Origin of the sequence: Alteromonas aestuariivivens (assembly GCF_003367475.1) — a bacterium.
Lineage (GTDB): Bacteria > Pseudomonadota > Gammaproteobacteria > Enterobacterales > Alteromonadaceae > Alteromonas > Alteromonas aestuariivivens.
This window is the reverse complement of sequence record NZ_QRHA01000009.1, coordinates 115,343-171,494: the sequence shown is the minus strand read 5'-3', so window position 1 is coordinate 171,494 and position 56,152 is coordinate 115,343. Positions and strand designations below refer to the sequence as shown.

The window sequence follows — 56,152 nt, the reverse complement described above, 5'->3', positions numbered from 1 at the left end:
AGCGAACTGGTCGGCCAGGAACACGTAGTGGCCGCTATTTCGAACGCGCTGGACAATAACCGGTTACACCATGCCTATTTGTTTACCGGTACCCGAGGGGTGGGTAAAACCACCATCGCCCGCATTTTTTCCAAAAGCCTCAATTGCGAGCAGGGCCAGAGTTCAAATCCCTGTGGACAGTGCTCTACCTGCCGGGAAATAGAGCAGGGCAACTACGTTGATTTGCTCGAAATTGATGCGGCTTCCCGTACCAAGGTGGAAGATACCCGTGAATTGCTGGACAACGTTCAGTACAAACCAACTCGCGGGCGGTTCAAAGTTTATCTGATAGATGAAGTGCATATGCTGTCAAAGCACAGTTTTAATGCGCTGCTTAAAACACTGGAAGAGCCTCCGCCACATGTAAAATTTTTGCTGGCAACCACAGACCCGCAGAAATTGCCAATCACCATTTTGTCCCGCTGTCTGCAATTTAATCTCAAAGCATTGTCCAGAGAACAAATAAGCGGGCAGCTGACCCATATTTTGAATCAGGAGTCGATTGACTTCGAAGCCCCGGCGCTGAATTTACTCGCCCGCGCTGCTCAGGGCAGTATGCGTGATGCTTTAAGCCTGACTGATCAGGCTATTGCACAGGGAGACAATCAGGTTACCGCAACCGTCGTAACCGACATGTTGGGCCTGATGGATAGGCATCAGTTACTCAAGATCCTGAACGCGATAGTGCAACGTTCGCCGCAGAAGGTGCTCGAACAGGTAGCCCTGATGGCTGAACAGGCTCCGGATTACAGCCAGGTTCTGGCTGAACTGAGCAGCCTGTTGCATCAGATTGCGCTGACCCAGTGGGTACCGGACGCGTGCAAGCTTGAAACTACCTCCGCCAAGGCGATTTACCAGTTGGCCCGACAGATACCGTCAGAACAGGTCCAGTTGTTGTACCAGATTGCGTTGCAGGGCAGGAAAGACATGCCGTTTGCATCCGATGGTCGCAGTGGGCTCGAAATGGTGCTGCTGAGAATGATGACCTTCGCTCCCGTTTCGCCGATTCAGGACCGGGAGACAGTGATTTCTGAAAACACTGTAGCAGTACTTCCTCTGCAGCAATTGTCTGCTGAAAGTAAAGTTGTGCAGGATGAAGGCTCTTCAGGTGGAACTTCAGGGGAGCATGCCGATACCGAAGCGGCTCAGGATAATGTGCCGCCAGAGGTAGCGTTCGGAGTAACAGAAGAACCTTCTGTGCCCGCAGCGGAGCAAGCCGGGGAAGACACTGAACATCAGCGACTGCTGGAAGAGCAGGCTGCATTGGAGCAACAGGTCAGTCAGTCCCGGAGGGAAAAAGGTGCGACTTTCACTCCTGCCGAGGAAAATACCCCTTGGGGCAGTTCAATGGTGCCGCCCGATGATGTTGAGGGGTATATGCCCCCCGACGGTGAAGAAGAGTTTGTGGGTTTCGATCTCGCGTCTGAGCAAAATACCGAGCAGGCTCCAGAGGTTTCCGGCAGTTCTGTGGCTGAAATGCTGGCCTTGCGTCAGCGCCTGAAGCAGCGTCGAGAGGAGGCGTCATCATCTGACGCAAAAAAGCCCCTAACACAAATTCATGATCCTGGCGGTTTGGCCGGGCGTTTGGCGGCTTCGTCTCAGCAGAATTCGGCCGATTCGGCCATCGTCAACTCGACGGCAGAGGCTGAGCCGGCACCGGAATCCGTAGGTGATATCCACAGCGATGAAAGTGACCGGCCACCCTGGGTAGCGGAAACGGCCGATATCAACCCGGCAAACATCCATAATGAGGTGAATTCGACTCCACCTGAAATACCTCCGCCGGAATCTGCTGAAACTGTCCACCTGGACGAGCAGCCTGTGAATGCCTCCGGTACGGTGGCAGTGCTGACGAGAGAGCTGCCCGACGGTGTGCCGGTTGAACTGACAGCTTATCTTGATGACGGTAACAAGTTGTTGCGTGCCAGTCAGATTGACCAGTGGAGTGCTCTGATCGAAAGCATGGATGTGGCGGGTTTACTGAAACAAATCGCCCTGCATGCGGCTTTCAGTCAAAATGGCAGTCAAGTAAGTCTTGAACTTGACTCCAGTCAGGCCCATTTACTGAATGACAGTGCGCTCAATCAACTTACTGATGCCCTACGAGCGGTATTGGGCCCTCAAATCGCATTGGATATTCGGGTCGGCGAACCAAAGCAGACCCCTTTTTCATTACAACAGGACATTAATGCCATGCGTCAGCAGTATGCTGAGCACGTGGTACAAACTGATGACATCATACAGTCGATTCGTAACGCATTTGCTGCATCCGTCATGTCGGACAGCGTAAAGGCGCGTTAGAGAGACAACCAACCAGAAACAAGGTGAGCAAAATGTTTAAAGGTGGCATGGGAAATATTATGAAGCAGGCGCAACAAATGCAGGAGCGCATGCAAAAAGCCCAGGAAGAACTGGCAAAAATGGAAGTGGAAGGCCAGGCCGGAGCTGGCATGGTCAAGGTAACCATGACCTGTAATCATAACGTACGCAGGGTGGAAATTGATCCATCCCTGATGGACGACGATAAAGACATGCTGGAAGACCTGGTTGCTGCAGCGTTTAACGACGGAGTACGCCGTATTCAGGAAACCAGTAAAGAGAAGATGGGTGAAGTTACCGGAGGTATGCCTCTGCCCCCTGGCTTCAAAATGCCGTTTTAATCTCTGAGCGTTTATGAAGTTCAGCCCATTGTTGTCAGAGCTCGTGAGTGCTCTGACCTGCCTGCCCGGCGTAGGTAACAAGAGTGCCCAGCGAATGGCCTTTCACCTGCTGGAACGTAACCGGGAGGGCGCATTAAAACTCAGCAGCGTGCTGCACAATGCCATGGAGCACATCCGGCATTGCTCGCGTTGCCGTACTTTTACGGAACAGCCAGTCTGTGATATTTGCCAGCATCCACAGCGGCAGGACAGCGGCCTGTTGTGCATTGTGGAAAGTCCCCAGGATGTGCTCGCCATTGAACAGACTTCGACTTTCAACGGAACCTATTTTGTGCTGATGGGGCATCTTTCTCCTATCGACGGCATAGGGCCGCAGGAAATTGGCCTGGATGAACTGGAGCAACGTTTCCGCTCGGAGTCTATTCAGGAAGTGATTCTGGCCACCAACCCGACGGTAGAAGGTGAAGCCACCGCTCATTACATTGCCCAACTCTGCAACAAGTATCATATAGAAGCCAGTCGGATTGCCCATGGTGTGCCTGTTGGCGGGGAGTTGGAATACATCGACGGTAATACACTGACCCACGCCTTCTCTGGCCGACGCAAGTTATAGCCATAATGCAGACGGACTGACGCTCGCTCAGTCCGGCAGCTCTCACGGTGACAGATTTACCCGAGCGGGCAAAAATTTGTCTTTGGCTGTTGAAAATGTTCCTCACAGCCCCTACCTCCCAGATTGAAAACAAGATCCATCTGACTAGGAGATTCTGGTTTATGGCTGAGGTAGCCCAACACGAAACCCATGGCTTTCAGACAGAAGTTAAGCAACTTCTGCATCTGATGATCCATTCCCTGTATTCAAACAAAGAAATCTTTTTACGTGAGCTGGTTTCCAATGCCGCGGATGCTGCAGATAAGCTGCGTTTCAGAGCGCTGGAAAACGACAGTTTGTACGAAAACGACGGTGATCTGAATGTTCGTCTGAGCGTCGACAGTGAAGCTGGCACCCTTACGGTTGCTGATAATGGCATCGGTATGACCCGTGATGAGGTGATTGCGAATCTGGGGACCATTGCCAAGTCCGGCACCAAGGATTTCTTCAGCAAGCTTTCAGGCGATGCAGCGAGAGATTCCCAACTGATTGGACAGTTCGGCGTAGGCTTTTACTCAGCGTTTATTGTTGCAGACAAAGTTACCGTTCGTACCCGTGCGGCGGGCGCGGATGCTTCTGAGGGAGTTGAGTGGATTTCAGACGGTGAGGGAGAATTTACCGTAGCCGAAATCAACAAACCAACCCGTGGGACTGAAATTGTTCTGCACATTCGTGAAGATGAGAAGGAATTTCTGGACAAATGGCGCCTGCGTTCCATTATTGGAAAATATTCTGACCACATCAGCATTCCGGTTCAAATGTGGAAAGAAGAAGTGCCTGAGCGAGATGGCCCTGACGGCGAGAAAATCGCGGCTGAGCCTGGTCAGTGGGAAGTGGTGAACAAGGCTACCGCTCTGTGGACCCGGGAAAAGTCTGAAATTTCCGACGACGAATACAAAGAGTTCTACAAGCACATTTCTCACGATTTTGCTGATCCGTTGTCCTGGGCACACAACCGTGTGGAAGGGAAAACCGAGTACACCAGCCTGTTGTACATTCCCAGCAAAGCGCCGTTCGACATGTGGAACCGTGATCAGAAGCACGGTTTGAAACTGTATGTACAGCGCGTGTTCATCATGGACGACGCTGAACAGTTCATGCCAACCTATCTGCGTTTTGTAAAGGGGTTGCTGGATTCCAATGATCTGCCGTTGAACGTGTCCCGTGAAATCCTGCAGGACAACAAAATCACTCAGGCGTTGCGTCAGGGCTGTACCAAGCGAGTGTTGCAGATGCTGGAACGTATGGCGAAAAACGATGCCGAGCAGTATCAGAGTTTCTGGAACGAGTTTGGTAATGTACTCAAGGAAGGCCCAGCCGAAGACTACAGCAATCGCGAAAAAATTGCCGGCCTGCTGCGCTTTGCCTCTACGCATACCGATTCCGATGCCCAGACCGTGTCACTTGCTGACTACATTGAGCGCATGAAGGAAGGCCAGGACAAGATTTACTATGTGACTGCAGACAGTTATCAGGCCGCCAGAACCAGCCCACATCTTGAAATTTTCCGCAAGAAGGGTATTGAAGTGCTGTTAATGGGAGAACGCATCGACGAATGGCTGATGTCTCACCTGACTGAGTTCAATGAAAAATCCTTCCAGTCGATTGCGAAAGGGGATTTGGACCTGGGCGATCTGGATGACGAAGAAACCAAGAAAGCCAAAGAAGAAGCCGAGAAGCAGGTGGAAGGCATTCTTGAGCGTGCCAAGGAAGCCTTGGGTGATAAGGTCATTGACGTCAAATTTACCCATCGTCTTACCGATTCTCCAGCCTGTATCGTTGCAGACGAGAATGGCATGAGCACCCAGATGGTGAAATTGATGCAGGCAGCTGGTCAGCCGGTTCCGGAAGCAAAGTATCATTTTGAACTGAACCCTGAGCATCAGCTGATAAAACAGCTGGCAGATACTCAGGACGAAGGTCTGTTCAAACAGTGGGTTGGTGTATTGTTTGATCAGGCGGCGTTGTCGGAGCAGGGGAGTCTCAAGGACCCATCCAGCTTTGTGCGCAATTTAAACAGTTTGCTAATGAGCCTGGCCAAATAAGCCTGTAAACAGCACATTTGTTTATTGAAAACGGGTCTTTAGACCCGTTTTTTTATGCTATTAAATAAATTTGCGTATTTATTTAATTTTTAGTCTATAAATAAGTAAGTTAGATGAACAATTTTTTGAAAATCTGTTAATTTTCAGCCCCTTTCATTTTCCTCGTGTTGTATTGGAAAAGTGATTGGCGATTCTTTATACGAAATTGGTCTTATTGGTCAGGTTTGGCGGGCCCTCGGGCTTGTCACGTCAAGCCTGAATGTGTAAAGTGCCGGAAGTTATAAGATAAAGCGGAGAGCGCAACATGCGAATCATACTTCTCGGTGCACCTGGTGCCGGTAAGGGTACACAAGCGCAGTTTTTGATGGGAAAATTTGGTATTCCCCAGATTTCTACCGGTGATATGCTTCGTTCAGCAATTAAGGCAGGCACGGAGATGGGTCTGGCGGCCAAGCGTGTCATGGACGAAGGTAAGCTGGTTTCGGATGAAATTATTATCGGTCTGGTTAAGGAGCGTATCGCTCAGGATGACTGTGCAGGCGGTTTTTTGCTCGACGGTTTTCCCCGTACCATTCCACAGGCTGACGCCATGAAAGATGCAGGTATTGCCGTAGATCACGTTATCGAATTCGACGTTCCGGATGATGTGATAGTTGAGCGTATGGGAGGCCGTCGGGTTCATCCGGCTTCCGGGCGTGTTTATCACGTTGTTTACAATCCTCCGAAGGTGGAAGGTAAAGACGATCAAAGTGGCGATGACCTGATCATTCGGGATGATGACAAGGAAGAAACTGTGCGCAAGCGCCTGGGCGTGTACCACGACCAGACCAAACCTCTGATTAGCTATTATTCTGCGGAAGCCGTTGCCGGTAATTGCCAGTACCATAAACTGGATGGCACACAACCGGTTGAAGCCGTCAGTCACAAGCTGGCAGAATTGCTGGGTTAATAGAATCTATTAGGGCCTGTTGATCTTTGCTGTTCGAAATTTGTTCACTCAGAGTGAACCCGAAGGGCAGCACCTGTCGTGCTTTTCTGCTGCGTTAGCGGCTGTTCATGTAGGTGACTGCACTTCACAGCCTCTGCCTTGCATAAATGCACGACAATTCGCTGAAAAATTAAACAGCAAAGATCAACAGGCCCTGGGCGTTGTTCGTTTCGAGGGCACCCCAATTTTTGCAAAAAGCCGCTCCAAGCGGCTTTTTTTGTGCCAGTAATGGCCTTGTTGTGCAGAAATCTTTGCGTAGCCCGCATTTGCTTGTCAGAATTAACCTGCTGAGGAGATAGGGAAAAGGAAGGAGACAGACAAATGAGTTTTCCAATTACCGCGTTTTACGCGAGTCTGCTTGCGCTGTGCTACATCTACCTTTCCCTTGCTGTTATAGCGGTAAGACGCCGCGAACGGGTCAGTCTGGGAGATGGGGGGCATGGTGAATTGCGTCGCCTGCTGCGCGCCCACGCCAACTTTAATGAATATGTGCCGATTGGCCTGATATTATTGGGATGTCTGGAAAGTATCAGCGAACTGTACTTTATAGAACATCTCTGCGCCTGCTTGCTATTGTTCGGGCGTATGCTGCATGCCTATGGGTTGCACCACCATGAAGGGACCAGCTGGCAACGTTTTGTGGGTATGCTGATGACCTTTCTTTCTATCATTATAATGGCTTCGACCAATTTGCTGGTTTTACATTTTCTGGTGGTGTGATTGTGACGTTAACCGCGCTTATGACCCCGGCCTGCGTGATTGACAGAGCTAAACTTCGCGTCAACGCTGAACGTCTTAAAACACTGTGTTCTCAAAGAGGAATACAGCTAAGGCCACACGTCAAAACCTTGAAAAGTGTTCAGGCGGCTCAGTTATATGCCCCACCGGGGAGTGCCATTACTGTATCAACGCTGGCTGAAGCGCGTTACTTTGCCGCTGCCGGTTATCGAGATATCCTTTACGCGGTTGGGGTTACACCCAATAAACTGCCCGCCATCAACAATTTGCTTGGAGCCGGAGTGGCATTAACGGTCATTGTTGATAGTGAAGCCGGGGCTGAACATCTCATCGCTTTTGCTCAGCAGTTTTCCAGTCCTTTGCGTGTTGCCATCGAGATCGACGTTGATGATCATCGTGCCGGTATCAGGGCACAGGATCCCGAACTCATTGCAGTCGCGCGAAAAATCGACCTGCAGCCCGGCTTGCAGTTTTATGGCGTAATGGCGCATGCCGGTGCTTCCTATGGGTGCTTTGATATCAGCAGCCGTTCAGCAATGGCAGTTCAGGAGGCAAGGCAGACTGCAGAGGCTGCGCGTCTGCTGGGTGAACAGGGAATACCCTGTGAACTAGTATCGGTGGGGTCAACACCGACAGCGCTTGTCGATATTGAACGCCCGGGTATTACTGAATTGCGGGCTGGGGTTTATGCTACCTTCGATTGTGTGATGGCTGGCCTGGGGGTGTGCAACTATAACGATATTGCCATGAGCGTTCTGACCTCGGTTATCGGGCACCAGGTGGACAAGGGCTGGGTGCTGATCGATGCCGGCTGGATGGCATTGTCCCGTGATCAGGGCACAGGCTCTCACGCTTTAGATTGCGGTTACGGGCTGGTGTGTGATGCCAAGGGAAGGCTACTTGAAGGCTGGTATGTTGCGCAAACCAACCAGGAGCACGGCATCATTGCACATCGTGACGGTATCAGCCCTCCGTCCGAGCTTTTTAAATATGGCACCACGCTAAGAATTCTGCCTGTCCATGCCTGTGCTACAGGGGCACAGTTTGAGCAATATCATGTGACAGACGATAATGACTGTGTGAGCACTGTCTGGCCAAGAGTCAACGGCTGGTAAGGGTTTTGGGTAAATCAAAATACGTTGAACCAAAGCCCACCAAGGCTCGCTGTTGCTATACTACTGATCCGCATAATCCTGTTAAAAATCGACTGAGGTAATAATCATGGCCGTGCACGAGATAACCCACCCTTTGGTGCAGCATAAACTCGGGCTGATGCGGGAAGCGGGCATCAGTACTAAAAATTTTCGTGAGTTATGCTCGGAAATCGGTACATTGCTGACGTACGAGGCGACCCGTCAAATTCCCACCGAAACCAAAACGATAACGGGGTGGGAAGGCAGAGACATTGAGGTTAAGCACATTAAAGGCAAGAAAATGACCTTGGTGCCTATTCTGCGGGCCGGTCTGGGTATGCTGGAAGGGGTAATGTCTCTGTTACCCAGTGCCAAGGTGAGTGTAGTCGGGCTTTATCGGGACGAAGAAACTCTTGAACCGGTGCCATATTTCGACAAAGTTGTCAGTGATATTGATGAGCGCAGCGCCCTGATAGTTGACCCAATGCTGGCCACGGGGGGCACTTTGATAGCCACGGTAGATTTGCTTAAAGCAAAAGGGTGCAAGGACATTAAAGGGTTGTTTTTGGTTGCTTCACCCGAGGGCATTGAAAAATTGCACCAGGCACATCCGGATGTGGACATATATGTGGCGTCTGTTGACGATCATTTGAATGATAAAGGCTATATCATTCCTGGGCTGGGCGACGCAGGCGATAAAATTTTTGGAACAAAATAACATGCCCTCGCTGAAAACGCCTTTGCTGGGGCTACAAATGTTGTTTGTAGCCTTCGGTGCACTGGTGTTAGTGCCTATTCTTACCGGGCTGGACCCCAATGTGGCTCTGTTTACTGCCGGTGCTGGAACACTGGTGTTTCAGTTGGTTACCCGTCGTCAGGTTCCGGTTTTTCTCGCATCTTCTTTCGCATTCATCGCTCCGATAAGTTATGGCGTAGCGACCTGGGGCATTGCCGCTACCATGTCCGGTCTGGCTGCAGCGGGTTTATTGTATGTGCTGCTGAGTTTGCTGGTGGCCTGGCGTGGCAATGATGTGATTCACAGGTTGTTACCACCGGTTGTGGTGGCTCCGGTTATCATAGTGATTGGCCTCAATCTGGCTCCTGTTGGGGTTAACATGGCACTGGGGAAAACCGGTGATGGTGCCGTCCAGCTGGTCGATAGCACAGTAGCGCTTGTGGTTTCTCTAAGTGCTTTAACGGTTACCCTTGTCACTTCGCTGTTGGGGAAGGGGCTGATGAAGTTGTTGCCGATTCTCGCGGGGCTGGTGACAGGTTATGTCATTTCACTGTTCTTCGGCATTGTGGATTACAGCGCCGTGTCCCAAGCTGCCTGGTTCGCGCTGCCAAAATTTACCGCGCCAACCATTCACTGGGAAGCCATAGTGTTTATGTTACCGGTAGCCATTGCACCCGCAGTGGAACACATAGGTGACATCACCGCAATCTCCAATGTTGCAGGAAAAGACTACCTTGAAAAGCCGGGTTTAAAACGCACTTTACTTGGAGACGGTCTCGCTACCAGTACAGCTGCCCTGTTCGGTGGCCCCCCTAATACCACCTATTCTGAGGTTACCGGAGCGGTAGCTCTGACCAAGTCTTTCAATCCGGCCATTATGACCTGGACTGCCCTGTTTGCCATCGGGTTGTCTTTTTTGGATAAAACCGGTGCATTTCTGGGCACCATCCCCGTTCCTGTGATGGGGGGGATCATGGTTTTGCTGTTTGGCACCATAGCGGTTATCGGGCTGAAGACGCTGGTTGTGGCGCAGGTGGACCTCTCCAACGGTAAAAATATGGCTATTGTAGCCGTCGCTTTGGTATTTGGTTTGGGCGGTATGCATTTTGATTTAGGCATTATGCAGTTGCAGGGTATTGCCCTGGCAGCCGTTTCAGCCATCGGCCTTAATATTCTGCTACCCCGCTGAAGCTGCCCAACATGCGGCTGTGTTAACCATTCTTGTTGCACAGTCTTTCAATTGCAGGAAGCTGACTCGAACCGGGCATAATCCCTTCGCTCTACATCCAGCTCACCGTGATCTTCTATGGTGCATTGCACCAATATAGTACTTTATTTTGACTGAATTTTATTTAATTGGGATTGTTTTGGATTTAATTTGATTTAGTTGGGTTGATTTTGATTGTTTCATGCCCGCTAAAACCTTCACCAGCCCTGCCATGGGGCTGATTTCTAGCCAGTTTTCTGGCTAAAGGTGCTTTTTACGATTCAAAAGGGCTTTTATTGCACATTTATTGCAAAGGGGGGAATCGTTTTCCCTCTTAATAAAAGCCGCGTTGTACCAGCCCGCGAATTACATAGTTGTAGAAGTAGAGAGTTCCAATGAATTTAAAAAGCCCACTCATGCAATTAACGGCACAAGAAAGACACTGGTTACCTTGGTTTGGCAAGAATGGCAAAATTGCATTGGGTTGGTCGTGTTTTGTTAATCGAAGCACCTACCCGGTTGTAGAACAGACATTCGAAGGTATTGCAGCAACCCGGGTTAAATTGTTACAGATGTGGACCCATAACCATTGGGAGCACATGCAGGGCATTGCCAATCAGGTCAATACTCAGGCGTTGGAGCAAAACCTTTATCTGCTGCAGCAAAAGTTACAGGCGGTGCCCGATTTTTCTGAAGTATTCCTGCTGGATACTCAAAGCAGAGTGGTATGCAGCACCCATAGCCAGAGAAAAGGGCAGACTCACAACCAGTCGAAAGCGCTTCAAATTGCCAGCAAGGAAAGATTTTTACATGGCCCCTATGTGGACCCGGTGACGTTAGAAATTGGGCCTTCCAGCTCAAAATTTCATGATGAAGTAACCCTGATGTTTTACCAGCCGGTGTTCGAAGACAACAAGCTGGTGTGCATTGTTGCCGGCCGGGTGCCTAATGATGTGCTTGGTGATCTGATTCAGCGAGAGGCTGGGCACATATACCCTGAGTCGGGAGACAACTACCTGTTTATGGTTGAATCAAGGTTTGATCCCAGTATTCAGCAAGGCATCGCGCTTTCACGTTCTCGGTTTGAAGACAGTACTTTCAGCCATGGTGAAAACCTCAAATCCGGTGTCCATACCAAATTCGGTACGGTGAGGATCCGCAATCACACGGAATTTGAAATTCGTTTTACCGACCCGGCTACCGGCGAACTCCACCCAGGGGTACGTGAAACCATCAGGAACGGCCAGAACCTTTTTGTAACCTATCCTGCCTATTCGGACTACCGGCATATACCCGTGATTGGTAAAGGCGTAACTTTCAGTTTGCCGGGCTCAAAGGACACCTGGGGCATGATGTGTGAAGGTGACCTCGAAGAGGTGTACCGGCGACGGTCCATTAACCTCAGTTTGATGAAGCTGTATCTTATTATGGTAACCAGTATTGTTACCCTCCACGGTAGCCTTACGGGCTTTACCGATTTAAGTAATTTAGTGGTGAACAGCATTACGGGTGTGGGAGCGTTGCTAAGCAGTTACCTGTTTTCGATAATGGGCACCAACAGGGTTTCCCGGCGTTTGAATGATATGACCCAGGTAATTCGAACCATCGCCGAAGGGGAAGGAAACCTGACTCAGCGTCTCGACCCCGATCGCATCAAACACGATGAAACCGGTGATATGAGCCGTTGGATCAACAGCTTTATTGATAATCTGGATGGTATCGTCGGACAGGTTATTCACGCCTCGCACAACGTTAAAGAAACCAACGAGGCCATGCTCAACCGCAACGAGGAGGCGCATAGCAGTTCATTCGAGGTACATGAGTCGATGAAACATATGCAGAGCCTGATTGAACGCCAGCGAGAAGTTATCCTCAAGGCTGCTCAAACTGCGGAAACCATGAAGTCGACCATGGCGCAAGTGGTGAAAAAGGCCAAACAGGATTACCAGGATGCCCGTTCAGGAACCCAGGCCATACGCGATATCGTTGACCGAACGGCGCAGTCAGTTCAGTCTATTGACGCCAGAATGGGGGAAATTGGCAACATCATCAGTGTGATTACTGAAATTACCAATCAGACCAATCTGCTGGCACTGAATGCGGCGATAGAGGCCGCCAGGGCCGGTGAACATGGGCGTGGTTTTTCGGTTGTGGCTGATGAGGTAAGAGGCCTTGCGGGACGCACCGCTGAAGCTGCAACCAATATTCATGAGATGATAAAGGGGCTTCAGGAAGAGACCCAAATTGCAGTCAGTTTTATGGAGTCGGGAGTTAAAGACGTGGATCAGAGCCTCAAGCTGACTGAAGCGGCATCCTCGGAAAACCAGGAAATGCATACCATTGTTGAACAGATGTTTGACATTATCCACACCATTGAAGAAAACAGTGCCCGCAACGGTGAAACCGCGCGCAACGTGACCCAGGTCAGCCACAATATGGCCAATTCCATTGCCGAGCTGGCGTCAAGTTCTGCAATGGTGGAGTCTACTGCCAGCAAGCTGCAGCAGCTGGTGGGTATTTTTACTGTAAGCAGTGTCAGGCAGTAATAATAGCTTCGGTATCGGGTAAGATACCGTGGCCACGGATTGAGCCCTTGATAGCCCCGGTGAGGACGTTGGCAGCCTGACAACGCCTGTTCCGGGGGCGCGAACCATGGTTTTTTCAGCAGAACCAGATTGGGGCTAGGCCAGGTTCATTTGGTATCAGGTTCCACGATTTCATACTTTAACATGAGTTTCTGGTACCAATATGAGGCTACAAGCAGAAAGCAACCGATACCGATAAACATCAGAACCTTTTGCCAAAGTTCTGAAGCGTTAACGTCCAGCACACAGCTGGCCCGCAAAGATGCTCTGGCGATGCGTATGCGCCTTCCCGCAGGTCAATCTTTGAGCTTTCGTAACCAAGCAGAGTTGCTTCCACCGCACCTTAGTCAGCTTCCCTCCAAGATCAGTTTGGGGTTGGCGGACGCCGACGAATACTTTGCGAGCGTGGGGTTCAGAATGACGTATTTTGATGAGCTCTCTTTCGATAAAACCAAAAAACCTTTTACAAAGTTGGAAATGCTGGATTCAGAAATTTGGGCCAATGCGTCTGAGGTGATAGTTAAAAAACTGGAGTTTGTGGATATCGCTACTTACTATGCCCCCCGTTCTAATCCAACTAAATCATTTGCAGACGCATGGGAAGTTAGCGCTGGATTTGAGTCCAGACTGATTCAGCCTGACCCGGGTAACAGCTTTTTTGTTCGCGGAGCATTAGGGAAATCCTATTTGCTTTCAAACAACTGGCTTGTGTACGGCTTGGCTGGCGGAAAGGCATTCACCGGGCAGGTTGATGGAGTGGAGGGATTTGCCAAACTGGGAACCATCGGACGACTAAATGCTAAAACCAGCGTTCACGTAAATGCTGTGCAGTATGTCGGTTTAGGTGACACGTCAGATGATAGTTTTAAACTCGGCTATGAGTTTGCTTTGAATTACCAGTTTTCGAATCAGGCTGAGGTGCGACTGATGGCTGAGAAACTGACTTCTATGACATTCTCCGTGGTTGTTCATTATTATTGGGGTTTCCAGAACTGAAGGTTTTTTAGGTTTATTCGAGCATGTTTTCCATCGAAGAGAGTGGCGCGAGGAAAAAATAATTAAAGTGCCATTCTGCTTGGCAGAACGGCACTTTTGATATGAATTTAGTTAATTAAGCTAATAACTTATTTGCTTTCCAGCAACTTACCGCCAATTTCGATTTTACGCGGTTTCTTGGCTTCCGGGATGAGTCGCTCCAGTTCGATGTGAAGCAGGCCGTTTTCCATATCTGCACCAGTCACTTTAACGTGGTCGCCCAACTGGAACTTACGCTCAAAGTTGCGCTCGGAGATCCCTTTATGCAGGTAGCGGCGCTCTTCGCTGCCCTTTTCCTCGTCGGCTTTCTGGCCGCTAACGGTCAGGGTATTGTCCTGCACTTCAATGCTGACTTCGTTTTTGCCAAATCCGGCAATAGCCATGGAAACCCGATATTTGTCGTCGCCCAACAATTCAATGTTGTAGGGAGGGTAAGTGCTTTGATTGTCAGACCGGGTGGCAGCATCAACTAAAGAAGCCAGGCGGTCAGAACCAATGAATGAACGGTAAAGTGGAGACAGATCGATAGTACGCATAGTCATATCCTCAATAAATAAAGCAATATGTAAAAGTTTGCCCCGATATTCGGCGGCTGTGTTGTCGGCCTCACTATTGAGCACCGACAACTCATATATAGGCGCGTTATTTTTTACTTCAACCCTTGGTTTAAAAAAATTTTTAAATCATAGGTGAGAAGGTGCGTGAAGGGCGGGGCAGGTAGAAGTTTTCGGGGTCGAGGGAGAGGATCACGCTCAGGGCCTGCCCTTGCACTTCCGACATGGGAACAAACCCGTATACCCGGGAGTCCGCGCTGTTGTTACGGTTATCACCTAAAACCAGCAGGTGGCCCTGTGGTACGGTTACTTCGCCGAAACTGCTGAGGTGCGTGACATTGCCCGTTATCTGTATGGGGTGGGGGTGATCAGGCAAGTACTCTAAGGATTGTAAGCCTGATCCTAACCGGTATTGCAGTGGCTCACCGTTGACTCGCAAATGGTTGTTGTCCATTGCCACTCTGTCTCCGGGTAGCCCTATGACTCTTTTGACCAATCGATTGTTGGCGGCCTGACTGTTGAATACCACAATGTCGCCGCGGTGGGGCTGGCCGGTTTCAATCAGAGCAATATCGGTAAAGGGTAACTCAATGCGGTAGGCCGCTTTATTAACAAAAATGCGGTCTCCTTCAACGATGGTTGGATTCATGGAGCCAGTGGGTACGTTGTACCAGTCGGCAAAACTGCTTCGAACCACAAACATCAGTAGCAAAAAAATAAAAATCGATTTGTTTTGCTGCCACATATTCGCCAGCCATGTTGTCATGAATAAATTTCCTTTTGTTATATGGGCATTGGTTTATAGCTGAGTAGACTGAAACGGGGCAAAAAAGTTGCAGATGAAGTGTGTCAGGATGTGTCTGATTAGGCGTTAAAGAGAAAAGCAACACTGGAGGCAGGGGCGGCCGCCAGTGTTCATGGGTATCGTTTAGCCTTGGTGGCGTGCTTTCAATACTGCAATGACGTCAGATAAGGAAAGATTGCTGGCCTGTAACAACACCGTGAGGTGGTAGAGCAGGTCTGCCGCTTCATTCTTCAACTCTTCAGTGTCTCTGACCGTAGCCGCCAGGGCGGTTTCCACGCCTTCTTCACCGACCTTCTGCGCGATGCGTTTAATGCCGGTCTGATACAGTTTTGCGGTGTAGCTGGAATCCGGGTCGGCGTTTTTGCGTGCCGCCAGTACCCGCTCCAGATCGGCCAGAAAAGTGAAGTCGGAGGCCGCACTGTCAAACCAACAGCTTTCCGTTCCTGTGTGGCAGGTTGGGCCGTTCGGGTGGGCCAGTACCAGTAGGGAGTCCTGGTCACAATCGCTGCTGATTTCCACCAGATCGAGGGTATTTCCCGAGGTTTCGCCTTTCTGCCACAGTCGGTTTTTGGAGCGGCTGAAGAAGGTTACTTTGCCGCTGGACAGGGTAGTGGCTAATGCGTCTTGGTTCATAAACCCCTGCATCAGCACTTTACCGCTGGTGGCATCCTGCACTATGGCGGGCAACAGGCCGGACATTTTGTCCCAGGCCAGTTGCTCAAGGTTCTTGTCTGATATGATCATGGTCACTCCTTACTGCTCACCCAGGGGTTTACGCATGGCAACACCGGCTTGGGTCAGGGTTGATTTCAGTTCCTGCATATCGATGATGCCTTTGTGGAATACTGAGGCGGCCAGAGCGCCGTCCACATCGGCCTGTTGAAACACATCAATGAAATGCTCAATGGTGCCGGCACCGCCGGACGCAATCAGCGGGACTCGGCATACGTCCCGGACCGCTTTTAGCTGGGCCAAATCGTACCCCTGGCGAACGCCGTCCTGATTCATGCAGTTCAGTACAATTTCGCCGGCTCCCCGTGACTGTACTTCCGCCACCCAGTCCAGCGTTTGCCACTGGGTTTGCTGCGTGCGGGATTCATCGCCGGTGAATTTGTACACCTCGTACTGCCCGGTATCGGCATTGTAAAAACTGTCGATACCGATCACCACGCATTGCTGGCCATAAACGTCGTGCAGCTGATTGATCAAGTCTGGGTTGGTGAGAGCCGGGGAGTTAATCGAAATTTTGTCTGCACCCATCTCCAGAATGCGCCCTGCGTCAGTGACAGAACGGATCCCGCCGGCGACACAAAAGGGGATGTCGATCACTTCGGCAATGCGGCTCACCCAGCTTTTGTCTACCACCCGCTGGTCGGAGCTGGCAGTGATGTCGTAGAACACCAGTTCATCAGCGCCGGCTTCGGCGTAGCGCTGTGCCAGCGGTACAATGTCACCGACAATTTCGTGGTTGCGGAACTGGACGCCCTTGACCACTTTACCGTCACGCACGTCCAGGCAGGGTATTATCCGTTTTGCCAGCATGCTATGGCCTCCTCTAAGCTAAATTTTCCTTCCAGCAGCGCACGGCCAAGAATCACACCGCCCACGCCGGTGGGGCGTAGTGCCTCGATATCCCTAAGCTGGCCAATGCCGCCTGACGCCTGCCACACAATGTTGGGAAATTTCGCGCAGACTTCGGTGTACAGCTCTACGTTGGAGCCCTTTAGGGTGCCGTCGCGGCTGATGTCGGTGCACAGCACATGTTTGGCATCCACTTCGGCGAAGTCTTCCAGCAAGGCTTCCAGAGCCACGCCGGAATTTTCCTGCCAGCCATGGGTGGCAATGAATTTGTTACCGGCCTCGTCAATGTTGATGTCCAGAGCCAGTACAATGCACTCGGGCCCGTAGGTTTTCACCCATTGCTTGACCGTTTCTGGTTGTTTCACGGCCAGTGAGCCTACCACTACCCGGCTTACACCAATGTCCAGCAGTTGCGCCACTTCGCGCTCCTCACGAATGCCGCCGCCGGCCTGAAAGGCCATGCGCTGGGTGTTGATCATGGCTTTAATCAGCTCAAGCTGGCGTTGTTCGGGTTGTTTGGCGCCGGTCAGGTCAACAATGTGCAACCACTCTGCGCCTTGGTCGGCGTAATGATGAACCACGTCAATGGGGTTGAGCTTGTATTCGGTTTTTTGCGCATAGTCGCCCTGATACAGACGCACTACTGACCCGTCAATTAAATCGATAGCTGGAATGATCATTTATAACTTCACAAAGTTGGTTAATAACTGGGCGCCCGCTTCTCCCGAACGCTCGGGGTGAAATTGCACACCGTAAAAATTATTGTGCTGCAGAGCGGCGGAGAAGCGCTGGCCATAGTCGCAGGTGGCCAGGGTCTTGTCATAGTCCGGCACGGCGAAACTGTGCACAAAATAAAAATACGTGCCTGCGGGGATACCGTTGAACAAGCCTTCGTCCTGCGTTGGGGTAACCGTATTCCAGCCCATATGAGGCAGGCGCAAACCGCCTGCTTGCAGGCGGCCCACATGGCCGGGAATAAGGTTCAGGCAGTCTATCTTGCCCTGATTGCTTTCATCCGAGCTTTCGACCATAAGCTGCATGCCCAGGCACACTCCCAACACCGGCTGGGTCAGGGCCTGCAGGGTTGGGATCAGGTCTTTGGCCCGAATGCTGGTCATGGCGGCAGCTGCACTGCCTACGCCCGGTAAAAAGACTTTATCGGCTCGTGCAATGGTGGCGGTGTCGCTGGAAACCTCCACTTCCACCCCCAGTCGCTGCAGGGCAAATTTTACCGAGCTAATGTTGGCGCAGCCGGTGTTGACGATGACAATTTTCTGAGCCATTTACAATGCTCCCTTGCTGCTGGGCAAGGCATCACCCTGGCGGGCAATCGCCTGGCGCAGGGCACGGCCGAACACCTTGAACAGGCTTTCTACCTGGTGGTGGGCATTGCCTTCGGTAGTCGACAGATGCAGTGAAAGCCCCATGCTTTGCGCCAGCGAGTAGAAAAAATGGGGCACCATTTCACAGGTGAGGTCGCCCACCTTATCGCGGCTGAAGTCTGCTTCAAACTTGAGGTGCGGGCGGTTGGAAATGTCAAGAATGCACTCTGCCCGGCACTCGTCCATGGGCAAAGCAAAGCCAAAACGGCCAATGCCACGCTTGTTGCCCAGCGCTTTTTTCAGCGCTTCACCCAGTGCCAGAGCGGTGTCTTCCACACTGTGATGGTCGTCAATGTGCAGGTCGCCTTTCACCGTTACATTCAGTTCAAAGCCGCCGTGGGTGGCAATCTGGTCAAGCATGTGGTCGAAAAAGCCCAGCCCGGTGTGAATGCTGGAAGGATTGCCGGAGTCCAGGTCAACCTTTACCGTAATGTCGGTTTCTGAGGTGGTACGGGTAACTTCCGCCACCCGGTTCCCGCCCAGTAAAGCAGACTCAATGGCTGGCCAGCCGTTGGTCTGGCGGTCGTAGCGAATTCCGCGGATGCCCATGTTTTCAGCCAGTTGCAGGTCGGTTTCCCTGTCGCCAATGACGTACGAGCGGGTGAAATCCACTTTGCCTTGTTGCAGGTAATCTTTGACCAGCCCCAGTTTTGGCTTACGACACGTGCAATTGTCGCTGTCAAAATGGGGGCAAATCAGCACGTCGTCAAACTTTACCCCTTGGCTGTTGAATACCGCCATCATTGCGTTATGGGGCTTTTCAAAATCTTCGGTGGGAAAGCTGTCTGTGCCGAGCCCGTCCTGGTTGGTGACCATAACCAGTCGGAAGCCAGCGGCCTGAAACTTCAGTAATACCGGGATAACTTTCGGCTCAAACACCAGCTTTTCCAGGCTGTCCAGTTGTTTGTCAATGGGCGGCTCCTCTACCAGGGTGCCATCCCGATCGATAAATAGAATCGCTTGCTGACTCATGCCGATACTCCTGTCTGGGCAATATATTGGTCAATCAAATCAAGCAGTCGCGCGTTTTGCTCCTGAGAGCCGACGGTGGCGCGCAAACAGTGATTGAGGTTAAGTTGCTTGGATTGATCGCGGATCAGCATTCCGTGAGAAACCAGAAACGCCATCAGTTCTGAACTCTGTTCAAAGCGGAACAATACAAAATTGGCCTGGATGTCGCCAACCCAGCTGATCCCTGGGCGGCTCTGCAGCGCATCCAGCAGGCGTTGCTTTTCTGCCTGTAGATAAGCAACCTGCTCCTGCATCTGCACAATTCCTGTATCTGACAACGCCTGGGCTGCAATTTGTGCGCACGGTTCCGGGATTGGGTAGGGGGCGATCACTTTCAGCAAAGCCTGAATAATATCAGCACTGGCCAGAGTGAAACCGCAACGCAGGCCTGCGAGTCCGAAGGCTTTGGATAGGGTGCGCAGCACTACCAGATTAGCGTAGTTATCCAGTTCGGATACCCAGCTGCTGTCGGCGTCGAACTCTATGTAGGCTTCATCAACCACCACCAGTGCGCTATCGCCAAAGTGGGTCAGCACGGCTTCGAGATCGGCGCGTTCCACCCGGGTGCCGGTGGGATTGTTTGGTGAACATATGAACACCAGTTTAACCTCATTGGTGGCACAGATAGCGGGCACATCAAGGCTGAAATCGGCGTTGAGCGGTACCTTTTTAATACCCACATCACAGGTTTCGGCACTGATCGCGTACATGCCGTAGGTCGGGGGGCAAATCAGAATGCTGTCTTTACCCGGCGTACAAAAAGTGCGGATCAGCAATTCAATGCCTTCATCGGCACCGCGGGTCACGATCAACTGTTCAGTGGTTACACCCGCATAGTCAGCATAGCCCTTAACCACGCTGTCGGGCTGGCAGGCTGGATAGCGGTTGAAGCGGCTGCTGTTTACCGTATAGTCGTTGGCAAACGGCGATTCGTTGGCATTCAGCCAGTCCTGACCACCAGAGTACAGGCGACGGGCCGACTCATAGGGTTTTAAAGGAATAAGGTTTGGATTCACTAAACGATCCACCAGAGTACGGCTCATCCTCGGTTCTCCTGTTCCAGTTTAGCTAAACGCAGGCTGACCGCGTTTGCGTGGGCATCCAGGCCTTCAGCGTTGGCCAGAGTGACAATCGCGGGCCCCAGGTTACGCATTCCTTCTTCACTGAGTTCCTGCACGGTATAACGGCGCATGAAGTCCAGCAGCCCAAGGCTGGAATAATTGCGCGCATAGCCGTAGGTGGGCAGTACGTGATTGGTGCCCGAAGCGTAGTCTCCTGCCGACTCCGGTGACCAGGGGCCAAGGAATATTGAGCCTGCGTTGGTCAGCAATGGCAGGCAGGAGCGTGGGTGGGTGATTTGCACAATCAAATGCTCCGGCGCGTAGAGGTTGCTCACCTCAATTGCCTGTTGCAGTGTGTCGGTCAGAATGTAACGGGCATTTTGCATGGCCTGGCTGGCAATGTCGTTGCGTGATAAAACGGCCAGCTGGCGTTCTACCGCTGCCACGGTTTGTTCGATGACCTGCTCACTGGTGCAAACCAGTATGGCTTGTGAGTCGCTGCCATGTTCTGCCTGCGAGAGCAAATCTGAGGCGATGAATTCCGGGTCTGCGCTGTCATCGGCCAATACCAGTACTTCAGAGGGCCCGGCCGGCATGTCAATTGCGGCGCCATCCGGACGCTGGCTGACTTGCTGTTTGGCTTCGGTGACGAAACTGTTTCCCGGCCCAAAAATTTTGTCGGCGCGGGGTAGGGTATCGGTACCAAATGCCATGGCGGCAATCGCCTGCGCACCACCGCACAAATAGATTTCACTGATGCCACACTTGCGCGCGGCGTAGGCGATTTCGGGCGCAATCATGCCGCTTTTTGCCGGGGGAGTGCACAACACCCGGCGCCGGCAACCCGCCGCCATGGCAGGCACTCCCAGCATCAGTACGGTCGAAGGCAGCGGGGCGCTGCCTCCGGGAATATACAGACCAACCGTGTCGAGCGCACTGAAATGCTGCTCACACACTACACCCCGGGTGGTAGTAAGCGTAATGCTTTGTGGTTGCTGGGCCTGGTGGAAGTCGTAAATATTCTTAAACGCTGTATCGATAGCGTTCTGAACCGGCTCTGTCACACTGTCGGCCAGGCGGTTTAAATCGGCATTGTTGAGCGCCAGTTGTTTGAGGTCAGGGCAATCAAACTGCCGGGTAAACGCCAGTACCGCTTCGTCGCCCTTGGTATTTACTTCAGTGAGAATTTGCCCAACGGTTTCCTGCAAACGCCGGGCATTTTGCATAGCCGGGCGTGAAAGCACCTGTTGCCTGTCCTGTTGGGAAAGAGAAGACCAATCAATCATTGCTTTGCCTCATTAGCCCATCATTTTTTCAATTGGCATAACCAGAATCGAACTGCAGCCCAGAGCTTTGAGTTTTTCCATGGTTTCCCAGAACAGGTTTTCCGGGCTGACCACGTGAATAGCGACAGTGTCTTCACTGCCTGCCAGCGGCAATACCGTGGGGTTTTCGGCACCGGGCAACAGGCTTTTGACCTGTTCCAGATAGTTTTTCGGCGCGTGCAACATGATGTATTTGCTTTCTTTGGCTTGCATAACACCATCAATACGCGGAACCAAACGGTTGACTAACGCCTGCTTGTCGTCGTCTAACGCGCCGTCAGCGCGCTGAATCAGCACGGCTTTGGAGCGGAAAATGACTTCTTTTTCCACCAGGCCATTGGCTTCGAGCGTGGCGCCGGTGGACACCAGATCGCAGATCGCATCGGCTACGCCTGCCCGGGGGGCCACTTCTACTGAACCGGTCAGCATAACCGCTTTGGCATTGATGCCTTTCTGGGCGAAAAAGCGCTCCAGCAGGTAGGGGTAGGTGGTTGCGACTTTTTTGCCGTTTAAGGATTCAATGCCCTGATAATTCATTTCCTGCGGCACCGCTATCGACAGGCGGCAACCGCCGTAATCCATGCGCCGCAAAACCTCAAATTCACTGGGTTTGGAAGCGGCCTGGCGCTCCAGCATTTTTTCTTCCAGTTCATTTTCACCAATGAACCCTAAATCCACTACGCCGTCCATCACCAGGCCTGGAATGTCGTCGTCGCGAACTCTTAACAGATCGATGGGTTGATTGGTGGAATGCGCGATGAGCAGACGATCGCGAATATTCAATTTAATGCCAATGGCCTTCAGCAGGCTGAGACTGTCATCGCTCAGTCGGCCGGATTTCTGTACTGCTATGCGCAGTCTTCTGCTATCACTCATGATGTGTCCCCAGTAGATCCATAACTTGTGCGTCTAAAACGAAAAACCCCCGAAAGTTGCCTTCCGGGGGTTTAGAACTTTTCATCTGCGCCACAGGAAGGAACAACAAACCTTCCAGCACCAACCTGAAAGGTTATGCTATATGATGGTGATGATGAATTAGTGCGCAGTTGTTCATAAAATATAAAAAGTCTTTTCGTTGAGCCGCGGAAACATTAGCCAATTGCCGGGCAATTTGCAACCCTTAATAGGGGAACTTTGAGGATGGGTTGTCTAAATTTAAAAGCATAAGTTAATGCAAAATGATATCAATTGCGGAGCAACTGTTAGCGACGCTCAGTCTGTGACGGTGTTTGGAGGGGGCCAATGAGTAACGATTTGCTGTTTTCTGTGTTGCCACGACAAGGCAAGGTGCCAGTCAGGACGCCGGATAAAGTGCGCAAAGTCAGTAAGGAAAAAAATGCCTCCGGACTCGGCGAGGAAGAGCAGCAGGAACACGGCGAGGAACGTCTGGTAAGCGAGCAGGAGCAGATTCGGCGAATGGAACAACATTCAGAAAACGGCCATCGGTCACCCGGTGAAAAGCGGGCTGAGCGTTGCAATTCAGAAACTTCAGAAAAAGCAGAATCTCCGGAAGATACACAGCCACCGCATCTGGATATATTTATCTGAAAAATTGTTTAAAATTTTTTTGCTGCACTTAGTGTGTTGTGACTAGACTAAGAAGTACAGTGTAAGAGGCGACGTCGCAACTGCATCCGTTTAGCTATCTCCTCTTGTTGTTCCTGCCTAACAATAATACTTATCTGATTTTACCCTTCAGGCCAGCTTTCGCTGGACGGTGGTTGTTATTACGCCGCAGTGAATAGTGCTGTGCCGGCCGTTATTTCTATGTGTTTTTTTATCATCAGAGCCAGCACCAAGGTGCAGGGAACCGGCTCTCGAAACTCAACGTCAGTGCGCTCTGAATTCCAGTTTCAGCAACAAAACAGCGGGCGCGGGCAAAGGAATGTTTACGTGAAATATTTGAATCTCAAAGTAAGTTCAATAGGAGTGGCATCTGCCCTGATCAGTGCGGTTTTGGGTGAGGGGTTCACCGATGTGCAAATACGTTTTCTAGAAACCGAAGGAACGCCGATTTGGTCAAGAGAGCAGCTTGAGCCGGTCCGTTACCCAAGAGCGCTGGCGTTTAAAAGTATCGCCGGTTGTGGCATCTTCAGAATCATCATCGATGAACGAGGGAAAACCAAGGAAGTCAGTATGATTTCAGGTATGCCTGCTGAGGGGCTGGAACTGCCTGCTGTAGAAATGATCAGAAGTTGGACATGGGTGAATACTTCAGGTTCGCAGGGCGATGAAGAAACCAAGCTGGTTAGGCTGGATTTCTGTTTTGGGGGCAGAAATGAGGAGGAAGCCAAATTGCTGTGTGAGGCACAAACACAGATGTCCTGCTCTGACCCGGAGAACTACCAGACTGAATAGCCTTTGATAAGTATTCAAGGCGGGCTAAACCCCGCCATCTTATTGTGTCAGTTCAGTTCGCTGTCAATCCAGAATTTGGTGCCTTTAATGGTCGCCTGCAGTGCCAGCCCTGATTCGGTCATAGTGTAAACGGTAACATCGCCCAGATAGCCTTCGCCCTCCGCTGAAGCGCCTTTGTTACCTGCCTTGGCGGTTGCGTCGGCGTTACCACCCAAGGTCCACCCATGTTCGACGAAATAGTTCATGGCACTCTGTTTGTGGAATACCATCACAATTCGGTAATCTTTTGCCCCGATGCCAAGGCCGACACCACCTTCGGCCATATTCATATAGGTTTTGCTTCCGTTTGCATTGTTGTTTACCACACCATATCCGGTGCCGGCAGCAAAGAAGATGACGTTGACATTGGCGTTGGCAAATACGGCGTAGCCAGCGGCATCGCGCAATTGTGAACGGGTGTCCGGTTTTTCCTGATACAGCCGGGCGAGGGTATTTTGCTGCATATCCAAAATGGCTTGCCGTTTCTCGGCTACGCTGCCGTTGCCCATGGAAGCACAGCCGGTAGCAACACAAACGCTCAACGTCAGCAATAGCATGGAAAGTGAACGCGTCAAGGTCATTGAATTCTCCTGATGGTTTTCAAAATAACAAGTTTAGCGCTTCGACCAGCGGTGCTGGCTGATACATTTTGAATACGCTGTAAAAACGCGAAAAGTTGAGTATCACTTATTTTATTTGCTCTATCTGGTAGCCCTGTTGCTTGAGCAGGGTTAAAACTCCATCGGTGCCGGGCATATGTAACGTGCCCACTAAGACAAATTCCGTCTCGTCGGTGTCAAGAAATGATTTTAGTTTGGGGAGCCAGTTGTGGTTGCGATTACTCAGTAACGCAGAATAGATTTCAGGGTAGGTTTCAGACAATTCCTTCAGACTTGCATCGAAGAGAGCGTCGACGTTTCCACTGCGCCAGTCCGACTTCATTTGTTCAACCATTTCCGGCATTTTTTCAACATCCTGAAGGGTATACTGGATGTATTCGTCTTCTTCCCCTCGACCTAGCCCGGCAATGAACTCCAGTTGTTGTTCGGGCGTTTCAAACCATTCCATGGGCTTACCGTCGCCCACAGACAGCGTATAAAAGTAGCTGTCTACGCCCTGACTGGTCAGGCCGAGACGCTGGAATTCGAGCATGCTCAGTGTGATGCCAACCATAGCTGGTTTGAGTTTCAGGAAGTGTTGCAGTGGAATACCCCGGGCTTTCAGATGCGACTCCAGCAGGGTAAGGGTGGTCTGGCTGACGTCATCCTGCAGGGTGCCAGAATCGCCATACGTCAGCATTTGCATCGACTTCCGGGTAAACTCCGGGCTGCTAAGAGCGCCAATGTCGGTTTCAAATACCAGGATGTCAGAAGCCTGATAAGCGGACGTGTACGCCTGGGGGAGCGGATAATCTGATGGGCTCAACAGGTGCAGGGTACCGCCAAGATATAGAGTTTTTTCACCATTTGTTACCTTCCAAACCGAGGACGCCTGGGTTCCCAAAGCGAAGGTAAGGGTGAAAACGATTGCTAAAAATTTGCGCATTTACAGGCTCCTTTGCCAAAAAATTCCATAGCCTGATGAAATGTAACGGTTGGAAATCAATCGGGCAACAAGGAAATCGGCCAGTGTTATTGCCTGCCATACCTTAACTTCGGGATGGCAAAAATCCAATCTTTCAGGATTTCCACCATTGACGGCGGCATACAGGGAGGCCACTGCTGCTCAAATCTTCGCGGAGCTGCTGTCTGTCCCGCAGGTTCAGGAACTGCCCTATCTCCAGGTATTGAGCACTGGCGACCAGGCGAATGCGGGGTAATGGCCAGTCATTTTCCGAATCAACAAATTCAACAAAGCAGTCTGTACGTGGAAATTTTACAGTTTTGTTCTGTCGGCCCCTGATTTCCACCCGCACTGTATGTGGCGCAATGCGTATGATCTGTTGTTGATAGGTCCAGTGGCTGACCCGATACATGAAAAACGCCAGCAAGCCTGCTTCCAGGCCCGCAAACGGAAGTATCATCCAGACACCTGCAAAACTCCAGAAGACTGCGATCAGCCCAAGTGGCACGGTCAGAAGAATAACCAGTCGCTTGCTGTCGTTCCAGCTTGCAGAGCGATTAGGACGAAGTAGTATAAGAGTAATTCGGCTGTCAGTTTTTCTGGCTACCATGGCAATAGGAACCGGTAACATGGCAAAGCCACAGGCGGCTTTGCTGTTTTCAATAATTTTTTGCCCAGCTATTGTCCAGCGTAGCACAAGATATTATGTTACGTTCTGAATCAGCTTGCCTCGATTAATGTAGAGTCTGCCCCATTGAATGAAGTACTGTCGGTAATGTTTCGTAAACCCTGGTTATGTTTGCTCGCCATTGCATGGATGGGGCTACTGGCCACGCAAACCCACCCATTCAGTGTTGTACAGAGTTATGGCGGCTTTGCCTTTCTTGGGGTAGTGGGTGCGGTCTTTGCGAATGCCACCGGTGCCGGTGGTGGCGTGGTGTTTGTTCCTTTTTTCAATCAGTTGGGGTTTGCTCCGGCTGCGATAATTGCAACAAGCTTTGCCATCCAGTGCTGTGGGATGACTGCCGGAGCTATAACGTGGTGGCGATATTACCGACATCAGCACGTTACTAATCCACAATGGAAATCGTTGCCCTCCGGGTTATTGCTGACGGTTCCTGCTTCTCTGAGTGGAATCTGGCTGGCCCAATACGGAGGGACCACATTGCCGGTTCTGGCGGCTTTAAAGGGTAATGTTGACCATCTGCACCTCGGTTTTGGTGTATTTTCCATTGTTCTGGCTCTGGCGATTTTTGCCTCTATACCTTTGCTCAAGCGCACTCATTTCCGCACCTTTTCTGGCAGATGTGACACTGTGTGTCTGCCAGTGGTTGCTTTCCTCGGTGGAATTATCACCGCATGGCTGTCGGTTGGTGTAGGGGAGATGGTTGCTGTCTATCTGATTATTCGTGGTTTTAACGTGACCATGGCCATAGCTCTGGCGGTGATGTTATCCGCTTTTTCGGTTTGGGCAGCGATTGCTTATCACGTATTGATTTCCGAAGCGGTTGTCTGGCAGGTGGTGCTGTTTGCGGGGGCCGGGGCCATAATAGGTGGAATCGTCGCCAAGAGGGTAGTGCTGGCTTTTTCTCCCGTACGCCTGAAAATGTTTTTTGGGGCCTGGGTTCTTATTCTGGGCGCCAGCGGCCTGCCGGTTTTCAATCTGAACTGAACATTCGCTTTTGTTTCCAGCAGCAGGCAGAAGTAATCGGGATACCGTACACTGGTGTTTTGACGCAGTAATCCAACAGGGAGAAATGTCGTTTTATGCCTTTTCACCGATTTCCGGTCCAATCGCCATACCGTTTAACTCAGCCCCAGTGGTCAGCGAATGCGGTTATTTATCAGGTTAATACTCGCCAGTTCAGTGACAGTGGGACATTTTCCGGAGTGCGTTGCCGGCTGTCTGAAATTCGTTCCCTGGGTGTTGATATCATCTGGTTGATGCCCATTCACCCCATTGGTGAGAAGTTTCGCAAAGGGACGCTGGGCAGCCCTTACGCGGTGAAAGACTATTATGGCGTTAATGAAGAATTTGGCAGTGAAGAGGAATTCCGTGATCTGATTACTGCTATCCACGCTCACGGAATGCGGGTTATTCTGGATTGGGTACCCAATCACAGCGCCTGGGACAACGCTTTGGTTGACCTGCATCCAGAATGGTATGCCCGTGACTACAAAGGGGATTTCCGTCCGTCTCCCTGGTGGGACTGGGATGACATTATCGAGTTTGATTACGCAGTACCAGAGTTGCGTGAATACATGATTGATGCCATGTGCTATTGGGTAAAGGAATTCGATATCGATGGTTTTCGATGTGATGTCGCCGGCTACGTTCCCAACGATTTCTGGCATCAGGCCAGAGCTGCTTTAGATGCTGTTAAGCCGGTATTTATGCTGGCGGAATGGGAAGACAGGGACTTACACGAAAACGCTTTTAACATGACGTACGCATGGAGCTGGAACGAAGTTTTGCACGACATTGCTCACGGGCGCCAGCCACTGGATAAATTGCGTAAATATTATTCCTGGAACGAGCGGGCCTGGCCACGCAGTGCGTATCGAATGACGTTTGTCAGTAATCATGACAAAAATGCCTGGGATGGAACCCAGAGTGAACAGTTTGGTCCGGCGCTGGAAGCGTGCATTGTATTGTCTGTAATTGGCGAAGGTATGCCACTGATATACAACGGGCAGGAAGCCGGAGAAACCAAGCGGCTGGCTTTTTTTGAACGCGATCCTATCGAGTGGCAACCTCACCCGATAGGAGATTTGTATCGCCACCTGATCAAGTTGAAAAAATCCTGCAGTGCATTATGGAATGGCCCTTTCGGGGCGACCATGATTCAGGTACCCAATTCCCGGATGAGCAGGGTTTTCAGTTTTGTGCGCGGTCAGGATGGGGATAAAGTAATGGTATTGATCAACTTCTCTGATCAGGCGGTTACGTTTGAACTGGAAGGAAACTTGTCCCCCGGCAAGTACGTTGATGCGATTGGCAATGAGCCTGTTGAAGTGAAAGCGGGCACGCTGCTGTCTTTGCCGGCCTGGGGGTACCAACTCTTGTTCACGCGCCTTTCAGGCTAGTTTCGCAAGTGCTGTCATGATTACCAGCACCACAAACAGGAATGCCATTCTTCGGGTAAGATGAGTGGCCTCCACCGAATTTGTGTCTTCCAGAGACGGTAAGCGCCTGAGATTTTTTTTTGCTTTGCTTACTCCTGCATGAAAAATATTACCGCAATATAGCCTCACCAATTTCGCCGTGCGGGGCAATGAACGTCGGTACAGATAATCCACATCCAGATTTACTGAACGCAGCTCGGGGGGGTATAGCCCTTGTTTGTTGAGCCAGACAAACGCCAAAGCTGAGAAAAACAATAACTGCAACTGGGTAAGAACATGAGTGAGATCGTAGGGCCGGTAAGTTTGCTCCCAGGGCAGCAACGCATAAAGCAGACTTGGGAAACAACCTACGGTGACGCAGACGGCGGCGGCCAGCCCCATTGCCAGCAGCATATTGGTGTGGGCTTCCGGAACTTTGAGCCCCGAGTCGTGAGCAAAAAAGGCAAAATAAGGTATTTTTATTCCCGCGTGGTGAAATACCCCAGCCGAGGCAAACAAGAGCATTAACCACAGATAATCGTGTCCGGTCTCAAGCATGGCGGCCATTACCATACTTTTACTGACAAACCCACTGAACAGTGGAAAGGCCGATATGGATGCAGCGCCAATTAGGCAAAACGCAGTAGTCTTGGGCATACTTTTGTACAAGCCACCCAGGTCTGACCCTTTGACGTGACCAACCCGGGTGAGTACTGCGCCCATGGTCATAAATAACAGCCCTTTGAATATTACGTCGTTGAATGCATGGGCCACCGCGCCGTTGAGTGCCAACGCTGTGCCGATGCCGATCCCACAAACCATGAAACCCAATTGGTTAATAAGGCTGTACGCCAGCACTTTGCGCAAGTCATTTTCAATAACGGCGTAAAAAATCGGAAAGCAGGTCATAACCGCACCGATGTAGATGAGTAACTCTTCGCCGGGAAAAGTTCGGGCCAGCGCATAGACAGCAACTTTGGTAGTGAACGCAGAAAGAAACACCGTACCGGTTGGTGTGGCTTGTGGATAGGCGTCGGTCAACCAACTGTGCAGCAGAGGAAATGCGCATTTGATCCCGAATGCCAAAAACAGAAGCCATGAAGCCGTTCCGCTCAGGCCTATGTATTCAACTTGCAGCGATTGTTGTTGCTGGGAAAGGAGGATTACTCCAGTGAGCAGTAACACGCCAGACAGAACCTGGATGATAAGATAACGATTCGCAGCCTGAACGGCACTCCTTGTGCGTCGGGCCCATATCAGAAAAGCCGAAGTCAGGGCCAGTAACTCCCAGAAAATGAACAGGGTGATAAAGTCACCGGCAAATACGGCTCCCAGAGCGCTGCCGGCATAAAGCATACCGGCGACCTGTTGCACGCGGTCTTTTACATGCCAGGCATACAGCAGGGCGAGAAATGCTGCCAGATGAAAAAGGTAGCCAAACAGCAGACTCAGTTTGTCTGCGTGATAGAGGTCCAGTAACACGCCAGCGACCTGGTAGGTAACGCCGCCACTGTTCCCGGAAGTAAAGTACAGGTTTGCCGCTCCCCATAAAGGAACGAACAGCAAAACCGTACGCGCCCGGTTGCCAAGGAAAGCCGCAGCCAGCGCAGCGATAAAAAAAAGCACAAATGGGGGCAGGTTTTCAATCCACATGATGTGCTTTTTCTTTCGGGGCCGTTTCATCGTCCTGATCTTGGTAATATTGCTCGCTTCTCATCAGGAAAATGCGCAGCACTTTTGCCAGTAAAACCAGTAGCACGCAGGCTAAAAAACCAAAGATTGCATAGAATGCCGGGATTTTTTCCAATTCTGTATAGATATGCCGATGGACGAAAAAATCCATCGCAACCAGGACAATACAGAGTACATAAAACCCCCGCAGCAATCTGGTAATGTTCTCCGGGTGATCAAAAAAGCCCTTTGAGCTGTCTTTTTGAGAGCGGATCATGGCAGTCCATTCGCTGTCGTGGGCTGGCTTAGATTAAGCAGCCAGTGGGGGTCAAAAAAAAGATAAATGCAGAATATGGCAGGAACAGCCATCCCGATAAGGCAAGGCAAGGGAGCCTCTTTTGCGTGAACTGACGGAATCCCGGGAGAGGCGAAAAAGGCGCGTACCGGAATAGTCAGCAAATAGGCAATATTGAGTAAGGAACTGACTGTTAACGTTGCGAGCATCGCCCATTGCGTAAAAGTTGGCCCATCAAAAGCTGCTGCGCCGGCAATCAAATACCATTTGCTCCACATACCGCCAAAAACAGGCAGGCCAATAATGCTCAGTGAGCCTATGGTGAACATTGCAAATGTGAAAGGCATGGCATGTCCCAACCCAGCCAGTTCACTGACTTTGGTTTTGTGGTTGGCAACCAGGATGGCACCTGCGGCAAAAAACAACGTTATTTTGGCAAAGGCATGCATGGCAATGTGCAGGCTGGCCCCCTGCAATCCATATGAATTTGCAGCCAGCGCTCCCAAAACAATGTAACTGAGTTGGCTGATGGTGCTGTACGCCAGGCGTTCTTTTAAATGGTCTTTGGTCATCGCAATGAGCGATGCGACCAGAATGGTCAGCATTGGCAACCAGACAAGCCAGTGATGGGCACCTTGTCCCGCAATAAAATCCGGCCCTATTACGTAGACTACGACCTTCAGAATGGTGAACACTCCGGCTTTTACAACGGCAACCGCGTGCAACAGGGCACTTACCGGAGTTGGAGCGACCATGGCACTTGGAAGCCAGTGGTGCAGGGGCATAATGCCTGCCTTGGCAATGCCCAGCAGGTAAAGCAATAACAAAGGTGCCAGCCATTGTGCATTCAGTACCCCTGACAGTAATCCTCCGGCAACGAAGTCCAGGCGTCCGGCCTGCAGGTAAGTCAGCACTATTGCGGGCAGCAAAAAGGCAACTGAGGAACCCATCAGCAGTACCAGGTAAACCCGGCCTTGCTTTTTGGCCTGTTTAGTCCCTGCGTGCGTCACTAATGGATAGGTGGTTACTGTTAATGCCTCGTAAAACAGGAAAAGTGTAAATAGGTTGTCGGAGTAGGCAATGGCCATTACGCAGGCAATGGCAACGGCAAAGAGTGTGTAAAAGCGGGTCTGGTTCAGCTCGTCGTGCGCTCGCATATATCCAATTGAGTAGATGGAAGTCACAATCCAAAGGCCACTGGCGACAAGGGCAAATAAAAGGCCGTAGGCTTCAACTCTGAATGCGATTGGTAAGTTCTCAAAAGGCTCCGCCAGTACCAGCCGCTGCGAAGTCATTTCTGGAAAAGTGTTGTACAACAAAAGGTTTATGATGAACAAGACCACTGCACTGAGAAGCGTTATTGTTTCTCGCAGGTTTGGTAAGCGCTGCAGTTGGCTGACAAGCCCGGCACCGGTTAGTGGAACCAGCACAGAGAGTAATATCAGCAGGGGCGTATTCATGGTGTCGACCCCGAAACAATATGGATATCAGACGATAGTGTCGCTACCGCTGTGCGCGCTGAAGTGGTTGTCAGGCGGGTGTCAATTCCGAAATAGATGCAGCTGAAAACCAGTAACCAGATACTCACCAGCATTCCAGCGGGAGTACGGGAAATGCCTGATGATCCAGAGGGAACATGGTGGATAGCCACTTTAAATGCAGGGCGAAAATACAAAGCTTCAACCATTTTCCAGACGTACAGAATGGCCAGCACCGAGCCCGCCAGTACCGCAATGACTGCATACCAGACTCCGGTTTCGAAGGCGCTCTGCAACAGGTACCATTTGCTGACAAATCCGACGGTACCCGGCATACCAATGAGACTCAGCCCTGCAATGATTAGAGCCGCGGTGGTCCATGGCATTTCTTTGCCCAGCCCGGCAAGCTCAGATAATTTGGTAGTATTGGCCCGGTAAAAAAATACGCCTGCCGCCATAAACAAAGCGGCTTTCATGATGGCATGGTTGAACAGGTGCAGGAAAGAGGCCATTAATCCATGAACGTTCATCAGCCCTATGCCCAGGATCATATAGCCAATTTGCGCCACACTGGAATAAGCCAACAAATTCCTGATGTCAGTCTGAGTCAGGGCTCGTGCTGAACCATAAACGATGGCAATACATCCAAGCCCGGTCAATAAGTCTGGCAGCACGGCGGAAGACCAGTAATCGACAGGGTAGACCTGGTAGAGACACCGAATAATGACATAGATGGATACTTTGGTGGCTGTGGCAGCCAGGAAAATGCTGATCACGGAAGGAGCCTGGGAGTAGGCTTTTGGCAACCACGAATGCAGCGGAAAAATTGCAGCTTTCAGGGCAATGCCGATGACAATGAAGGCCAGTGAAGTGGATACCAGATGCATGCTGCCAAAGTCGGCAAACCTGCGCGCGATATCCTGCATGTTAAGGCTGCCCGAAGCCGCATACAGCATACCCACGCCGAGCAGAAAAAAGGTGGCCCCAATTGTGCCAAGAATGAGGTACTCCAGTGCCGCGGTGAGAGCCTTTCGATTTCGTCCCATGGCGATGAGCGCGTAGGATGACAGTGAAGAAATCTCCAGAAACACAAACAGGTTGAATATATCTCCTGTCAGGGCAATACCAAGCATTCCTAGGACACACAGTTGCAGGCAGGCATAGAAAAGCGCGGTGACCTGCTCTGAAATTTCTTTCTCTACACTGGACTTGGCAAAAAGAACCGACAGCAACCCAATGCTTGTTACTATGACGCAAACAAGGGCGTTTAGGCTGTCAATTTTATATTCTATCCCCCAGGGAGGCGCCCAGCCTCCCAGTTCATAATGGATAACTGCGCCGAACAATACATCCCGCATAAGATGGATGGCCAGCGTACTTAGCGCCAGCATCAGTACCAGAGTGAGTGCCCACGCCAGTTTTCCGTTTCTGCAAAGTGCGGTTAAAGGGGCAAACAGTAAAGGCAGTACTACCAGAAGAACCGTTGTCTGCATTAAGTCCCCGTTCCATCCATGCGGTTGATTTCACTTTCATCCATGCTTCCGTAAGCTTCTTTAATGCGCACGATCAAGGCAAATCCCAGTGCTGTTGTAGCAACACCTACAACGATAGCAGTAAGCATCAGTACCTGAGGAAGAGGGTTGGCGTATAAAACAAACTCGGGGCTCACTATCGGGGCGGTACCACCCTGCAATTTACCGAGGCTCACGTAAAACAGGATTACGGAGGTCTGAAAAATATTTAGCCCAGCGACTTTTTTGATCAAATTGCCACGACTCATCAGGGTGTACAGACCGACCATCATGACACAGATGATCAACCAGTAATTGAGATGGCCAATGGCATAATCCATCACTGGTCGATAACCCTTCGGGAAAATGTGAAAAATATCAGTAACATCACTGAAGCTACCGTGATGCCTACTCCTAGTTCTATCAGGATTATACCTATGTGTTGCCCGCTGATCGGAGTGCTGGCAAGCCGGCTGTAATCAAGAAAATTTCCTCCCCTGACCATGCTTGTTACACCGACGCCTGCGTAGATTAGAACTCCCAGGCAGGATAAATATTTGAGGGTGTTTTCGGGGATTATTCGCATCGTAGCATCCCGGCCGTAGGCCAGCGCATGAAGTAGAAAGGCGGTGGTGAAAATCACACCAGCCTGGAATCCTCCCCCCGGACTGTAATCACCGTGAAACTGAACGTACAGCGCAAACAGAAGAATGACCGGTATCATCCATTTGGCTATCACCCGCAGGATTAGATTATGGGTCATTCCTAGCTTCCATTTTTATGTGAGGCTTGCGCGGCCTGGTAAGCAACATCAAAACGGCGAGCCCGGCGGTAAGAACCACGGTGACTTCGCCCAGAGTATCGAAGCCCCGATAGCTGGCCAGTACAGCAGTGACCAGATTCGGAATGCCGGTTTCCTGCTGCCCTTTTTCAACATAGTGCTTACCGACCTGTTGGTGAACCGGTGCGCTGGGTTCTCCCAATCTGGCAATGTCGTGGGTGCCGTACACCAGCATAGCCCCCATGAGCAGGCTTAATAACAGCGGCCCTTTTTTCAGACGCCCCGGGTACCTTGCCTCATGGCTGTTTCGCAGCGAAGCCAGAGTCACGAGCATAAGGACAGTGGAGATACCGGTTCCTACCGCAGCTTCGGTAAAAGCCACATCAGGTGCGTCCAGAACCACAAACAGTCCAGAAACCAGCAGACTGTACAAACCAAACAGCATTGCCATGGCCATTAAGTTGTGGATGCGCATAACGGCAATCGCAATGATAAGTAAGAATCCGAGCAAAAACAGGTTGATAAGTAAACTCATTGAGATGTGTTCTCCTGCGTATCCGGACCTGAAGGAGCAGGGCGCAGGCCCCATTGCCAGGCACCGTTTGCCACAGCAAACGAAGAGGTGGGGCTGGTAAATACCAGAAACAGAAAGATAAACAACAGCTTGACACTTGCCAGGCTAACACCGGATTCCAAAGCCAGCCCTGACAGGATTAAAAATGAACAAAGGGTGTCAGTGACACTTACTGCGTGCAGACGTGAGTATAAATCTGGTAGGCGGAGCAGGCCTATCCCGCCGGTCACCCCAAGTAAACAACCGACAATGATGAACACAGTCGCCACCCATTCCGTCATCGTTTTTCTCCGTGTGGTTCGTAACAGGATTCCTTGGGATTGGCAAAATGTTTACCGCGTTCTACCAGGCGAAGCGCAGCGATAACACCAACAAAATTGAGCAGGGAATACAGTAGAGCGATGTCCAGAAAGTCGGGGCGGCCTGAAAAGTAGGCGAACACGGAAACCAGAAGCACCGCTTTGGTACCAAACATATTCACCGCCAGGATGCGATCGAATACTGTTGGCCCGAGTAATGCCCGGGTTAGTCCCAGTGCCATTGTTATTAATATTGCAATTCCGGCAGCCAGATAGGCAGTAACCATCAACCTTCCCCTTTATTTAGGGAAAGAGACTGTTCTGTTGACTGGAATGGCATGATAGAGAGCATGTCGCCGAGCAACAGATCACGGGCGGAATCATCACTGAGTGTATGGACCAACAACTTGTTGTCACTCATGGTAATGCTCGCTGAACCCGGAGTCAGCGTTATGGCGTTGGCGTAAATTACCTTGTTAAGCGGATCTGAGAATGGCAGGCTAAGCTCAACCAACCTGGGAGTAAGGGGGCGGAGCCCCATTATGCGTAAAATCACATCAATATTTGACAGCACAATTCTCTTGCTAAGCCTGGCCAGGTAAACCGGTATAGCCGGAGTCAGTGGCAAGACAAAATGCTGTTTGTCAACGGAGTCCATACGCAGGGTCAGCCAGCACACAAAAGCAACGGAAATGCCGCCAAATCCGAGCATCAGTGCATTGTAGTGGCCGGACAGTAACAACCAGAGTGCGAAAAGTGTCAGAAAAAGTCGCAGTTTATGGGCCATAATCCGCCTCCAGAATCAGTGGGCTGTCTTTATCCGGCAAAATACGAGTGAATTTTGTTGTTTTGTTAACCTTAGTAGAAATATTCGATTATCAACAAAATTTTAACCTTGTTTGCCCATGCAATCTCAGCGACTGCACCAGGCCAGGTTTGGGCTGAAAATCTGCAATAAAACACACGTTAGCCCAATAAAATGGCATAATGCCGCTTTTGATTTATTTGGGTACAGGCATGCCGTCCATATCTTCTATATTTTCCGCTGACGGGCTCCTTGCCGACGCTATAGAGGGTTTTTTGCCACGCCAGGCACAAACGGATATGGCCGAGGCCGTTCAGCAGGCGCTGAACAATCAGCACAGCCTGATTGTGGAAGCGGGAACAGGTACCGGAAAAACATTTGCCTATCTGGCTCCCGCGTTGGTAAGTAAAGGCAAGGCCATTATTTCCACCGGTACCAAAAATCTCCAGGAACAGCTTTACCATCGTGATCTACCGGTCATTAAAAAAGCATTAGCCAGTAACCGCAAAACCGCATTGCTCAAAGGGCGGGCAAATTATCTGTGTTTGCATCGGCTCGGCCAGCATGGTGGCAATTCGACGCTGGTAGAGAAGGAAGTGCTGGGGCAGTTATCTACAGTTCGAGCTTGGGCCAATACCACCAAGACCGGCGATGTGGGTGAACTGAAAACCTTGCCTGAAGATGCCAAAGTGCTGCCATTGGTAACGTCTACCGTGGACAACTGTCTGGGGCGGGAATGCCCGGATTATGAAGATTGTTACCTGGTCAAGGCCCGCCGAAAAGCGCTTGATGCCGATATCATTGTTGTCAATCACCATCTGTTTTTTGCTGACATGGCGCTTAAAGATACCGGCTTTGGCGAGCTGATACCTGAAGCAGACGCGATAATTTTTGACGAGGCCCATCAAATTCCAGAGATTGCATCTGATTATTTTGGTGAGTCACTGTCGAGCCGACAGATACAGGACCTCGCAAAAGACATTAATCTGCTTTATCGAACGGTGCTGAAAGACGCTGACCAACTGGACAAGGCAGCAGACAAATGCCGTCTGCTTGCCGCTGATCTTCGTTTGCTGTTCGCCGATACGCCGGCCCGAGGCAATTGGCAGGAAGCGCTGCAGCGAGAAGAGGTGCGCTCCCAGACCGACCGGCTTGCGGATGCACTGGGGGTGCTGCACGAAGTGGCCCGTTTACATATTGGCCGTGACAAAGACCTGGATAATTTGTATGAACGTGTGGTGCAGGCCCGAGAGCGACTCGACGCCCTGAGAGATGACCAGCAGCAGGGCGTGAGTTTGTGGTATGAAACCACCCCCAGACACATTGTGTTGCATCTGACACCATTGTCCATTGCAGCGAAGTTTCGTCGTTTTGTTAGTGAACCGCCGCGTGGCTGGGTGTTTACCTCAGCAACCCTGATGGTAGATGGCGGGTTTGAACATTTTCAGCGCCGTATGGGGCTGGAAGACGCAAAAACACTGGGTTTGGACAGCCCCTTTGACTATCAGCAGCAGGCCATGCTCTGTGTTCCCCGGTATTTGCCGGAGCCAAACAGTTTTGAAATGCGCGAGTGGTTGTACACTGTCTCCCGTCGTCTTATTGCGGCCAGTCGGGGGCGGTGTTTTCTGCTGTTTACCAGCCATGCTATGTTGCGGGATATTGCTGCCAGGCTGAGCCAGAGTGTCGATAATCCGCTGCTGGTTCAGGGCACAACAACCAAACAGGCGCTGTTGAGCGAATATCTGGCACGGGAGGACGCTGTTCTGCTGGGCACCGGCGCTTTCTGGGAAGGTGTCGACGTCAGGGGGAGTGATCTGGTTTGTGTGATGATCGACAAATTGCCTTTTGCTTCACCGGATGACCCCTTACTTCAGGCGCGTATTGAGGACGTACGAAAAAAGGGCGCAAACCCGTTTTCCGCGATACAGATCCCTCAAGCGGTGATCACCCTCAAGCAGGGCGCAGGCAGACTGATCCGCGATTCGGCCGACAAAGGTGTGCTGGTGATATGCGACAACCGCCTGGTTACCAAACCCTATGCCAGCACATTTCTGGGCAGTTTACCGGACATGCGTCGCACCCGGAGCCTGGAAGAGGTAGAATCCTTCTTGGCTACTATTGATTAAATTTACCTTGGACCCTTTGTAAGATTCATGAAAGCACTTGCCATTGATACTGCTACCGAAGCCTGTTCCGTTGCCCTTTATGATGATGGTTCAGTGTTGTCGAAGTTTGAATTATGTCCTCAGCAGCACAGTCAGCGATTGTTGCCAATGGTGGATGAAATACTTGCCCAGGCGCAATATAAGCTCTCGGATTTGGATGGCCTGGTATTTGGGCGTGGGCCTGGCAGTTTTACCGGTGTGCGTATTGCAACCGGCATGATCCAGGGCCTGGCACTGGCGACCGAATTGCCGGTAGTTGGAGTGAGCACCCTTGCGGCTATGGCTCAGCAGGCTTTTGCACTCGGGGATACGGGAGTAGTTGCTGCTGCCATAGATGCACGGATGTCGGAAGTGTACTTCGGGCTGTTTGCCTGCGAGGGCGGATTAGCGGTTGCGGTTGAGGAAGAACAGGTATGTGCGCCGGATTTGGCCGCAGAAATGTGTCGGTTGAAGTCGTTTCATGCCGTTGGTACAGGCTGGCAGGCATATCCAGCCTTGGAGCAGATTAATTCACATTCTGTCGAGATTTTGTATCCCGCGGCGGAATACATGCTGCCATTGGGCATCAGGGAACTGGAACAGGGTGGCGCTAAAGATGTCGAGTCAATCACACCTGTGTACCTTCGTGACAAGGTGACCTGGAAAAAACTGCCGGGCAGAGAATAAGTGCTGCATAAGGCCCGGGAGGCTCGATTTTTGCAGATGACAAAAAAGATGTTTGAACCCATCTGTGGGAATACTGTGATTTGACTATGGACATTTCATCGTCTGGCCAGATTATCCGGACCGAACAGGCCCTGAAGAAACCCAGGGCTGAGAATGTACGAAATAAAGCCCAGCAACAGCCGGCACCTGCCAGTGCTGCGCCGCAGGTTGCCCGCAATAATGAAGCGCTCAAGTCGACCGGTGATGAACAGGTTCTGAACCAAGCTCAGCAATTTCGCCAGCAGGCCGGGTACGATCAGCCGGATCAGCGTGGCCGCCACGCCATTACAGAATATCTGAGCCTTGAACGGGAATCCAGGCGAGAGACCATTCGTGAAATGCTGGGCGTTGACTTGTTTGCCTGAATACGGGCTGATTGCCGATTTATGGTTGTATAGACATCCTGCATTAACTACTACATCAAACCAAAATTCAGCTTTTATTCATTCTCAGATTCTATACTATGGGTAACGTATTCCTAAGATGTTACTCAGAGTCGCGAGCGGATAGCTAATTTATGTTTTACAAATACTTAATTCTTGTCAGCGTAGTGTTGTTCAGTGGGTGTGCCATTGTTCCTGACAGTATCAAAGTACCGGATGATACCCAGTTGGTGAGCTATACACGCGCCGTTACCCAAAGCCAGGCCGTTCAAGGGCAAACTGCCCGGTGGGGAGGCATCATTGTCGGCGTTGAAAATAAACCTCAGCAGACTTTGATTGAAGTGGTACATTTTCCTCTTAACCATTATGGTCGCCCCAGTACCCAGGCAGAGACAGTCGGGCGATTTAAAGCCAGAATCGACGGCTTTGTTGATCCTATTGTATTTGAAAACGGCCGCTCTGTTACTTTTGTTGGTTCAGTTGCTGCGGCAATTGCAGGCATGGTAGGTGAGCAACCTTATATGTACCCCGTGATCGATGTGACAGACTATCATCTCTGGCGCAAGGAAACCGTGTACGATGTGTCTACCCTGTATTTTGATTACGGGACAGGCTGGTATTCACCGTTTTATTATCCTTACTACGGGCCCCGATGGGGTGGGTGGGGCGTCGGTCATTCCAGGGTTCGGGTGATTGAAAGCCGTGGCCAGCAACCCGGAACCTCACGGGTAAAATCCGGTACGGTTCAATCCCGGCCCTCTGCCAATGTGCCACAAAAGAACCGGAGTCAGGAATATCAGTAGTGGTCAGATTTGGCCGCTGTGGCGGCTGAATGTTGCCGCTATAGCGGCAAAGTGATTCCGGTAATGTGCCAATGAAAGAGATTCGATACTCGGCAGGTCCAATCTCCCTTGCCGCCATTGATAATGGTGGAAAAGGGCCAATGATTCTGGGTTTACACGGCTTTTTGGATAATTCAGCCAGCCTTATTCCAATTATGAAACGTCTGGATGACTTTCATTTTGTTGCATTGGAACTGGCCGGGCATGGTAAGTCGGAGCACCGGCCTCCAGGTTGTCACTACGATCAGGCGGGGTATCTGCAGGATCTGTTCGCCGTAATTCAACAGTATAATCTCAAAGACATTCTCCTGCTTGGGCACTCATTGGGAGGGATCCTGGCAACAACATTTGCGGCATTGTTTCCAGAATTTGTGCGTGCTGTGATCACCATAGACGCCTGTGGGCCACTAACCAGGGAACCCGATACGACTGCATCACAGATGCGGGCATCTGTATTAAGCCGGGTTGAAAAACAGCGCAGTAAAGCCACAGAGGTGGACCTGGACCGGGCCATCCAGGCTCGTTGCAGCATCTCGGATATCAGGCCAGATCATGCCAGGGCGATTTTACTGCGTAATTTGAAGACGGATTGTCAGGGAAACCTGTTATGGGCCAGTGATCCAAGGCTTCGTACACTCTCCACATTGCGAATGACACAAGCCCAGGCAGAAAGCCTTATTCGTAGTATTTCCTGTCCGGTTTGGGTGGCTGGTGCCAGCAATAGCTTTAAGCAGTTAAAACAGGTTTACGCATCAAGAGCAGGTTGGCTGAAACAGGGTAGTTACATGGAATTCCAGGGCGGGCATCACGTTCACATGGAACAACCCGACGCCATAAGTCAGGCAATCCGTGATTTTGTTGGGCAAATGTAAAGAGTAACATTTATCTTTATACTCGCTTCCATTACTATACACGCCAGTAATCAGACCAGTTGAAAAACGCATTAACTGTGCGTTTTCTGGGCAAATTTCACTGCCCGGACAAAAAAATAAAAATGAAAGGAGGTTTTGTGGAAAAAACCTGGCTTGAGCATTATGACCCCAGGGTGTCGGCAGAAATCGACCCGGACCATTACTCATCGGTTGTGGACATTTTTGAGCAATCGGTAGCGAAGTATGGCGACAAGGTCGCCTACATCAATATGGGTCAGGAAATGACCTTTGCTGAACTCGATACGCTTTCAGGGCAGTTTGCTGCATATCTGCAGGGCTGTGGCCTGAAACGTGGCGACGCCGTTGCGGTGATGATGCCGAATCTGCTCCAGTATCCGGTAGTGATGTTTGGAATATTACGTGCCGGTATGGTGGTGGTGAATGTCAATCCTCTCTACACTGCTCGGGAACTCAAACATCAGCTCAGTGACTCAAGTGCCAAGGCAATAGTTATCGTTGAAAATTTTGCCTGTACGCTGGAAAAGGTTGTTGATGAAACGCCCGTTGAGCATATTTTACTGACCGCATTAGGTGACATGCTGCCTGCTCCTAAACGCTGGGTAGTCAATTTTGTGGTCAAACACGTGAAAAAAATGGTGCCTGCATTTCGTTTACCTGCAGCCAAATCGCTAATGTCCGCGATCAGTGCAGGTAAAGATATGAGCCTGGACAAGCCGCAGTTAAGTGGTGATGATCTGGCCTTCCTGCAATACACCGGTGGAACTACTGGCGTTTCCAAGGGGGCCATGCTTACACACCGTAACATGGTAGCAAACCTTGAACAGGTGTCGGGTATTTTGGCTACGGTAATTGAGCCGGGCAAAGACCTGGTGGTGACGGCGTTACCGCTCTACCATATCTTTGCGCTGCTGGCTAACTGCCTGCTGTTTTTAAAATTCGGTTGCCCGAATGTGTTGATCACTAACCCAAGGGATATGCCTGGGTTTGTAAAGGAACTCAGTAAATACCCGGTGGCCATCCTGCCTGGAGTGAATACCTTGTTTAACGGCTTGCTGAATACGCCTGGGTTTAGCGAGTTGGACTTTTCCCATTTCAAATTTGGTCTGGGCGGAGGTATGGCGGTTCAGCGTCCGGTTGCTGAGAAGTGGCAGCAGGTGACAGGGACTGTGCTACTGGAAGGATATGGTCTTACAGAATGTTCGCCGGTAGTGACTGTCAACCCGCCTCAACTGGAGGCCTACAAAGGCTCAATTGGCTTACCGGTGCCCTCCACCGATATTCGCCTGCTGGATGAAGAAGGAAATGAGGTGGCATTAGGCGAAGCGGGCGAAATGTGGGTGAAAGGCCCGCAAGTTATGAAAGGTTACCTGAATCGCCCGGAAGCAACCGATGAAATACTCAAGGATGGCTGGCTGGCGACCGGGGACATAGCCCGCATGGACGAGCAGGGTTATTTCTACATTGTTGATCGAAAAAAGGATATGATCCTGGTTTCTGGCTTCAATGTGTTTCCGAATGAAATTGAAGAAGTTGCTGCCATGCACGACAAGGTGCTTGAAGCGGCGGCTATCGGTGTTCCGCACGAAGTCAGCGGTGAAGTGGTCAAGCTGTTTGTGGTCCGCAAAGACGAAGGGTTAACCGAAAAAGAGGTGATTGCCCATTGTCGTGACCATTTGACCGGATATAAGGTGCCCAAACAGGTGGTGTTCAAAAATGAGCTGCCAAAAACCAACGTGGGTAAAATTTTGCGTCGTGAACTCAGGGATTGACGCAACTAACGGGTTGATTGATTGTAAGGAGCAGCCGGCCTAAGCCGGCTGCTTTCGTCTTATGGATTACGAACTGGTTAATAGTGATATACGGTTGAGAGAGGTCTGTGAACAGGCTGAGTGTTGTCCGGCAGTGGCACTCGATACCGAATTTGTGCGCACCCGCACACTGATGCCTCAACTGGGCTTGATACAGCTTTACGACGGTAAGCAGCTGGTGCTGATTGACCCTCTGGAAATCCAGGATTTTTCTCCGTTTGTCCACCTGATGCAGAATCAACGGGTGGTCAAGGTACTGCATTCCTGCTCGGAAGATCTTGAAACCTTTCTCGCGGCGTTCGACGTAGTTCCAATTCCCTTGTTTGATACCCAGTTTGCTGCCGGAGTATTGGAAATTGGTACCACTATGGGCTACGCCAAGCTGGTGGAAGAGTTGTGTGGTGTAATGCTGGACAAGGGCGAATCCCGCACAGACTGGCTTGCCCGCCCGCTGAGTCAGAAGCAGTTGGCTTACGCTGCGAATGACGTGCTGTATTTATTACCCGCCTTCCTTCAACTGGATGAACAAATCACACAGCACGGCAAGCGGCAGTGGGTGTTTGACGAGATGGCCAGCCTGGCCGAAAAGAAACGCGCCAATATGCCGCTCGAGTACGCCTATTTACAAGTAAAGAACAATTGGCGCCTTTCCAGTAAGCAGTTAAATGTTCTGCAGCATCTGGCCGCATGGCGTCTGAGTGTGGCCAGGGAGAAAGACCTGGCGCTGAATTTCGTGTTCAAGGAAAGTCAGTTATTTGAGGTCGCTCTGTACTTGCCAGCCAGTAAAGCAGCTTTGTCTCGCATACACGGTTTGCCCCCCCAAGTTCTTCGCAGATATGGTCAGACGGTGCTAAAAATAGTTGAGAGTGCACTTGAAGAGTTTGCGCAGATGCCACAGGGAGCTCATTTGCCTAGGGTGAAACGGCTGGTGGATGTCTCTCAGTACAAAAAGACCTTGGCGGCGGTGAAGGATATTGCTGCCTCGCTGGCAACCCAACAGGGCGTTTCGGCGGAAGTGCTGGCGTCCAAAAAACAGATGAATCAGCTCCTGAAATGGTGGTGGTTTGATATTGAAGAAACCCGCGCCTTAGGCATAATGCCTGATTTACTCAGTGGATGGCGTAGGGAGCTGTTCATGCCTGCCTTAATCGATTTGCTGGGCCCAATGCCCGAATCGGGAATACAAGGCTTGAGTCAGACCATAAAACAGGTGAACGTATAGTGTTATGTGCTGTTTATAAAACCCGTCGTAAGGAAGGTATGTACTTGTATGTACCGGGTAAGGACAAGTTTGAGCAGGTTCCCGAACCTTTGTTAAAACAGTTTGGGCAGCCGCAACTGGTGATGCTGCTGCCGTTGGGAAAACGGGGCGAACTGGCAGGCGTGGATAAAACTGTGCTGGAAAAAGCGCTGAGTGAACAGGGTTTTTATTTGCAAATGCCTCCCAAACAGGAAAACTGGCTCGCCGAGCACCGGCAAAGCTTGGGGGCATCAGCGCGTTCCGAAGACAAAAAGTAGGAGTAAAGAGTGCGAGTTTTTGTGCTTTTTTGGCTGTTGTTGGTTTCCTTTCCTTTACTGGCTGAGGAAAAATCTGAACAGGGGTTCCAGCATTATCTGCAAACGCTCCGCAAGGAAGCCCAGGCGCAAGGTTTTCAGGATAACTTCCTTGATGGCATGTTTGCGGATATTGCCTATCGGCCAACGGTCATTAAATCCGATCGCAATCAACCGGAACGCAAAATTACTCTGGATTCCTATCTCGAAACCCGGGTACCCGACTGGAAGGTAAAGCAGGCGATTGAACTGAGTACCAAGCACCGGGCTTTGCTAGAAGAAATCAGTGCCAAGTATAAGGTTCAAAGCCGTTTTATTGTTGCTTTGTGGGGCAATGAATCCAACTTCGGGCGCATTCAGGGGAGTTTCGATGTGCTGTCGGCGTTGTCATCATTAGCCTATGAAGGGCGCAGAGAGGCGTTATTCAAGAAGCAGTTTTTTGCTGCACTGCAAATTCTGCATGAAGGTCATGTCCAAAAAGCACAATTTAAGGGGTCATGGGCTGGAGCCATGGGGCAAAGCCAGTTTATGCCTACGTCTTTCCTCAATTACGCTGTCGATTATGACGGTGACGGTAAAAAGGATATATGGGCCAACGAAGCCGATGTATTTGCCTCAATTGCTAACTTTCTCTCCAAAGAAGGCTGGGATGGTGAAGGTACCTGGGGCCGTCAGGTGATCCTGACCCAGGGCTATGATGGATCCCACGGCGGTCTGGACAAAGACCACTACGTTACTCTGTCTACCTGGCAAAAGCGCGGAGTTAGGCGCTACAACGGGCAGGCCTTGCCTTCAAGTGATATTAAAGCTTCTCTGATCATGCCGGATGGCATTGATGGGCGAATTTATCTCGTTTACAACAACTTTCATACCTTGATGAAGTGGAATCGTTCCAGCTATTTCGGGATAGCCGTTGGCTATTTGTCTGAACGTATCAAACAGGGGAACTGATCGTGTATCAGCATCAAAGCCACATGGGGCAGTTAATCGATTTGCCGTTGGGAAAAGTGGTGTGTGTCGGGCGAAATTATTACGACCACATTCAGGAGATGCATTCCGAAGTCCCTTCTCAGCCCCTGTTATTTATGAAGCCTTCCGATGCCCTCTGTTCTCTGTATGAGCCATTGCAGATACCCACCAATAAGGGTGAATGCCATAACGAACTTGAACTTGCGGTACTGGTGTCTCAACGCCTGAAGTGTGCTTCAGCATCACAAGTGAAATCGGCGCTGTATGGAATAGGCTTGGCGTTGGATTTGACCTTGAGAGACGTTCAGGCAGAGTTAAAAAGCAAAGGTCACCCATGGGAGCGGGCAAAGGCCTTTGATGCCAGTTGTCCGGTATCCGGATTCGTGCCGATTGTGCAATTTTCAGACCTGGCAGATATTCCGTTTTCGCTTACCGTAAATGCTGAAGTACGTCAGCAGGGCAACAGTGGTATGATGCTGTACGATGTATTGTCTCTGATTGCATTGATGTCTCACGAGTTTACACTTAATCCCGGCGATATTGTTTTGACCGGAACCCCGAAAGGGGTGGCTTCACTCATCCAGGGAGATGAATTGGTTTTGACCCTCCCTCCGTATCTCGACGTCCATACCCGGGTAAGTTCGCTATGACTGATAAATTCTGGGAAACCAAATCACTGCAGGAAATGAGCGAGCAGGAGTGGGAATCCCTGTGCGATGGCTGCGGAAAATGTTGTTTGCATAAATTCATTGAAGACGAAGTAGATGCGGCGGCCCCTACAGATACCCTTAATCCTGAGGAACAGGTTCATTATACCAATATCGTATGCTCTCTTCTGAATACCAAAACCTGCTCCTGCACCCGCTACAGCGAGCGCACTCAATTGGTTCCCGACTGTGTCAAGCTTACAAAAGAGAATCTGAAAGACATTTTTTTCATGCCCACAAGCTGTAGCTACCGCCGGTTGTTTGAAGGGCGGGGGTTGCCATCCTGGCACCCGTTACTCAACCGGGGAAAGAAGGCGGCAATGCACAGAGCTGGCATGTCGGTGCGAGGTAAAACCGTTTTTGAAACGGACGTCGATCTTGAGGAGTTTGAGGACTATATTGCGCTCTGGCCTCTGGAGGATATTGATTGATTCGTGTCAGTCTGTCAGGCTGAAAAGCAGGGCATCTCGGCCGAATATTCGTTTTCGACACACACCTTCTTTTTCTGCGCCCAGTTTGATTGCTACTCTCTGGCTGGATTTGTTGCCGGGTTCAATCAGCAGTTCAATACGTTGCAGACCCATTTGCGAAAAGGCCAGTTTAACCAGAGTTCGGGCCAGCCCAACAGCCAGCCCTTTGCCACAGGCATCCGGCCTGATCCAGAAGCCCAGATTAGCGCTTTTGTGAACCGGATGAATGTAATTTATCAGGCCCATTCCCAGACAACGCTCATTATGCAGTAACAGATACGTGATCCCGTAACCCTGTTCACGTTGCTGCTTGAGGATTTCTATGCACTGTCTTGCTGCGGGTAACGTAACGGGGCAAAGCTCGGAGCCGAGCCAGGGGCGAACGTGATGGATAGATGCCTGACCTGCTTCACATAATGCCATGCTGTGTTTGTCCGCTACCCTTTGGATACTTACCTGATGTTCACCATTGGATAGCGGGGGTAACCTTGACGGCAGTGTTTTGAGGTCTATCAAAAGGGTTTTTTATCCAGCAAGCGACAGCTAAACACAATAACAAACAATAGTGCGTAAATTGCAAATATAACGCACATCCATTCTGCCATCCCCATAGACAGAAACTGCCAGCTGTCTTCGAGGCAATCACCGGTCGCAGCAAATATGGCTGGAAACCATTCGTGCAATTGTAGCCAGGACGGAAAATTTGGAACAATGTCACAGCTTGCAAAAAACGGATTGCTGGCGTTCAGAATTTCAATGTGCTCACGAGCGATCAGCCAGCCCCAGCCAGCGCTGACAGCCCAACCAGCGAAAGCCAGAAACCGGGTTATTCCGTTGTTGTATATCAGGACCATCAGCGCACTGAGCATGATGCCAAAAACCGCGGTGCGCTGATATATACACATGATGCAAGGCGCCAGCCCCATTTCATACTGGAAGTAAAGAGCACAGGCTTCCAGTATTAGTGTAGAGACAAACAGCAGTGCCCAGGATGACTTCTTCTCTGCCCAACGGCTGATAAACTGAATCACGCAGATGTTTCCTTACTTTCTTTTAGTGAGCTACTGCACCGGCAGCGGAGGCGCTGTGGTGATTGATCAGGTGCATTTCATACAACATATCCGTTGCATCGAGCAGGCCAAAGTAAGTGGCTGCCAGACCAACAAGGGTCAGTACAACGGTGTACGGTAATGCCATTACCACCATACGGCCATAGGACAATCTCAACAGCGGTGCTATAGCTGAAGTGAGCAGGAACAGGAAAGCCGCCTGTCCATTTGGGGTAGCTACGCTTGGCAGGTTGGTACCTGTGTTAATGGCAACGGCCAGCAGGTCGAACTGGTCACGGGTGATTTGTCCATGCTCCAGTGCAGCCATTACTTCGGTAATGTAAACAGAGCCAACAAACACGTTGTCACTTACCATTGAAAGCACGCCATTGGCTAGATAAAACATCACCAGCTGGGTTTTACCTTCGAATGACAATACCCACTGAATAACCGGGTTGAATAGTCCCTGATCGATGATCACGGCTACAACTCCAAAAAATACACACAACAGCGCCGTAAACGGCAGGGCTTCCTCAAAGGCTTTGCCCAATGCGTGCTCTTCAATAATGCCACTCATTGAGGTAGCCAGAACAATCACGGACAGCCCAATCAGCCCCACAGAAGCAAAATGGCCTGCCAGCCCGACAACCAGCCAAACACCAATCAGGGCCTGCACTGCAAGCCTGGCCTTGTCTCTCGGTGTGCGTTCATCGTCCATATGGCAGTCATAATCGACCAGAATGGCACGAACTGCAGAGGGGAGCTGTGCGCCATAGCCAAACAGCTTGGTTTTTTCCAAAAATACGGTAGTCAGTAATCCGCACACAAATACGGGGATGGTGATGGGGGACATGCGCAGAAAAAATTCGCCAAATTCCCACGTAGCCTTATCGGCTATGATCAGGTTTTGTGGTTCACCCACCATGGTCATAACCCCACCCAATGCAGTTCCCACCGCAGAGTGCATCATGAGGTTGCGTAAGAATGCGCGAAAGTTTTCGAGGTCGTCCCTGCCTAGTTCTTCTACGCCCCCGTCATGAGTATGGTCATGGTCGTGATGGAATTCCTTTCCGGATGCAACCTTGTGGTAGATGGTGTAGAAGCCCAATCCTACGCTAATAATGACTGCAACGACGGTAAGTGCGTCCAAAAAGGCAGACAAAAACGCCGAAGCGAAAATGAATGACAGGGATAAAACCATTTTGTTACGCACCCGAATCACCAGTTTGGTGAACAGGAACATCAGCAGGTCTTTCATAAAATAAATCCCTGCAACCATGAATACCAGCAATAACAGCACTTCCAGATTGACTTCAATCTCGTGAAGCATATGTTGTGGGGATGTCATACCGATAAATATGGCCTCGATTAACAACAGACCACCAGGTTGCAGAGGGTAGCATTTAAGCGCCATTGCGAGGGTAAAAATGAACTCAATTACCAGAGCCCAGCCTGCGATGTAAGGGTCAACCATGAATAAAAACGGGTTGAGGATCAAAAAAGCGATGATGGTTTTTTTATACCAGTCCGGAGCATGGCCGAGGAAATTTCGATACAGAGCCACAGGCAGAGTGTTCATGGTTTGTTATCCTTCTACAACATGTAGGCGCATAGACGACTTGATTGTTTTTTGATCGCTATGTTTTTGCGATGCGTATTTCAAGTTTTGCTCTTACCGGAAATTCTCCGGCAAACATTTTTTAAGCGATTAAGCCTACCGCAAAAAAAACGCTTGAGAAAGCCATTGGCAACACACAGTACGGCATTTCAACGCCAATTGCTTGCGCTTTAACCTGAATCGCACTGACAGTTTGAATTTGATGCCTGATTTGGAAGGGTTCAATCCATCTGTTTGCTGTTTTATCGGTGGAGTGGTTGACAGTCAAGAACAAAACACCTTCTGGCAGGCATTGTCCCCGCCTGATCCCTAATCAAGCCTCAGAAAGCGGTTTATTAAGAATATGCACTTTCCAATTTGTTTTTTATCCCGTATTGTGATGCATATACTCGAAAAGTCATTGTGTTTTAGGCGATTAGCGAACAGCGAAGTCGTATCCGGGGCTTAACTACTGGCCTTTTGGTTACTAAAAACATTCAATCCGGTTTGCTGGGAATGCGGATTGTTGACTGGGTTCTCGCTTTTAAGGATTTGTAACTCTGTATAAATCACGCCTTCCTAATGCAGAGTTAAGCAAAAAGGAATTTGCTGTCTTATCGCAAATTAAGATGCACTAGGTTGGTATTTCAACTAACAGCATTGATAACGTTGATAGCACTACGTTTGGCAACTTTAGCAGCAAAGTTAATACGTATATTAGCTATTATTAGTTTGTGTATTAGAATTTTCATCTGGTACAATCAGTTTGAAAAATAAGAACGTGCAGGCGAGATAATGATGATTTATAAGGCCCAGAGCCCAGCGGGTTTTGCTGAGGAATATATTGTCGAATCCATTTGGAGCGGCCGTTTCCCACCGGGAACCATTTTACCAGCGGAGCGCGAATTATCGGAGTTGATCGGCGTGACCCGAACTACGCTGCGCGAAGTCCTTCAGCGGCTGGCCAGAGATGGCTGGTTGACGATTCAGCACGGTAAACCTACCAAGGTGAACAATTTCTGGGAAACCTGCGGGTTAAATATTCTGGAAACGTTAGCTCGTTTGGACCAGGAAGGTATCCCTGAACTGGTTGACAATTTGCTTGCTGCACGAACCAATCTGAGCGCTGTTTTCATTCGCGGAGCCATCAGAAACAATCCAAAAGAGTCCGCCGAAATCATTGCCCGATACAAAGACGTCGAAGAGGACGGTCTTGCATTTGCCCAGTTCGATTATCAAATGAACCATGATTTGGCACTGGCATCAAATAACAATGTGTTTGTCCTCATGATGAACGGTTTCAGGGGGTTGTACTCCCGTATCGGTGGATACTTCTTTTCCCATCAGGCAGCCAGGGATGTAGCGCGCAATTTTTATCAGGAATTGTTGACGGTCGCCGAACAGGGAGACTATGAAGCAGTTCCACTGCTTATCCGTAATTACGGTATTGAAAGTGGAAAGGTATGGCAGCAGGTTAGGGACCAGATGCCCAAAGATTTGGTTGATTAAATTTAAACGACGAAAAGACCTCAGTTGCTGAGGTTTTTTTTTGCCTGTCAAATTATACGGCACCCGCATCCTATGTGCTCTATAGTTGAATAACGTGCGCAAGTCCTGGCACATAAAATTGCTTTGCATGCCAGGCAGGGTGGAATTTTGCATTAATTTGAGAGGGTAGAAAGATGGCGTCAAACCCGGTGGGCTGGTTCGAAATCTATGTTGAAGATATGCAAAGAGCCAGGTCTTTTTACGAAAGTGTTTTTAATGTCACGTTTGAGTCTTTGATGGACCCAACGGACGACGGCCTGGAAATGTGGACCTTTCCTTCCGATATGGAATCCTATGGTGCCACTGGAGCCTTGGTCAGAATGCCGGGCTATCCCGCAGGTGGGAACAGTATTATTGTTTATTTTTCCTGTGAGGACTGTGCAGTTGAGGAGAGCAGGGTTCCTCAATCGGGCGGGTCGGTAGTTCGAGCCAAGATGGCAATTGGTGAATATGGCTTTATTTCACTGGTAAAAGATTCAGAGGGCAACACTCTTGGTTTGCACTCGATGAAGTAATAAAGCATAGGGTGCGGATTTAAGGCTAGGGCCCGTTGATCTTTGCTGTTCGAAATTTGTTCTCTCTGAGTGATTTCAGGGCAAGACGAGAGCCATGAAGCTTAGTCAGCTAAGTATATGGCGAACAACGCAGCACTGGAATCACTCAGAGTGAACCCGAAAGGCAGCGTTTGTCGTGCTTTTCTGCTGCGTTAGAGACTGTTCATGTAGATGACTACACTTCACAGTCTCTGCCTTGCATAAATGCATGACAATTCGCTGCAAAATTGAACACCAAAGATCAACAGGCCCTAACTATCCTGATTAATTAGTATGCGATTTCTAATTTAAATGAATAACCTGACCTCAGTTTAGTGAATTCCAATACCAGGAGGAAATCCCATGGCCACGAAAACTGAAGCAATTAAATCTAAATTTTCTGAAGCTGAAGAGTTTGCCCGCAAAATTTGGTTAGCCGGTTTGGGCGCTTACGGCAAAAGTGTTGAAGAAGCAACGGGCCGTTACGAAAAGCTGTCCGCTGAAGCGAGCAAGATGTTCGATGAGTTAGTGAAAAAAGGTGAGTCTCTGGAAGACGGAGCTAAATCCAAGCTGAAAGAAACCACCAGTGATGTTGAGTCCAGAGTTAGTGAAGTGCGTAAAAAATTAGGTCTGGATGTTGATCACTCTGATCAGAAGATCGAAGAACTTTCTGCCAAGGTTGATGCATTGACTGACGCGGTTGCCAAACTGGCTGCAGAAAAGTAAAACCTGTCGCGGCAATGGCTTTTCCTGTTCTGACAGGCAAAGCCTTTCGTTACGGCAACTCGTAACGGAGCCGTTTATATGAATTGGGCAGAATGGAGTCATTGATGGCCAAAGAAGATAAACAGAGCTCACCGCTTGCTGGCTGGGTGGGAGCTGGGGCTGACCTGGTTGCCGCCCGCCTGGCGTATTTCACGGAGGTCGTGAATACAAAAATTAACGCTTCCCATGAACTTCTTGATGAGCTTCAGCACCGCGGTGAGGCTATTGATGCGCAACTCAGGATGACGTTAAAACCCTCATCATTTGTACATACCATCCAGGATTTAATTATGACCAATCCATTGCGTGCTCTGGTTCCCGGTTTGAAGAAATCCGTTTCCAGGCGAGAACAAAAACTGGCACTGCTGTCTGCAAAAGTCGATCTGTTAGTGGAACAGGTTGCCTTGCTCGCAGCCAAACAGGCACTGGAAAAAAAGCGCCAGACCAAAGTTTCATCTGTAGCAAAACGTAAGACATCCACAGCAAAAAAAGTCGCAGAGAACGCAGAGTCGGGAACTACTCCTAAACTGTCTGGTAGTGCTCCGGAGGCAAAAAAAACGACCACTCGCCGTGCAAGCGCAACCCGAAAAACCACGGCCAGCCGCAAGTCATCTACAACCGGCCCTGCATCTAAGGCGTCGTCAAAAGGAGAAGGGGACTCAGCTTAGTTTGGGCTAAGTCACGAAAAAGGCTTTTCGAGAATGCCTTTATTTAACCCTTGTTCCACAAGTTTTGGTGCTTTTTGGTTGCAAAAAAGTTACTTGGTTCCCAATAGCTGGGGATGAGTTCGTCAACGTCTTCCGGATTAAAATCTTTGGAAAGCAGGCTCATGATTTCCTGCAGCCGCTCACGGCCAATGCGCATCAGTTTTTTTCGGTTTGCCGGAAAGAAAAGATTGCTTGAGCGTCTGATAACTTCGTCACCACCAGATGAAATATAGGTGAGGTTTCGAGTAACTGCGCGGCATACCGGTTCAGCAGGATGTTCCGGGTTAAGCTGCGTGACAATCGCACACTCGTACTGTTCCCGCTCAAAACCTTTTTCGTTACGGGGAATGTAGGTGATGCCAAAACCCTGTGGGAAATAACCAACAATCTTTATAAAGGCTTCTGCCAGGGCTGCGTTAAGCGACCCTTTCTTAGCCAGTTGCTCAATTAGCATATAGCCTTTTGGCAGCGATTTACGCGAGTAATCCGGTTTGGTAGACAGTAAAATAGAAACGTAAATCTGTGGAATTTTCAGCAGTTCCCCAATGCCTGATTTTGACACAAAGGCGTCTTTAACCACTTCAATCATAAATTCGTTGGCCGCTTTGTGGCGGGCAATAAAGGCATCACGCTCGGTACGGTCATTGCCGACATAGCCCGGGATCCCCAAACCATTCTTCAGATAGTCGAGAGTGTAGTGATAGTTGAGTTTGAGCAGACGTTTTCGTTCGTCGTTGTCGAGCACCCGAAATTCATCTTTGTCACGGTCTTCTCCATGCAGGATATCCAGTGCGGTTGGGCTTTGCAGGCCAATGTCCTGTAATAGGGCGCCCATGACTAAAGGAATGGCCACTTCCTCCTGCCAGCGTTCACGCCAGTGACGATTTCCCTGATATCGACTGAGTGCTTCCCGATAGTTAAACAGATAGGGGTGACTGATGATTTCATCCGCAATCAGCTTATCGGTCAGACGCAAACCCAGCACCACTTTATAAAGTGGTTTCAATCTTTGGTGATAGCGCTGAAAATTGGGCACTGCGCCACGTGTGGTGAGCATGATGGTACCCAGAAATTTAGCACTGAGGTGTTGAGTTTCTTCGTACGTATCGCCTTCACTGAGTTCTAGGATCTGAAGCGCAATCTGGCGAATTCGATGCAATCGCGCAATTCGCTCGTCTTCGAGTTTTGCACGACAGGTTTTCAGCTTCCTTTTCAACTCATCAACCAGCGGCGTATTTTTATCGGCGGCCTGGTAGTCGTCAATTCGTGCTTTCAACTGCCGTATTTCATCTATCAGTGACGGGGTAACACCGAAATAATGCCGGGCATCTTCATAGACGGAACCAAAGCCTGAGTCTTTTGGAAATACTACCTCAATGATATTTTTAATTTGCTGGGTGTAATTGCTATCCGGACTGTTTATTTTTTTACTCAAATTCTTTACCTGCCAGCACCCGTTGTACTGCACAACCTCCGATCAACGATGGTAACAAGCCTCAATCCTGAAACTACGCCCGTAAGTTCGGGACTGCAGTAAGACGATTATGCCCTAACACCTGGGCTTCACGTTTTTTCAGCGAAGCAAGATAATATCGCAAAGTTTCGCTTATTTTTGTATTTCTTTCTATAACATCCAACTGAGGCCAGGTAGCTCGCTCACCGCTGCTGATCAACCGTTGAATACTTTGGAGGGACGGATTGGCCAATACTTGAGCCAGATTGCGCAGTTGTTTTTCAGGCAGGATATTGATATTGCCGACATACTGCTGATCGATGATGGAGCGAACTTTGTGGATTGCCAGCTTGGCACCCTTGTTTCCGACCAGACGCTCCAGAATGTCAAACGCATAGATACTGTTGGTCTTGGCAATTTGCCCCAGATATCGCATCGTCAGCCCGGATAGGGTGGCCGGGTTGATTCGGTTGCCGGAAAGAAAAGGCACTGCCAGAGGGTTGGTTTGGCTTACGATACTGTGATTGACGCCATAGAGCCGGGCCAGTCGGTCAAAGGGCAAATCCGCCATCAGCGAGCCGTCAGCAAACCGCCTGTTCGGGATATAGGGAACGATATCTCCCTGGGGGGTTTTGGCTCTTAACTGAACAGGGCTAAACACAACCGGTACTGCACAGGAAGCCCGAACTGCCTGGGTAATGATAGCGTTTGGCGATGTTTTGGCGTTCAGCAGGCGCGAGTGCTGATGCAAGTCCGCCGGGGAAACAGATACTGTTACGTGGCGCCCGGTTTTCTGAAACGCTTCTTCAAAGGTAGTCAGATCAAACAGCGAGATGAGAGTGTTCTCAAGCGCCTTGCTGTCGAACAGGCCTTTTTTGCCAAATCCCGACCATGTGCGCCAGCCTTTGAAATTTTCAAAAATAAACTCAGCGCTCAATGATTCCAGTAATTCGTCATGGGTTCGAGTGCCCAACATGGCGGCTATGATTGAACCCGCACTGGCCCCGGAAATTACCGTGGGAAGGAGGTTTCGCTCATTCAGGGACTTTACGACGCCACAGTGGAAAAATCCCAGTCCGGCTCCGCCTGAAAGCATCAGGCAACTGCGCCCGAAAGCGTGGGCGGTCTCTTCAAAAAACCACAGTTTCTGATAAAAATCCACCTGCCGCTCGTCGGACTGGTAGATAAAGTCCAGGGCTGTAACAACCTCGTTGATAAAAGTTTCTATCAGCCGTTTGGTTCCAATCAGGCAATGCCCAATGAGTTCAGGTGCGGCAATATTACCCAGGTTACCGTGCAGCCCTTCATGAAGAATGGACATCAGTGCCTGGCCATCTCCGTTGCTTCGGGCAATTTGCATGCGCTGTACGCGTTTGCGAATCAGTCGGTAATCGTAATCCCGGCAGGGATCTTTTTCTTTCCATTCATCCGCACCGGAGAGTGCATCATGGGCCAGACACGCTTCTTTATACTCCTGATAATTAAGAGCGTTGGCGAGTACGTTTTCGATTTCGTGAAGCTGACGGTTAAACAGCGGCATTCAGTACCTCATTAGGCAGACTGGCGATAACAGCAAGTTGCAGGATTGTGCGGCTTACCCTAATTTTTTAGGGGCCTGCAACATTGTGACACTCAGTGTAAAAAATGATTCTAGAAAGCACTACCCAATTTTTTGCCAAAGCGGGCGTAATGCGGCTTTAGTTCGCGGCTCCTAATCAAAAACGTTGATTATTGCTCGTTCGATCAGTAGCCTGAACCTGTATAACCACAAACAACAAGCAACCACGCGCGCTCATGGAATGGAATATTCACACACTGACCTTGCTGACGATCCCGTTGATCAGTGCCATTGTTGGCTGGGGGACCAATTATCTGGCAGTGAAAATGATGTTCTTCCCTATAGAATTTGTCGGGATTAAACCCATTTTTGGCTGGCAGGGGTTGATTCCGGCCAAACGGCGCCAAATGGCCGAAATTGAAGTTGAGCT

General features: G+C 50.2%; 59 protein-coding genes and 1 other annotated feature (2 of these 60 cut by a window edge). Of the genes, 31 read left to right on the top strand and 28 right to left on the bottom strand.

Features of this window, described 5'->3' with window-relative positions; genetic code table 11:
- The 11 genes from dnaX to DXV75_RS13395 all read left to right on the top strand — a co-directional run.
- Positions 1-2,340: the 3' portion of a DNA polymerase III subunit gamma/tau gene (dnaX, locus tag DXV75_RS13450; RefSeq protein ID WP_115593929.1), read on the top strand. 45 nt of this gene lie to the left of the window's left edge; 2,340 of the gene's 2,385 nt are visible here — the last part of the coding sequence; its start codon lies off the left edge, out of view; its stop codon occupies positions 2,338-2,340.
- 32 nt (positions 2,341-2,372) lie between these two features.
- Entirely contained in the window at positions 2,373-2,699 is a 327-nt protein-coding gene (locus DXV75_RS13445) for a YbaB/EbfC family nucleoid-associated protein (protein ID WP_115593928.1), read from the top strand.
- A 13-nt stretch (positions 2,700-2,712) separates the two neighbouring features.
- Entirely contained in the window at positions 2,713-3,312 is a 600-nt protein-coding gene (recR, locus tag DXV75_RS13440) for a recombination mediator RecR (protein ID WP_115593927.1), read from the top strand.
- A gap of 161 nt (positions 3,313-3,473) precedes the next feature.
- Positions 3,474-5,396: a molecular chaperone HtpG gene (htpG, locus tag DXV75_RS13435; RefSeq protein ID WP_115593926.1), complete on the top strand. Its 1,923-nt coding sequence runs from the start codon at positions 3,474-3,476 to the stop codon at positions 5,394-5,396.
- A gap of 304 nt (positions 5,397-5,700) precedes the next feature.
- Positions 5,701-6,345: an adenylate kinase gene (adk, locus tag DXV75_RS13430; protein WP_115593925.1), complete on the top strand. Its 645-nt coding sequence runs from the start codon at positions 5,701-5,703 to the stop codon at positions 6,343-6,345.
- A gap of 360 nt (positions 6,346-6,705) precedes the next feature.
- Entirely contained in the window at positions 6,706-7,104 is a 399-nt protein-coding gene (locus DXV75_RS13420; RefSeq protein WP_115593923.1) for an MAPEG family protein, read from the top strand.
- 2 nt (positions 7,105-7,106) lie between these two features.
- Complete coding sequence (locus tag DXV75_RS13415; protein WP_220272530.1) at positions 7,107-8,237, top strand: alanine racemase; 1,131 nt, start codon at positions 7,107-7,109, stop codon at positions 8,235-8,237.
- Between the two features lie 106 nt (positions 8,238-8,343).
- The gene (upp, locus tag DXV75_RS13410; protein ID WP_115593922.1) at positions 8,344-8,973 is read left to right on the top strand and encodes a uracil phosphoribosyltransferase; all 630 of its coding nucleotides are present in this window, start codon (positions 8,344-8,346) and stop codon (positions 8,971-8,973) included.
- A gap of 1 nt (position 8,974) precedes the next feature.
- A complete protein-coding gene (locus tag DXV75_RS13405) occupies positions 8,975-10,180 on the top strand; it encodes a uracil-xanthine permease family protein (protein WP_115593921.1) in 1,206 nt (401 codons plus the stop codon).
- Between the two features lie 413 nt (positions 10,181-10,593).
- The gene (locus tag DXV75_RS13400) at positions 10,594-12,744 is read left to right on the top strand and encodes a methyl-accepting chemotaxis protein (protein ID WP_115593920.1); all 2,151 of its coding nucleotides are present in this window, start codon (positions 10,594-10,596) and stop codon (positions 12,742-12,744) included.
- A 318-nt stretch (positions 12,745-13,062) separates the two neighbouring features.
- On the top strand, positions 13,063-13,779 hold the full coding sequence (locus DXV75_RS13395; RefSeq protein ID WP_115593919.1) for a DUF7840 domain-containing protein: 717 nt from the start codon (positions 13,063-13,065) through the stop codon (positions 13,777-13,779).
- Between the two features lie 128 nt (positions 13,780-13,907).
- Here DXV75_RS13395 and DXV75_RS13390 read toward each other — a convergent pair whose 3' ends face one another.
- From DXV75_RS13390 to hisG, 10 genes are all read right to left on the bottom strand, one after another.
- Positions 13,908-14,354 (bottom strand): Hsp20 family protein, encoded by a 447-nt coding sequence (locus DXV75_RS13390; RefSeq protein ID WP_115593954.1) that lies wholly within the window; start codon positions 14,352-14,354, stop codon positions 13,908-13,910.
- A gap of 142 nt (positions 14,355-14,496) precedes the next feature.
- Complete coding sequence (gene lepB / locus DXV75_RS13385) at positions 14,497-15,138, bottom strand: signal peptidase I (protein WP_115593918.1); 642 nt, start codon at positions 15,136-15,138, stop codon at positions 14,497-14,499.
- A 162-nt stretch (positions 15,139-15,300) separates the two neighbouring features.
- Entirely contained in the window at positions 15,301-15,921 is a 621-nt protein-coding gene (hisIE, locus tag DXV75_RS13380; RefSeq protein WP_115593917.1) for a bifunctional phosphoribosyl-AMP cyclohydrolase/phosphoribosyl-ATP diphosphatase HisIE, read from the bottom strand.
- 9 nt (positions 15,922-15,930) lie between these two features.
- Positions 15,931-16,719: an imidazole glycerol phosphate synthase subunit HisF gene (hisF, locus tag DXV75_RS13375; RefSeq protein WP_115593916.1), complete on the bottom strand. Its 789-nt coding sequence runs from the start codon at positions 16,717-16,719 to the stop codon at positions 15,931-15,933.
- The gene (hisA, locus tag DXV75_RS13370) at positions 16,701-17,438 is read right to left on the bottom strand and encodes a 1-(5-phosphoribosyl)-5-[(5-phosphoribosylamino)methylideneamino]imidazole-4-carboxamide isomerase (protein ID WP_115593915.1); all 738 of its coding nucleotides are present in this window, start codon (positions 17,436-17,438) and stop codon (positions 16,701-16,703) included. Before hisA ends, hisF begins: the two co-directional genes overlap by 19 nt.
- The gene (gene hisH, locus DXV75_RS13365) at positions 17,439-18,041 is read right to left on the bottom strand and encodes an imidazole glycerol phosphate synthase subunit HisH (protein WP_115593914.1); all 603 of its coding nucleotides are present in this window, start codon (positions 18,039-18,041) and stop codon (positions 17,439-17,441) included.
- Positions 18,042-19,112, bottom strand: coding sequence for a bifunctional histidinol-phosphatase/imidazoleglycerol-phosphate dehydratase HisB (gene hisB, locus DXV75_RS13360; protein WP_115593913.1), 1,071 nt, complete (start codon positions 19,110-19,112; stop codon positions 18,042-18,044).
- A complete protein-coding gene (hisC, locus tag DXV75_RS13355) occupies positions 19,109-20,194 on the bottom strand; it encodes a histidinol-phosphate transaminase (protein WP_115593912.1) in 1,086 nt (361 codons plus the stop codon). The genes hisB and hisC overlap by 4 nt, the downstream gene beginning before the upstream one ends.
- A complete protein-coding gene (hisD, locus tag DXV75_RS13350) occupies positions 20,191-21,498 on the bottom strand; it encodes a histidinol dehydrogenase (protein WP_115593911.1) in 1,308 nt (435 codons plus the stop codon). Before hisD ends, hisC begins: the two co-directional genes overlap by 4 nt.
- Before the next feature lie 12 nt (positions 21,499-21,510).
- Complete coding sequence (gene hisG / locus DXV75_RS13345; protein ID WP_115593910.1) at positions 21,511-22,413, bottom strand: ATP phosphoribosyltransferase; 903 nt, start codon at positions 22,411-22,413, stop codon at positions 21,511-21,513.
- A 37-nt stretch (positions 22,414-22,450) separates the two neighbouring features.
- Positions 22,451-22,571, bottom strand: a sequence feature (His leader region).
- Positions 22,572-22,779: 208 nt separating this feature from the next.
- Between hisG and DXV75_RS13340 the strand changes: the two genes are divergently transcribed.
- Both DXV75_RS13340 and DXV75_RS13335 read left to right on the top strand, forming a co-directional pair.
- Positions 22,780-23,085 (top strand): hypothetical protein, encoded by a 306-nt coding sequence (locus DXV75_RS13340; protein ID WP_115593909.1) that lies wholly within the window; start codon positions 22,780-22,782, stop codon positions 23,083-23,085.
- Between the two features lie 345 nt (positions 23,086-23,430).
- Complete coding sequence (locus tag DXV75_RS13335; protein WP_181898422.1) at positions 23,431-23,895, top strand: energy transducer TonB; 465 nt, start codon at positions 23,431-23,433, stop codon at positions 23,893-23,895.
- A 47-nt stretch (positions 23,896-23,942) separates the two neighbouring features.
- On the opposite strand, the gene DXV75_RS13330 is transcribed toward DXV75_RS13335, so the two are convergent.
- The 3 genes from DXV75_RS13330 to DXV75_RS13320 form a co-directional block, all read right to left on the bottom strand.
- Positions 23,943-24,515 carry a lipid-binding SYLF domain-containing protein gene (locus tag DXV75_RS13330; protein WP_115593907.1) on the bottom strand — a complete coding sequence of 191 codons (573 nt, stop codon included), beginning with the start codon at positions 24,513-24,515 and terminating at the stop codon, positions 23,943-23,945.
- A 106-nt stretch (positions 24,516-24,621) separates the two neighbouring features.
- Positions 24,622-25,479 carry a TraB/GumN family protein gene (locus tag DXV75_RS13325; protein WP_115593906.1) on the bottom strand — a complete coding sequence of 286 codons (858 nt, stop codon included), beginning with the start codon at positions 25,477-25,479 and terminating at the stop codon, positions 24,622-24,624.
- A gap of 133 nt (positions 25,480-25,612) precedes the next feature.
- A complete protein-coding gene (locus DXV75_RS13320) occupies positions 25,613-26,194 on the bottom strand; it encodes a DUF2244 domain-containing protein (RefSeq protein ID WP_115593905.1) in 582 nt (193 codons plus the stop codon).
- Between the two features lie 120 nt (positions 26,195-26,314).
- On the opposite strand from DXV75_RS13320, the gene DXV75_RS13315 reads away from it, so the two are divergent.
- Together DXV75_RS13315 and DXV75_RS13310 are read left to right on the top strand one after the other, a co-directional pair.
- Positions 26,315-27,169, top strand: coding sequence for a sulfite exporter TauE/SafE family protein (locus tag DXV75_RS13315; protein ID WP_245953229.1), 855 nt, complete (start codon positions 26,315-26,317; stop codon positions 27,167-27,169).
- Between the two features lie 95 nt (positions 27,170-27,264).
- Positions 27,265-28,584, top strand: a complete 1,320-nt coding sequence (locus tag DXV75_RS13310; protein ID WP_115593904.1) for an alpha-amylase family glycosyl hydrolase — start codon at positions 27,265-27,267, stop codon at positions 28,582-28,584.
- Here the strand turns inward: DXV75_RS13310 and DXV75_RS13305 are convergent.
- The 10 genes from DXV75_RS13305 to DXV75_RS13260 are packed head-to-tail and all read right to left on the bottom strand — an operon-like array spanning position 28,576 to position 35,998.
- On the bottom strand, positions 28,576-30,285 hold the full coding sequence (locus tag DXV75_RS13305) for a Na(+)/H(+) antiporter subunit D (RefSeq protein WP_342767312.1): 1,710 nt from the start codon (positions 30,283-30,285) through the stop codon (positions 28,576-28,578). The two genes, DXV75_RS13310 and DXV75_RS13305, sit on opposite strands and share 9 nt — an antisense overlap.
- The gene (locus DXV75_RS13300) at positions 30,245-30,550 is read right to left on the bottom strand and encodes a hypothetical protein (protein ID WP_115593902.1); all 306 of its coding nucleotides are present in this window, start codon (positions 30,548-30,550) and stop codon (positions 30,245-30,247) included. The genes DXV75_RS13305 and DXV75_RS13300 overlap by 41 nt, the downstream gene beginning before the upstream one ends.
- Positions 30,547-32,028: a proton-conducting transporter transmembrane domain-containing protein gene (locus tag DXV75_RS13295; RefSeq protein WP_115593901.1), complete on the bottom strand. Its 1,482-nt coding sequence runs from the start codon at positions 32,026-32,028 to the stop codon at positions 30,547-30,549. The genes DXV75_RS13300 and DXV75_RS13295 overlap by 4 nt, the downstream gene beginning before the upstream one ends.
- Complete coding sequence (locus DXV75_RS13290; protein ID WP_115593900.1) at positions 32,025-33,539, bottom strand: monovalent cation/H+ antiporter subunit D family protein; 1,515 nt, start codon at positions 33,537-33,539, stop codon at positions 32,025-32,027. The genes DXV75_RS13295 and DXV75_RS13290 overlap by 4 nt, the downstream gene beginning before the upstream one ends.
- Entirely contained in the window at positions 33,539-33,898 is a 360-nt protein-coding gene (locus DXV75_RS13285; protein WP_115593899.1) for a cation:proton antiporter subunit C, read from the bottom strand. Before DXV75_RS13285 ends, DXV75_RS13290 begins: the two co-directional genes overlap by 1 nt.
- Positions 33,898-34,320: a Na(+)/H(+) antiporter subunit B gene (locus tag DXV75_RS13280; RefSeq protein ID WP_115593898.1), complete on the bottom strand. Its 423-nt coding sequence runs from the start codon at positions 34,318-34,320 to the stop codon at positions 33,898-33,900. The genes DXV75_RS13285 and DXV75_RS13280 overlap by 1 nt, the downstream gene beginning before the upstream one ends.
- Complete coding sequence (locus DXV75_RS13275; protein ID WP_115593897.1) at positions 34,310-34,873, bottom strand: DUF4040 domain-containing protein; 564 nt, start codon at positions 34,871-34,873, stop codon at positions 34,310-34,312. Before DXV75_RS13275 ends, DXV75_RS13280 begins: the two co-directional genes overlap by 11 nt.
- A complete protein-coding gene (gene mnhG / locus DXV75_RS13270; protein ID WP_115593896.1) occupies positions 34,870-35,193 on the bottom strand; it encodes a monovalent cation/H(+) antiporter subunit G in 324 nt (107 codons plus the stop codon). The genes DXV75_RS13275 and mnhG overlap by 4 nt, the downstream gene beginning before the upstream one ends.
- A complete protein-coding gene (locus DXV75_RS13265; protein ID WP_115593895.1) occupies positions 35,190-35,498 on the bottom strand; it encodes an MrpF/PhaF family protein in 309 nt (102 codons plus the stop codon). The genes mnhG and DXV75_RS13265 overlap by 4 nt, the downstream gene beginning before the upstream one ends.
- On the bottom strand, positions 35,498-35,998 hold the full coding sequence (locus tag DXV75_RS13260) for a Na+/H+ antiporter subunit E (RefSeq protein WP_115593894.1): 501 nt from the start codon (positions 35,996-35,998) through the stop codon (positions 35,498-35,500). Before DXV75_RS13260 ends, DXV75_RS13265 begins: the two co-directional genes overlap by 1 nt.
- Before the next feature lie 230 nt (positions 35,999-36,228).
- Here DXV75_RS13260 and yoaA point away from each other — a divergent pair, with 230 nt between their 5' ends.
- The 11 genes from yoaA to DXV75_RS13205 all read left to right on the top strand — a co-directional run bounded on the left by yoaA (position 36,229) and on the right by DXV75_RS13205 (position 46,473).
- Entirely contained in the window at positions 36,229-38,142 is a 1,914-nt protein-coding gene (gene yoaA / locus DXV75_RS13255) for a DNA repair helicase YoaA (RefSeq protein ID WP_115593952.1), read from the top strand.
- A 27-nt stretch (positions 38,143-38,169) separates the two neighbouring features.
- Positions 38,170-38,847 (top strand): tRNA (adenosine(37)-N6)-threonylcarbamoyltransferase complex dimerization subunit type 1 TsaB, encoded by a 678-nt coding sequence (gene tsaB / locus DXV75_RS13250; protein ID WP_115593893.1) that lies wholly within the window; start codon positions 38,170-38,172, stop codon positions 38,845-38,847.
- An 86-nt stretch (positions 38,848-38,933) separates the two neighbouring features.
- Positions 38,934-39,251, top strand: coding sequence for a hypothetical protein (locus tag DXV75_RS13245; RefSeq protein WP_115593892.1), 318 nt, complete (start codon positions 38,934-38,936; stop codon positions 39,249-39,251).
- 152 nt (positions 39,252-39,403) lie between these two features.
- Positions 39,404-40,072 carry a Slp family lipoprotein gene (locus DXV75_RS13240; RefSeq protein ID WP_115593891.1) on the top strand — a complete coding sequence of 223 codons (669 nt, stop codon included), beginning with the start codon at positions 39,404-39,406 and terminating at the stop codon, positions 40,070-40,072.
- 71 nt (positions 40,073-40,143) lie between these two features.
- On the top strand, positions 40,144-40,983 hold the full coding sequence (locus DXV75_RS13235; protein ID WP_115593890.1) for an alpha/beta fold hydrolase: 840 nt from the start codon (positions 40,144-40,146) through the stop codon (positions 40,981-40,983).
- A gap of 137 nt (positions 40,984-41,120) precedes the next feature.
- Positions 41,121-42,773 carry a long-chain-fatty-acid--CoA ligase FadD gene (gene fadD / locus DXV75_RS13230; protein ID WP_115593951.1) on the top strand — a complete coding sequence of 551 codons (1,653 nt, stop codon included), beginning with the start codon at positions 41,121-41,123 and terminating at the stop codon, positions 42,771-42,773.
- 61 nt (positions 42,774-42,834) lie between these two features.
- The gene (gene rnd, locus DXV75_RS13225; protein ID WP_115593889.1) at positions 42,835-44,034 is read left to right on the top strand and encodes a ribonuclease D; all 1,200 of its coding nucleotides are present in this window, start codon (positions 42,835-42,837) and stop codon (positions 44,032-44,034) included.
- A complete protein-coding gene (locus DXV75_RS13220) occupies positions 44,034-44,330 on the top strand; it encodes a YcgL domain-containing protein (protein ID WP_115593888.1) in 297 nt (98 codons plus the stop codon). The genes rnd and DXV75_RS13220 overlap by 1 nt, the downstream gene beginning before the upstream one ends.
- Before the next feature lie 9 nt (positions 44,331-44,339).
- Entirely contained in the window at positions 44,340-45,317 is a 978-nt protein-coding gene (locus tag DXV75_RS13215; protein WP_115593887.1) for a lytic murein transglycosylase, read from the top strand.
- 2 nt (positions 45,318-45,319) lie between these two features.
- Positions 45,320-45,985, top strand: coding sequence for a fumarylacetoacetate hydrolase family protein (locus DXV75_RS13210; RefSeq protein WP_115593886.1), 666 nt, complete (start codon positions 45,320-45,322; stop codon positions 45,983-45,985).
- Complete coding sequence (locus DXV75_RS13205) at positions 45,982-46,473, top strand: YcgN family cysteine cluster protein (protein ID WP_115593885.1); 492 nt, start codon at positions 45,982-45,984, stop codon at positions 46,471-46,473. Before DXV75_RS13210 ends, DXV75_RS13205 begins: the two co-directional genes overlap by 4 nt.
- Before the next feature lie 6 nt (positions 46,474-46,479).
- On the opposite strand, the gene DXV75_RS13200 is transcribed toward DXV75_RS13205, so the two are convergent.
- The 3 genes from DXV75_RS13200 to nhaB form a co-directional block, all read right to left on the bottom strand.
- Positions 46,480-46,935, bottom strand: a complete 456-nt coding sequence (locus tag DXV75_RS13200; protein ID WP_245953221.1) for a GNAT family N-acetyltransferase — start codon at positions 46,933-46,935, stop codon at positions 46,480-46,482.
- Positions 46,936-47,024: 89 nt separating this feature from the next.
- Entirely contained in the window at positions 47,025-47,540 is a 516-nt protein-coding gene (gene dsbB, locus DXV75_RS13195) for a disulfide bond formation protein DsbB (protein ID WP_115593950.1), read from the bottom strand.
- A gap of 25 nt (positions 47,541-47,565) precedes the next feature.
- Complete coding sequence (nhaB, locus tag DXV75_RS13190; RefSeq protein ID WP_115593883.1) at positions 47,566-49,140, bottom strand: sodium/proton antiporter NhaB; 1,575 nt, start codon at positions 49,138-49,140, stop codon at positions 47,566-47,568.
- Between the two features lie 816 nt (positions 49,141-49,956).
- On the opposite strand from nhaB, the gene fadR reads away from it, so the two are divergent.
- The 4 genes from fadR (at position 49,957) to DXV75_RS13165 (ending at position 52,672) form a co-directional block, all read left to right on the top strand.
- Positions 49,957-50,667, top strand: a complete 711-nt coding sequence (fadR, locus tag DXV75_RS13180; RefSeq protein WP_115593949.1) for a fatty acid metabolism transcriptional regulator FadR — start codon at positions 49,957-49,959, stop codon at positions 50,665-50,667.
- A gap of 173 nt (positions 50,668-50,840) precedes the next feature.
- Positions 50,841-51,221 carry a VOC family protein gene (locus DXV75_RS13175; protein ID WP_115593881.1) on the top strand — a complete coding sequence of 127 codons (381 nt, stop codon included), beginning with the start codon at positions 50,841-50,843 and terminating at the stop codon, positions 51,219-51,221.
- A 381-nt stretch (positions 51,222-51,602) separates the two neighbouring features.
- Positions 51,603-51,965 carry a phasin-related domain-containing protein gene (locus DXV75_RS13170; protein ID WP_115593880.1) on the top strand — a complete coding sequence of 121 codons (363 nt, stop codon included), beginning with the start codon at positions 51,603-51,605 and terminating at the stop codon, positions 51,963-51,965.
- Between the two features lie 104 nt (positions 51,966-52,069).
- Positions 52,070-52,672, top strand: coding sequence for a hypothetical protein (locus tag DXV75_RS13165; RefSeq protein ID WP_115593879.1), 603 nt, complete (start codon positions 52,070-52,072; stop codon positions 52,670-52,672).
- 43 nt (positions 52,673-52,715) lie between these two features.
- Here the strand turns inward: DXV75_RS13165 and DXV75_RS13160 are convergent, their stop codons facing one another.
- Together DXV75_RS13160 and DXV75_RS13155 are read right to left on the bottom strand one after the other, a co-directional pair.
- Positions 52,716-54,146 carry a hypothetical protein gene (locus tag DXV75_RS13160; protein ID WP_115593948.1) on the bottom strand — a complete coding sequence of 477 codons (1,431 nt, stop codon included), beginning with the start codon at positions 54,144-54,146 and terminating at the stop codon, positions 52,716-52,718.
- 73 nt (positions 54,147-54,219) lie between these two features.
- Positions 54,220-55,704, bottom strand: a complete 1,485-nt coding sequence (locus tag DXV75_RS13155) for a DUF3336 domain-containing protein (RefSeq protein ID WP_115593878.1) — start codon at positions 55,702-55,704, stop codon at positions 54,220-54,222.
- A gap of 254 nt (positions 55,705-55,958) precedes the next feature.
- Between DXV75_RS13155 and DXV75_RS13150 the strand changes: the two genes are divergently transcribed.
- Positions 55,959-56,152: the 5' portion of a DUF445 domain-containing protein gene (locus DXV75_RS13150; RefSeq protein WP_115593877.1), read on the top strand. 1,012 nt of this gene lie beyond the right edge of the window; 194 of the gene's 1,206 nt are visible here — the first part of the coding sequence; it begins with the start codon at positions 55,959-55,961; the stop codon falls past the right edge of the window.

What these genes read in the sequence shown, in the direction of transcription:
- tsaB (WP_115593893.1), top strand. Translation starts at nt 38,170, where the DNA reads ATGAAAGCACTTGCCATTGATACTGCTACCGAAGCCTGTTCCGTTGCC.
- DXV75_RS13315 (WP_245953229.1), top strand. Translation starts at nt 26,315, where the DNA reads ATGGGGCTACTGGCCACGCAAACCCACCCATTCAGTGTTGTACAGAGT.
- DXV75_RS13280 (WP_115593898.1), bottom strand. Translation starts at nt 34,320, where the DNA reads ATGACCCATAATCTAATCCTGCGGGTGATAGCCAAATGGATGATACCG.
- adk (WP_115593925.1), top strand. Translation starts at nt 5,701, where the DNA reads ATGCGAATCATACTTCTCGGTGCACCTGGTGCCGGTAAGGGTACACAA.
- htpG (WP_115593926.1), top strand. Translation starts at nt 3,474, where the DNA reads ATGGCTGAGGTAGCCCAACACGAAACCCATGGCTTTCAGACAGAAGTT.
- DXV75_RS13245 (WP_115593892.1), top strand. Translation starts at nt 38,934, where the DNA reads ATGGACATTTCATCGTCTGGCCAGATTATCCGGACCGAACAGGCCCTG.
- DXV75_RS13330 (WP_115593907.1), bottom strand. Translation starts at nt 24,515, where the DNA reads ATGACCTTGACGCGTTCACTTTCCATGCTATTGCTGACGTTGAGCGTT.
- DXV75_RS13155 (WP_115593878.1), bottom strand. Translation starts at nt 55,704, where the DNA reads ATGCCGCTGTTTAACCGTCAGCTTCACGAAATCGAAAACGTACTCGCC.
- DXV75_RS13400 (WP_115593920.1), top strand. Translation starts at nt 10,594, where the DNA reads ATGAATTTAAAAAGCCCACTCATGCAATTAACGGCACAAGAAAGACAC.
- recR (WP_115593927.1), top strand. Translation starts at nt 2,713, where the DNA reads ATGAAGTTCAGCCCATTGTTGTCAGAGCTCGTGAGTGCTCTGACCTGC.
- lepB (WP_115593918.1), bottom strand. Translation starts at nt 15,138, where the DNA reads ATGACAACATGGCTGGCGAATATGTGGCAGCAAAACAAATCGATTTTT.
- DXV75_RS13395 (WP_115593919.1), top strand. Translation starts at nt 13,063, where the DNA reads ATGCGCCTTCCCGCAGGTCAATCTTTGAGCTTTCGTAACCAAGCAGAG.
- DXV75_RS13235 (WP_115593890.1), top strand. Translation starts at nt 40,144, where the DNA reads ATGAAAGAGATTCGATACTCGGCAGGTCCAATCTCCCTTGCCGCCATT.
- hisF (WP_115593916.1), bottom strand. Translation starts at nt 16,719, where the DNA reads ATGCTGGCAAAACGGATAATACCCTGCCTGGACGTGCGTGACGGTAAA.
- mnhG (WP_115593896.1), bottom strand. Translation starts at nt 35,193, where the DNA reads ATGACGGAATGGGTGGCGACTGTGTTCATCATTGTCGGTTGTTTACTT.
- hisA (WP_115593915.1), bottom strand. Translation starts at nt 17,438, where the DNA reads ATGATCATTCCAGCTATCGATTTAATTGACGGGTCAGTAGTGCGTCTG.
- yoaA (WP_115593952.1), top strand. Translation starts at nt 36,229, where the DNA reads ATGCCGTCCATATCTTCTATATTTTCCGCTGACGGGCTCCTTGCCGAC.
- DXV75_RS13405 (WP_115593921.1), top strand. Translation starts at nt 8,975, where the DNA reads ATGCCCTCGCTGAAAACGCCTTTGCTGGGGCTACAAATGTTGTTTGTA.
- DXV75_RS13240 (WP_115593891.1), top strand. Translation starts at nt 39,404, where the DNA reads ATGTTTTACAAATACTTAATTCTTGTCAGCGTAGTGTTGTTCAGTGGG.
- fadR (WP_115593949.1), top strand. Translation starts at nt 49,957, where the DNA reads ATGATTTATAAGGCCCAGAGCCCAGCGGGTTTTGCTGAGGAATATATT.
- DXV75_RS13300 (WP_115593902.1), bottom strand. Translation starts at nt 30,550, where the DNA reads ATGATCCGCTCTCAAAAAGACAGCTCAAAGGGCTTTTTTGATCACCCG.
- hisD (WP_115593911.1), bottom strand. Translation starts at nt 21,498, where the DNA reads ATGATTGATTGGTCTTCTCTTTCCCAACAGGACAGGCAACAGGTGCTT.
- hisG (WP_115593910.1), bottom strand. Translation starts at nt 22,413, where the DNA reads ATGAGTGATAGCAGAAGACTGCGCATAGCAGTACAGAAATCCGGCCGA.
- DXV75_RS13445 (WP_115593928.1), top strand. Translation starts at nt 2,373, where the DNA reads ATGTTTAAAGGTGGCATGGGAAATATTATGAAGCAGGCGCAACAAATG.
- DXV75_RS13290 (WP_115593900.1), bottom strand. Translation starts at nt 33,539, where the DNA reads ATGCAGACAACGGTTCTTCTGGTAGTACTGCCTTTACTGTTTGCCCCT.
- hisB (WP_115593913.1), bottom strand. Translation starts at nt 19,112, where the DNA reads ATGAGTCAGCAAGCGATTCTATTTATCGATCGGGATGGCACCCTGGTA.
- DXV75_RS13265 (WP_115593895.1), bottom strand. Translation starts at nt 35,498, where the DNA reads ATGGTTACTGCCTATCTGGCTGCCGGAATTGCAATATTAATAACAATG.
- DXV75_RS13340 (WP_115593909.1), top strand. Translation starts at nt 22,780, where the DNA reads ATGAGTAACGATTTGCTGTTTTCTGTGTTGCCACGACAAGGCAAGGTG.
- rnd (WP_115593889.1), top strand. Translation starts at nt 42,835, where the DNA reads ATGGATTACGAACTGGTTAATAGTGATATACGGTTGAGAGAGGTCTGT.
- DXV75_RS13175 (WP_115593881.1), top strand. Translation starts at nt 50,841, where the DNA reads ATGGCGTCAAACCCGGTGGGCTGGTTCGAAATCTATGTTGAAGATATG.
- DXV75_RS13295 (WP_115593901.1), bottom strand. Translation starts at nt 32,028, where the DNA reads ATGAATACGCCCCTGCTGATATTACTCTCTGTGCTGGTTCCACTAACC.
- DXV75_RS13390 (WP_115593954.1), bottom strand. Translation starts at nt 14,354, where the DNA reads ATGCGTACTATCGATCTGTCTCCACTTTACCGTTCATTCATTGGTTCT.
- DXV75_RS13420 (WP_115593923.1), top strand. Translation starts at nt 6,706, where the DNA reads ATGAGTTTTCCAATTACCGCGTTTTACGCGAGTCTGCTTGCGCTGTGC.
- DXV75_RS13325 (WP_115593906.1), bottom strand. Translation starts at nt 25,479, where the DNA reads ATGCGCAAATTTTTAGCAATCGTTTTCACCCTTACCTTCGCTTTGGGA.
- DXV75_RS13275 (WP_115593897.1), bottom strand. Translation starts at nt 34,873, where the DNA reads ATGAGTTTACTTATCAACCTGTTTTTGCTCGGATTCTTACTTATCATT.
- hisH (WP_115593914.1), bottom strand. Translation starts at nt 18,041, where the DNA reads ATGGCTCAGAAAATTGTCATCGTCAACACCGGCTGCGCCAACATTAGC.
- DXV75_RS13205 (WP_115593885.1), top strand. Translation starts at nt 45,982, where the DNA reads ATGACTGATAAATTCTGGGAAACCAAATCACTGCAGGAAATGAGCGAG.
- DXV75_RS13310 (WP_115593904.1), top strand. Translation starts at nt 27,265, where the DNA reads ATGCCTTTTCACCGATTTCCGGTCCAATCGCCATACCGTTTAACTCAG.
- upp (WP_115593922.1), top strand. Translation starts at nt 8,344, where the DNA reads ATGGCCGTGCACGAGATAACCCACCCTTTGGTGCAGCATAAACTCGGG.
- DXV75_RS13285 (WP_115593899.1), bottom strand. Translation starts at nt 33,898, where the DNA reads ATGGATTATGCCATTGGCCATCTCAATTACTGGTTGATCATCTGTGTC.
- DXV75_RS13165 (WP_115593879.1), top strand. Translation starts at nt 52,070, where the DNA reads ATGGCCAAAGAAGATAAACAGAGCTCACCGCTTGCTGGCTGGGTGGGA.
- nhaB (WP_115593883.1), bottom strand. Translation starts at nt 49,140, where the DNA reads ATGAACACTCTGCCTGTGGCTCTGTATCGAAATTTCCTCGGCCATGCT.
- DXV75_RS13260 (WP_115593894.1), bottom strand. Translation starts at nt 35,998, where the DNA reads ATGGCCCATAAACTGCGACTTTTTCTGACACTTTTCGCACTCTGGTTG.
- DXV75_RS13170 (WP_115593880.1), top strand. Translation starts at nt 51,603, where the DNA reads ATGGCCACGAAAACTGAAGCAATTAAATCTAAATTTTCTGAAGCTGAA.
- hisC (WP_115593912.1), bottom strand. Translation starts at nt 20,194, where the DNA reads ATGAGCCGTACTCTGGTGGATCGTTTAGTGAATCCAAACCTTATTCCT.
- hisIE (WP_115593917.1), bottom strand. Translation starts at nt 15,921, where the DNA reads ATGATCATATCAGACAAGAACCTTGAGCAACTGGCCTGGGACAAAATG.
- DXV75_RS13305 (WP_342767312.1), bottom strand. Translation starts at nt 30,285, where the DNA reads ATGAAACGGCCCCGAAAGAAAAAGCACATCATGTGGATTGAAAACCTG.
- DXV75_RS13200 (WP_245953221.1), bottom strand. Translation starts at nt 46,935, where the DNA reads ATGGCATTATGTGAAGCAGGTCAGGCATCTATCCATCACGTTCGCCCC.